Origin of the sequence: Anaeromyxobacter terrae, from assembly GCF_022690685.1 — a bacterium.
Classification (GTDB): Bacteria; Myxococcota; Myxococcia; order Myxococcales; family Anaeromyxobacteraceae; genus Anaeromyxobacter; species Anaeromyxobacter terrae.
In genome coordinates, this window is the sequence record NZ_JALCYY010000003.1 from 1 (window position 1) to 54,403 (window position 54,403).

Here is a 54,403-nt window from a genome sequence, read left to right on the forward strand (position 1 = left end):
CGGACCTCCTCTGGCTCGAGACCCAGCACGATCGAGCCGAGGCGCGCCTCGCCCTCGTCGCGGCGCGCGCCACCGGGCTCGAGGTCGTGGTCACCTTCACCCCGGCCGGCGAGCCGCCCTGGACGCTCACCGACGGCACGCCGCTCGAGGAGGCGCTGCTCGCGGTGGCGTCGCTCGGCGCGAGCGCCGCGGGCGTGAACTGCGTCGCGCCCGGGGTCGCCCTCGCCGACCTCGCCGCGTGGGCGCGGGCGACCCTCCCGATCCCCTTCGTGGTGAAACCGAGCCCGGGGCTCCCCGGCGCGGTGCGGTCGCCCGACGCCTTCGCGGCCGAGCTCTCCCCTGCGCTCGCCGCGGGAGTGGCGCTCGCGGGCGGCTGCTGCGGCGCGACCGGCGATCACCTCCGCGCCCTCGCCGCGGCGTGGCGCGCGATCGCGTGACCCCTCGATCGGGGGCGCTAAGGGATCCCGCCGCGCGGGTACGAGCCGAGGAGCCAGAGCCGGTGCACGCGCGCGCGTACCCCGGCGAGCGCCTCCGCGCCGGCGGCGTCGAGCCGGTGCGCCTCGAAGTCCAGGAAGAAGACGTAGTGCCCGAGGGCCTGCTTCATCGGGCGGCTCTCGATCTTGGACAGGTTGATCCCGCGGCTCGCCAGCTCGCCGAGGATCTCGTACAGCCCGCCCGGGCGATCGCGGTCCAGCGTGAAGGCGATGCTGGTGCGGTCCGCGCCCGTGGGCGCCTCGTCGGCTCGCGCGAGCAGGACGAAGCGCGTGAAGTTCTCGTCCACGTCCTGGATCGACTCGGCGAGCAGCTCGAGCCCGTAGCGCGCGGCCGCTGCGCGCGAGCCGATGGCCGCCGCGCCGGCGCCCGCCTCTCCCGCGCCGACCTTGCGCGCCGCCTCCGCCGTCGAGTGGGTCGGCTCGAGCGTCGCGCCGGCGAGCCGCTCGCGGAGGAAGCGGCTGCACTGCCCGAACGGCTGGGGGTGCGAGAGCACGCGGCGGACGTCCTCGAGCCGCGTACCGGGGCGCGCGAGGAGGTGCTGGCGGACGGGCAGGAGCAGCTCGCGGCGGATGAGCGGGCCGGGCTCGTGGACGAGGAGATCCAGCGTCGCACCGACGCTCCCCTCGATGGAGTTCTCGATCGGGAGCAGCGCGCCGTCCACGTCTCCACGGCGGAGCGCGCGGTACGCGTCGCCGAAGGTCGGCTGCGGGACCGCTTCGCCGCCGCGGGCGAGATCGCAGCGCGAGACCGCCTCCTCGCTGAACGTGCCAGGGGGCCCGAGGTACGCGATGCGCATCCTCGACTCTTATCACGCCCGCGCGGCCCGTCCCCGCGCCGCGCGCCGGGGCGTCCGTGCCGGGGTGGCGATCAGACCTCGGACGTGCAGGCGCGGCAGCGTCGCGCCGCGGCCGGGATCGTCTCGAGGCACTGCGGACAGGCCTTCGTCGGCGCCGGCGTGGCCGGCGGAGGCGCCCGGACGAACGCCTTCAGGACGAGGAACACGACGAGCGCGATGATGCCGAACTCGAGCAGCCTCCCGAGCACCTCGCCGTAGCCGATCGCGTTCCCGCCGCCGATCTCGAGCTTGAGCTGGCGCCACTCGTTCTGCCCGGGCAGCACGAGCCCGACGATCGGCATCACCACGAACTCGACGATGCCGGCGACGACCTTGCCGATCGCGGCGCCGATCACGACGCCCGCCGCGAGCGCGACGACGTTCTGCTTGAGCAGGAACTCCCGGAACTCCTTCGCGAGCCCGCCAGCACGGCGGGTCGCCTCCCCTCCGTTCACCATCGCGGCCTCCCTCGCGGCCCGGGCGTGCGTGCCAGACGCAGACCGGCCGCCGCCGGAAGCGTAGCTCGGCGTGCATGCGTGCGGGCGGGATGCCGCTGCGCCCGGTGGGGTCCGAGCGCGCGTCGCTCCGGGGGCGCGCTACCTGGCCGCGGAGACGAGGGCCGGGAGCGGCGTGAGGTCCTCGAGCAGCGCCTCCGCGCCCGCGGCGAGGAGCCGATCTCGATCGCACGCTCCGTGGAGCACCCCCAGGGCCCTCACGCCCGCGGCCCGCGCGGCGGCGATGTCGTGCGGAGAGTCCCCGACGAGGACCGCCTCCGAGGGTGCCCGCTCGAGCCGCGCGAGCGCGACGTGCACCGGCTCGGGATCGGGCTTGCTGCGCGCGCAGGTGTCGGCGCCGACGATCGCCTGCATGTAGCGCAGGAGGCCGGTGTGGCGGAGCGTCCGCAGCGCGCCCTCCTCGGTCTTGGCCGTCACGACACCGAGCGGGTGCCCGCTCGCAGCGAGCGCCTCGACGACCTGGAGCGCCCCGGGAAAGGCGCGCGTCATCCGGTCGTGGTTCTCCAGCCAGAACCCACGGTACCGCCCGACGAGCGGATCCACGTCCTCCGGCAGCCGCGCGAAGGAGGCGATCTGCGCCCTGAGCGGGGTGCCGATGCCGGCGATCCACTGGGCGTCGGTCGGGCAGAGGCCGTAGCCCTCGAACGCATGCCGGACGGAGGCGAGGATGAAAGGGACGGTGTCGACGAGCGTGCCGTCGAGGTCGAAGAGGATGGCGATGGGGGCGCGTGCCGACAAGGGACGCGGAGCATAGTGCAAATTCTCCCCTTGCGCCGCGAGGCGAGTGCCTAACGTTCGTTTCGAGATGACGGGCGCATCGATCGTTCGGTGGCAGGCGGGGGACGCGGTCGTGCTGGCGGTCCACGGCGCGTTCGATGGGGCCTCCGCGTGGTCCCTGCGCCTCGCCATGGAGGAGTCGGAGGCCACTCGCTTCGTCGTCGACCTCACGCACGCCGAGGAGGCGTTCGAGTTCGCGGCGAGCATCCTCGCGACGTTCATGCGGCGGTGCTGGCGCACGAAGCGGGTCTCCTTCCTGCCGGGCCGGCCCGAGCACGTTCGCCTGCTCTCCGGCTTCGGCCTCGACGTGCTCGAGGACGAGGTCGCCGCCGGCCTGCCGCTCGCCCAGCCGTCCTGGTCGCCCGAGGAAGACCTCGAGCCGGGCGCGACCGCCTGAACGACAGTTCGCGATACGCGATCACCTTCGGTGATTGCGTATGGCGTTTCACGCTTGGAGCGAGGTCGAACGCGCGGCCTCGCGCCGCGCGCGCTCGAGTCGCGGCGCGAGGGGCGCGGAATCACGAGGAGACCACTCCGCCGCACAGCGGCCTACGACCGGGAACGTGGGACTCCCTGGCCTGGGGCCCTGCGCGAATACTCGCAAGTGTTGGTTCCGCGACCCGGTCCGCATTCACCCACGATGTCCGGAGGAACCATGGACCGCATCCACTTCGTTGCGAAGAACGCGGCGCTGTGCGGAGCAGCCGAGGCACGGTGGTGCACGATCCTCCGGGAGACGGTCACCTGTGCCGAGTGCCGTCGCCGGCTGCGGGAGCGTGAGCGGTCCGAGGACTCGCGGTGCGAGCTGCCGGCGCTCACGCCGACCACCTGAACGGCGCGCGAGCGTCGAGCGGCCGGGCCGGCGCACGGGCCCTGGCGCAGCTGCTCTCGCCGCGCACCCGACCTGCGCGGGCTTGCGTCCTCGCCTGGGCGTGAGCGTGTTTCCTCCAGAGCTCCGGAGGTGGTCATGGAGGTCGCACATGCGGCCGAGCCGCTGCTGTCAACCCGCGGCGACTACGTCGCCGCCGAGACGCCGCGCCTCGTGACGCTCGAGCCGGCAAGGTTCCTCGCGAAGGTCGGCAAGGGCGAGCCCGGCGGTGCCGCCTTCCAGGCGGACGTGGCCGCGCTCTTCGCGGTGGCGGGCGAGCTCGCGCGCCGCGGTGTCGCGACCGAGCCCGGGTTCCTCGAGGCGCTCTGGTGGACCCCCGACGTCACCCGGGGGACGTTCACCTGGGAGCTGCTCCTGCGCCTCGCCGATGCCGCGCCCGGGCGCATCGCCCTGGCCGAGGCCGCTGCCGCGGTCGCCGAGGCGACGCCGCTCGCGCGCGAGGTGCGCATCCAGGAGCTCGCCGAGGGCGAGTGCCTGCAGACGCTCCACCGCGGCGCCTACGACGCCGTGGGCCCCGCCGTCGCGCGCCTCGAGGCCGCGGCGCAGGAGGAGGGCCGCCGCCTCGCCCCCCCGATCCACGAGATCTACCTGAACGGCCCGCCCACGCCGCCCGACGCGTTCCTCACGATCGTGCGCCACCCGCTGGCGCCGCTCGAGCACTGAGAGCGGCCGCCTTCTGGACGGGACGAGCGGCGCGTGAGCCGCGCTAGACTCTGGCCATGGAGCTCGGCCTCGGCGGGAAGATCGCGATCGTCACCGGCGGGAGCCGCGGGATCGGGCGCGCCATCGCGCTCGAGCTCGCGCGCGAGGGAGCACGCGTCGCGGTGGGCGCGCGCGCGGAAGCGCCGCTCGTCGACACGCTGCGCGCGCTCGAGGCCGCGGGGCCCGGGCCGCACCTCGCCGTCCCCTGCGATCTGACGACGGCGGAGGGCGTCGAGTCGCTCGTGGCGCGGACGGTGGAGCGGCTCGGCGGCGTGGACCTCCTCGTGAACAACGTGGGCGGGTCGGGCGCGCGGCGGCTCGCCGAGGCGGACGAGGCGGACTTTCGCGCGGTGCTCGACAGGAACCTCTTCCCCGCGCTGCGCGCGAGTCTGCGCGTCGTTCCCGAGCTCCGGCGCCGCGGGGGCGGCGCGATCGTGATGATCGCCTCGATCTGGGGGCGGGAGGCGGGCGGCGGGCCGTCGTACAACGTCGCGAAGGCGGCGGAGCTGAGCCTCGCCAAGGCGCTCGCCGGCGAGCTCGCCGCCGACGGGATCCGCGTGAACGCCGTGGCACCCGGCTCGATCGAGTTCCCGGGCGGCGGGTGGGAGCGGCGCCGCCTGGCTGACCCGCAGGGCATCGCCGAGTTCGTGCGCCGGGAGATCCCCGGCGGACGCTTCGGGCGCCCCGAGGAGGTGGCGGCGGTCGTGGCCTTCCTCCTGTCGCAGCGCGCGAGCTGGGTGAACGGTGCGTGCTGGGTGGTGGACGGCGGACAGAGCCGGGCGTTCTGATCGAACGGGGGCTGCGCCCCGGCGTGCGCGCTCCGCCATGCGTTCGCCGTCCGCGCCGTGCGAGCCGGCCGTCAGGCGGCGCCGCGCGTACCGCCCACCTCGCACCGGTGCACCTCGACGGTCACGTGCGCCAGATCCTCGAAGCACGCCAGCCGCGCCTTGTAGGCGGCGGGAGGGCGCGGATCGTCGGTCACGACCGAGACGATCGCCCCGAGGTGGCGCGGGCCCACGCGCCAGACGTGTAGATCCGCGAGCCGATCGCCGCCCTCCTCGAGCGCCGTCCGGATCGCCTCGCGACGGCCCGCCGCCACCTCCGCGTCGAGCAGCACCGACGCCGTGTCCCGCAACAGCCCGAAGGACCAGCGGGCGATGACGAGGGCGCCGACGATGCCCATCACCGGATCCATCCAGCTCCAGCCGAGCGTCTTGCCCGCGAGGAGCGCCACGATCGCGAGGACGGACGTGAGCGCGTCGGCGAGCACGTGGAGGTAGGCGGCGCGGAGGTTGTGGTCGCGGTGGCCGTGGCCGTGGCCGGCGGCGTGGTCGTGCGCGCGGTCGTGGTGGTGGTCGTGGTCGTCGCTGTCATCGTGATCGTGGTCGTCGTCGTCGTGACCACCATGTCCGTGCGCGTGCTTCTCGTCCCGCAGCAGGAACGCGCAGAAGAGGTTCACGGCCAGGCCGACGCAGGCGACGAAGATCGCCTGGTCGAAGCGGATCGCGACCGGCGATGCCAGCCGGACGGTGCTCTCGGCGAGCACGAGGAACGCGATCACCGCGAGCCCCACCGCGCTCGCGAACCCGCCCAGGGCGCCGACCTTGCCAGTCCCGAAGGTGTAGCGCGGGTCGGCGGCGTGCTTGCGTGCGTAGGCGTAGGCGAACGCCGCGACCGAGAGGGCCGCCGCGTGAGTCCCCATGTGCCAGCCGTCGGCGAGGAGCGCCATGGATCGGAACAGCATCCCCGCGGCGATCTCCGCGACCATCATCGTCAGGGTGAGCGCGACGACCCAGCGCGTCCGCCGCTCGGCGCGCACCGGCTCCTGCCCGACGAAAGCGTGCTCGTGCTGCCAGCGCTCGACGCTCTCCGCGTGCATCCCGTCCTCCGGCCCGAGCGTGAGCCCCGGGCGGGCGCACCATAACGCAGGCGCGTTCGCCGCGCGGCCCGGATACGCCCGGCTGCTCCTCTGGTGTCAGCCCGCCGTGGCGCTCCCCAAAAGAGCAGGCTTGCGCTCACCTCCTCCCTCGACGAGACGAAGGCCGTCACGAGGAGGTGCGACCGTTCTTCACGTCCAGTGATATTCACCTGTTGTCCTGGCGCCCGGGGAAATCAGAGCCGATTTCGCTCCCTTGGACACGCCGTCGGGGGCCTCACCTACGGTTCAACCCGTCCCTCGGTCACCGGACAGCGGGATACCAGACGATGCCTCGCTTGCCTAACTCCCCTCCTGCGCGCCAATCAGGGCCGCCTTTCGAAGCGTGGGGGTAACCGATGAAGTCGCTCGTCAAGCTGATCGTCGCAGTGATGGTCCTCTCCGGAACCGCGTTCGCGCAGTCCGCCAAGGTCGACATGGGGATGGGCGTGCTGAAGGCGCCCCCGAAGCTGGCGGCCAACGCGGTCGTCGGTGACTGGGGCACCATCATGACGGGGAGCATCCGCACCTCGTCCCAGAAGGACCTCATGTTCGGCGTGTCCCTGGTCACCTCGCTCTTCACCGACACGACGGTGGCGAGCAGCCAGTACCGCAAGAGCGAGGCCGAGGCCGAGGCGACCATCGAGGTCCGCGTGCTCGTGGACGGCGTGGAGGCCGCGCCCAACGAGGTGACGTTCGACCGCCGCCGGCAGTACATGATGGCGCAGTTCGACGGCTTCAGCTGCCAGATCCTCGCCGACGGCACGGTTGCGCTCGACGGCTGCGCGTACCAGGACGAGATCCTGCAGCTCGTGCTCGACACCGAGGCGGCCCACGCGTTCTTCTTCGGCGCCGCGAACGTGGGCGTCGGCGACCACACGATCGCGGTCCAGGCCCGCATGACGACCTCCACGACCGGCCTCGCGAACGCCCGCGCCCTCATCGGCAAGGGCGCGTTCACGATCGAGGAAGTCCGGCTCGTGAACGGCGCCACCGTCGAGCTGAAGTAGCCGGCGAGGGCGACAGGCGACGAGGGCGCCTCCGCGCGAGCGGGGGCGCCCTTCGCTCGTCCGGGCGCTCACGGCGCCTTGCCGCCGGGATCGCGGGGCGACCCGCGCGGGCCAGGGGGAGCGCGCTATAGTCCACTCGTCTGCCGTCGGAGGCGCGATGAGCCGCTCGGGCACGACGGGGCCGCGCCTGGTCGCCATCTTCCTGATGGGCGGCGCGCTGCTGAACTACCCGATCCTCTTCCTCTTCGCACGTCCGGGCGAGCTCGCGGGGATCCCGCTGCTCTACGCCTACGTGTTCGCGGTGTGGATCCTGCTCATCGGGCTGATGGCCGCCGTGATCGAGCGGCCGCGAGGCTAGGAGCCGGCGCATGCTCCAGGAATGGGTGATCGTCGCCGCCTCCTTCGCTTACCTCGGCGTGCTGTTCGCGATCGCCTACTACGGCGACCGGAGAGCCGCGGCGGGCCGCTCGATCATCGCGAACCCCTACATCTACGCGCTGTCGCTCGCGGTGTACTGCACCACCTGGACGTTCTACGGCAGCGTGGGCCGCGCGGCGTCGAGCGGCGTCGGCTTCCTCCCCGTGTACCTCGGCCCGACGCTCATGGTGCCGCTGTGGTGGTACGTGATGCGGAAGATCCTCCGCATCAGCAAGGCGTACCGCATCACGTCGATCGCGGACTTCGTCGCGTCGCGCTACGGCAAGAGCCAGGTGCTCGGCGGGCTCGTCACCGTCATCGCCGTGCTCGGCGTCATCCCGTACATCTCGCTGCAGCTCAAGGCGATCTCCGGCAGCTTCACCATCCTGCGGCACTACCCGGAGGTCGTCATGCCGGGCAAGGCGCTCGCGCAGCCCTTCCTGCAGGACAGCGCCCTCTACATCGCGATGATGCTCGCCGCCTTCACGATCCTGTTCGGGACGCGCCACCTCGACGCGACCGAGCGGCACGAGGGGCTCGTGGCTGCGATCGCCTTCGAGTCGGTCGTGAAGCTGCTCGCGTTCCTGGTCGTCGGCGCGTTCGTGACCTTCGGCGTGTACCGCGGCTTCGGCGACGTCTTCCGTCTGGCCGAGCGCACGCCGGACCTGCGCGCGCTCCTCACCGTGCCGAGCACGAGCGGCAGCTACGTCACCTGGGCGTTCCTCACGCTCCTGTCGATGCTCTCGATCATGTTCCTGCCGCGGCAGTTCCAGATCACCGTCGTGGAGAACGTGGACGAGGACCACCTCGGCAAGGCGATCTGGCTCTTCCCGCTGTACCTCCTGCTCATCAACGTCTTCGTCCTGCCGGTCGCCATCGGCGGGCTCTCCCTCCTCGCGGGCGCCGGCGTGGACGCGGACACCTTCGTGCTCACCCTCCCGATCGCCCAGCAGAAGGAGGCGCTGACGCTGTTCGCGTTCATCGGCGGCCTCTCCGCGGGCACGGGGATGGTGATCGTGGAGACGATCGCCCTCTCCACGATGGTGTGCAACGACCTCGTCATGCCGGTGCTGCTGCGGATGAAGTCCCTGCGACTCAACGCGTGGCCCGACGTCTCCGGGCTCCTGCTCTCGATCCGCAGGCTGGCGATCGGCGCGATCCTGCTCCTCGGCTACGCCTACTTCCGGATCGCGGGCGACGCGTACGCGCTCGTCGCGATCGGCCTCATCTCCTTTGCGGCGGTCGCCCAGTTCGCGCCGGCGATCCTCGGCGGCATCTACTGGCGCGGCGGCACGCGCTCCGGCGCGATCGCGGGGCTCTCAGCCGGGTTCGTGGTCTGGGGCTACACCCTGCTCCTCCCCTCCTTCGCGAAGTCGGGCTGGCTTCCTTCGCGCTTCCTCACCGACGGGCTCTTCGGCCTCGCCCTGCTCCGGCCCCAGGAGCTGTTCGGCCTCACGGGCATGGACGAGATCCCGCACTCGCTGTTCTGGAGCATGCTCGCGAACATCGGCCTCTACGTGGGCGTGTCGGTCGCGAGCCGGCCCGGCGTCGCCGAGACGAGCCAGGCGGCCCTGTTCGTCGACGTCTTCGAGCGCACGCACGCCTTCGACCGCTCGCGCTTCTGGCGCGGCAGCGCCTCCGTGCAGGACCTGCTGCCGCTCACCGGGCGGTTCCTGGGGCCGGAGCGAGCGCGCGAGGCTTTCCTCGCGTACGCCCGGCGGCGCGGGTGCTCCTCGCTCGACACCCTCCCCGCCGACGCGGACCTCGTCCACTTCGCCGAGACGCAGCTCGCCGGCGCGATCGGCGGCGCCTCGGCGCGCGTCCTCGTCGCCTCCGTCGTGCAGGAGGAGCCGGTCGGGATCGACGAGGTCATGGACATCCTCGACGAGGCGTCGCAGGTGCGCGCCTACAGCCGCGAGCTGGAGCAGAAGTCGCGCGAGCTCGAGACCGCGACCGCCGAGCTGCGCGCGGCGAACGCGCAGCTCCAGGAGCTCGACCGCATGAAGGACGAGTTCATGTCCAGCGTCACCCACGAGCTGCGGACGCCGCTCACCTCCATCCGCGCCTTCTCCGAGATCCTCAGGGAGGACCCGAGGACGAACCTCGCCGATCGCGCGAGGTTCCTCGCCATCATCGTCAAGGAGACCGAGCGGCTCACCCGCCTGATCAACCAGCTGCTCGACATGGCGAAGATCGAGTCGGGCAGCGCGGAGTGGCACACCTCCGAGCTCGACGTCCAGGAGGCCATCCAGGACTCGGTGGACGCGACGAGCCAGCTGTTCCGCGACAGCGGCGTGGAGCTCACGGTGTCGCTCGAGGCGGCGCCGCGCGTCCGCGCCGACCGCGACCGCCTCGTGCAGGTGATCATGAACCTCCTGTCCAACGCGGTGAAGTTCTGTCCGCGCGGCGGACGCGTGGAGGTCCGGCTCGCGCCGGCGCCGGACGGCGTGAGGGTGGACGTGCAGGACAGCGGCCCCGGGATCAGCCCGGCCGATCACGAGATCATCTTCGAGAAGTTCCGGCAGGTGAGCGACACGCTCACCGGCAAGCCCCGGGGGACCGGCCTCGGGCTGCCGATCAGCCGCCGGATCGTCGAGCACTTCGGGGGACGGCTCTGGGTCGAGAGCGAGCCCGGGCACGGCGCGACGTTCTCGTTCGTGCTGCCGCTCGACGCGGGCGCTCGCGCCGCCGGCGAGTCCCCGGCGCACGCGGTGGCGCGGAAGGGGGTCGGGCGATGAGCAAGCGGGTGCTGATCGTGGACGACGAGCCGAGCATCGTCCTCTCGCTCGAGTACCTCCTGAAGCGAGAGGGCTACGAGACGGCGGTCGCTCCGGACGGCGAGGCGGCGCTGGAGGCGATGGCCGCGGCGCCCGACCTGGTGGTGCTCGACGTGATGCTGCCCAAGCTGAACGGGTTCGAGGTGTGCGAGCGCATCCGCGCCGACGCGAGGTGGCGGGGGACGAAGATCCTCATGCTCACCGCGAGGGGCCGCGACACGGAGGTCGCCCGGGGACTGCGGGCCGGCGCCGACGCGTACGTCACGAAGCCGTTCTCGACGAAGGATCTCATGGCGAAGATGAACGAGCTTCTCGGCGCCCGTCGCTGAGCCACGCTCGGGAGCGACCGGGGGCAGCCGTGGGGACCCAGGGGCGACGCGCGACGCTGTCCATGTTCAGCCCGCTGTCGGCGATCATCCGCCGCCCCGCGGTGACGGTGCCGCTCGACGCGACCGTCCGCGAGGCGCTCGAGCGGATGGAGCGGGCGCGCATCGACTCCATCGTCGTGACGGACCGCGCAGGCGACCTCCCGCTCGGCATCTTCACCCTCCAGGACCTCCTCCGGCGGGTCACGCTGCCCGGCGGCGACCTCCTCCAGCCGATCGCGGCGGCGATGACGGGCGGCCTCGTCACGCTCCGGCCTCAGGCGACCGCGCACCAGGCGGCGCTCGTCATGGCCCGGAACGGCATGAGCCACGTCGTCGTGGTGGACGGAGAGGGCCGGCTGGCCGGCGTCGTGTCCCAGGACGATCTGTTCGGGCTCCAGCGGGTCGGCCTCGGCGAGGTGAGCGGCGAGATCGCGGCGGCGAAGGACCTCGCCGCGCTCCGGAGCGCGGCGGCGGACATCCGGCACCTGGCGAGCGGCCTCGTCGCGCAGGGCGTCGGCGCGGAGCTCCTCACCCACTTCACCTCCACCCTCACGGATCTGCTCACCATCCGGGTCATCGACCTGACGATCGACGAGCACGACCTCCCGCCGGTCCCGTTCTGCTGGATCGCCCTCGGCTCGGAGGGACGCCTCGAGCAGACCTTCGCGACCGACCAGGACAACGGCCTCATCTTCGAGGCCGACGAGACGGACGCCGCGGAGGTCCGCGCGGCGCTGCTGCCGTTCGCGCGGGCGGTGAACGAGAAGCTCGACGCGTGCGGCTTCACGCTCTGCAAGGGCGGCGTCATGGCGGGGAACCCGCAGTGGTGCCTCACGCTCGCCGAGTGGCAGCGGGCCTTCGGGCGGTGGCTCTACGAGCCGCAGGCGCAGGCGCTGCTGAACGCCTCCATCTTCTTCGACCTGAGGCCCATCCACGGCGCCGACCGCCTCGCCGAGCAGCTGCGGGAGTGGCTCCTCGCCGCGACGTCGGAGCGACCCCTGTTCCTGCGCGTCATGGCCGAGAACGCGCTCACGTGCCAGCCGCCGCTCGGGACGATCCGCGACTTCGTCTTCGACCACCGGGCGAAGGAGTTCCCCCACACGCTCGACCTCAAGACCTACGGCTCGCGTCCCTTCGTGGATGCCGCCCGGATCCTCGCCCTCGGGAACCGCGTGCCACACACGAGCACCGCCGAGCGCCTCCGGGCCGCCGCGGACGCCGGGCGACTCGGCCCCGGCAGCGTCACGGCCCTGATCGACGGGTTTTACTTCATCCACCTCCTGCGCCTGCGGAACCAGGCGACCCACGCGACGGGCGAGGGCGCGAACCGGGTCGATCCCAGGGACCTCAACGATCTCGAGCGCCACGTCCTCAAGGAGGCGTTCCGGCAGGCGCGCAAGCTGCAGAGCCTCCTCGCCCTCGAGTACCAGCTCTGACGCCGGAGGCTCGTGAGCGGCGTTCGTCACCCTCCGTGATGCACGGCCTCCACGCGATTGCCGTCGGGATCGCTCAGGAACGCCGCGTAGTACGAGGGGTGGTAGCTCGAGCGGACGCCCGGGGCGCCTCCGTCTTCGCCGCCCGCCGCGAGGCCCGCTGCGTGGAAGCGGTCGACCCCTTCCCGCGAGGAAGCCTTGAAGCACCAGTGCCTCCGCCGGTCCGCCGTCGCCTCGGTCGAGGCGTACACGGCGAGGTACGTCGCGAGCGGGTCGTCCGCCCTCGCCCGCGCCCCGTAGCCGAGGGCGTCCTGGCGGTCGTAGACCTTCACGGCGCCGAGCGCGCCCATGATCGCGTCGTAGAAGACCCTCGCGCGCCCGAGGTCCGTGACCGAGATGCTGACGTGGTCGAGCAGGAACATGGGGCCGACGCTCGCACGGAGGGTGCCGTCGCTGCAACGGTCGCCCTCGCGCGAGTATCCTCGTCCCATGGGCTCGAAGCTCACCCCCAAGATCATCCTCGAGGGCACGCGGCTCACGCTGAAGACCGACATCGCCTTCGCGTTGAACGAGCACCCGCGCATCGTCGGGCCGCGGCGCTATCGCTACCACTCGCCGATCGTCTCGGCCGAGTGGTGCGCCTTCACCGACGTGCCGTGGGGACGCGGGCCGGTGAACTACGCGCCGGAGGAGGAGGGCCAGGCGATGGAGACGTTCGCGACCTGGGCGCGGCTGTTCGAGCTGAACCGCTACTACTCCTGGATCGTGGATCGCTTTCACCTGTCCGCCCGCGCGTTCCAGATCCAGGCGGGCCGGCGCGATCCGGACTTCTCCTGGCTCGACCCGCGGCTGCGCCCGCTCGGCTTCCGGCACGTGCTGTGCGTCCGCCGCCCGGAGACCTTCGCAGCCGCCCGCGCCGCGCGGCTCGCGGTCTCCGGCAAGCCCAGCCAGTACGACGACCTCTCCGCGTTCGTGCGCGAGCAGGAGCTCTTCCGGCGGCTCGTGCGCGAGTCGACCCTGCCCTTCCTCGAGCTCGACGTGTCGGACGGCGACGTCGCCGCGGCGGCGGACCGGATCGCCCGCTGGCTCGAGGAGACCGGGGGCCTCTCGGCGCCGTGGGGCGTCTGAGGCGGGGCTCTCCGGAAAAGCAAAAGGGGCTGGCGTCTCCGCCAACCCCTCGTTCTTCTTGTGGGCGCTGCAGGTTTCGAACCTGCGACCCCAGCCGTGTGAAGGCTGTGCTCTACCGCTGAGCTAAGCGCCCAGGTGCAACGAGGCGGCGGAGTATGCCGTCGGTCCCGGGTCGTGTCAACGAGCTCAATGCGTCGTGGGGCCGTCCGGTCCGTCGCCCGGCCGACCCGCCTCGTCGAGCCGATGGGAGAGCTCGCGGGCCTTGCGCTTGATGCGGGCGAGCTGCTTCGCGAGGTCCTGGTAGTCCTGCCGGCCGGGGACGCCGGCGGCCTTCATGAAGCGGGTCTGCGCCTCCTCGAGCTTCTTGCGGCCGCGCTGCGCGGCGCCCACGGCCCGAGCCACGGCGTCCTGGCCGCGCGGGTCCTTGAGGACCGCCTCCGCCGCCTGGGTGACGAGCCGGGTCCCCGTCTCGAGGAGTCGCTCCGCGAAGCCCTTCCGCGCCATCAGTCTCGCCTCCTAAACGACAGTTCGCGATGCGAGATCACCTTCGGTGTCGCGCATCGCGCTGTCGTTTAGCCATGTTCTGACGGGGGCTGCGCCCCCGCCCCCCCCCGCCGCCCGGCGCGGGGGCCCCCCCCCCCCCCCCCGGGGGCCCCCCCCCCCCCCCGCCCGCCGGGCCCCGTGCGCCACCGCGGGCGGCTTCGCCGCTATCGCGGTGTCGCCCCGGCGGGCTCGCTTCGCTCGTTGTCTGTTTCCGAATCATGCTCGATCGTTTAGGGGAACTCGGTCACGACGGCGGCGAGCGCCGCGTCGACCACGTAACGGAACCCGCTCCGGCGCACCAGCGCCTCGAGATCACCTTCGACCCGCACACGTCCGGAGATCGCGGCCTTCACGGGGTCCACCCCGTTGAAGAGCCCCTTCCATGTGCCGTAGGGCGCGCGCACGACGTAGGCGGGCTCGAGCTCGAGGATGTCGTCGGGATCGTCGAGGAGACGCCACTCGACGACCTGCCCGCGCGCGGCGCGCGCGTACGCGGCGACGTCCGCCGGCCAGATCGGCCGCTCCCGCTCGACCACGAACGCGGCGTCGGCGCCGAGCCCGGCGAGCGCCCTCGCGAGGTCCGGCTGCCGGTTGAGCGCGGCGGCCACGGCGTCGATCCACTCGCGTGATCCGAAGCGCATCGCTAGCCCCGCTTCAGCCACCCGAAGATGCCGCCGCGCCGCTCACCCTCGCCGCCGGCCGCGGCCCGAACGCCCTCCCCCGCCGCCGTGCGCCCGCGCGGGTCCTCGGCGAGCGCGCGACGGATCGCCTCGGGCGTGTCGCGCGTCGCGAGCTCGAGCTCGGTCATGCCCTTCACCGGATCGTCGAAGCTCACCTTGAGCAGGCACTCCTCGTCCAGCCTGAAGTCGATGCGGCGGCCGGTCGCCGCGGCGGGCAGCCGGATCGAGCCGAGGAACTCGTCGTCGACGACGTGGTCGGAGTCGCCCTGGTAGATGTCGATCTCGATGGGCTTGCCCGGCTCGCGGGGCGGCGGGAGGCGGAAGCTCTTCGTGGCGGGGATGGTCGTGTTCTTCTCGAGCACCCGCCGGAACAGGTTCTGCGGCGTGGCGATGCCGATCGGCATCGACAGCACGTCCACGAGCGTCACCGAGTCGATCTGGTCGAGCGAGTCGCCGAGGATCGCCGCGCCGAGCGCGACGCACTCGTCGGGGTGGACGCCCTTGCGCGGCGGCTTGCCGAAGTGCTGCTGGATCTTCTGCTGGACGAGGGGCATCCGGCTCTGCCCGCCGACGAGGATGATCTCGTCGATGTCCTGCGGACGGATCCGCTTCTCGGCGAGCACCTGGTCGCACAGGTCGAACGTGCGATCGACGAGGTCCAGGGTGAGCTCGTCGAGCTGCTGCCGGGAGAGCGGCACGCGGACGTCGAGCGGGCGGCCCTTCTTCTCCTCGATGTACGGCAGGTCGATCGTGACGTTCGGGATGAGCGACAGGTCGATCTTCGCCGCCTCGGCGCCCTTCTTCACCCGCTGCATCGCGATGGGCGAGCCAGCGAGATCGATCTTGTGCTGCCGCCAGAAGTCCTCGAGGACGTAGTCGATGATCCGGTTGTCGAAGTCGACGCCGCCGAGGAACGTGTCGCCGCCGGTCGCGAGCACCTCGAAGACGTTGCCCTGGAGCTGGAGCACCGAGACGTCGAACGTGCCGCCGCCGAGGTCGTAAACCAGGATCTTCTGGTCGAGCGCGCGGCCGAACCCGTAGGCGAGCGCCGCCGCGGTCGGCTCGTTCACGATCCGCCTCACCTCGAACCCGGCGAGCCGTCCCGCCTCGCGCACCGCCTGGCGCTGGGCGTCGGAGTAGTAGGCCGGCACCGAGATGACCGCCTCGTCGATGTCCTTCTGAAGGAACTGGCCGGCGATCTTCTTGACGTGCGCGAGCACCATCGCGGAGATCTCGGGGAGCGTGAGGATCTTGCCCCCGAGCGTCACCGCCGCGTCGCCGCTCGGCCCCTCGACGATGTCGTACGAGTAGTAGTTGCGCAGCTCCTGGACGACCTTCGAGCTCCACTTGCGCCCGATGAGCCGCTTCGCGCCGTAGATCGTGTTCTTCGGGTTCGTGACGAGCTGGTCCTTCGCCACGGCACCCACGAGGAAGTCGGCCTTGTCCGAGAGCGCCACCACCGTCGGCAGGATGAGGCTGCCGCGATCGGTCGGGACGACCTTGGGGATGCGGTTGCGGACGTGCGCGACGCAGGCGTTGGTCGTGCCGAGATCGATGCCGAGGACGGGCTTCTCGCGGGCGGCCATGTGCCCGGATCCTTAGCACGAATCTAGAAGGGTACGTCGTCTCCGTCCCCGTCTCCAGCACCCTCCCCGTCCTCGGTCCCGTCGTTCGCGGCCGGCAGCTCGCGGGCGACGCTCCCCGGCGCGCGAAGGCGCGGCGCCTCGCCCGGCTCGGGCGCGCCGAAGAGCGCCGGCAGGACGCGAGGGTCGCGCGGCGGGAGCTGCCCGGCCGGCGCGGGCACAGCGCCGAGCGCCGGCGCGCCGGCCCCCGGCTCGTCGAGCTGCCAGCGCTCGAACAGCTCCGGCTCGCCGGGCAGCTCCTCGACGAAGCGCGAGGCCTTCATGACGACGCGCTCGCGGTCCCGCGGCGCGGCGAGGATGGGATAGGTGAGGTAGAGCTCGTCCTTCGCGCGCGTGCACGCGACGTAGAAGAGGCGTCGCTCCTCCTCCTCGCCGTCGCGGTCCTTGAGCGCCTGCGCCGACGGGAACCGCCCGTCGGAGAGCCACACCACGAAGACCGCCCGCCACTCGAGCCCCTTCGCCTGGTGCACCGAGGAGAGGATCATCTTCTCGTCCGGCTCGCCGCCCTCCGAGACGGTCTCGGCGGTGAGCTCGGTGAGGAGCGAGATCTCGGCGAGGAACGTCTCGGTGTCCTCGTAGCCGCGGGCGTACTCGGCGAGCTGGCGGAGGTCCTCCACCCGCGAGTCGGCGTTCAGGAACTCGGCGCGGAGGTACTCCTCGTAGCCGCCCTCGATGACCTTCTCGATGGCCTCGCCGGGGAGATCGGCGGTGGGCTTGCGGGAGAGCGCGCGGAGGAGCTCCGCGAGCTTGCGGTACCCCGTGCGCCCCTTGGGCGGCACGTGCGAGGCGACGTCCGGCGCGAGGAGCTCGTCGACCGTCCCCGCCCCGCGCCGACGCCGCGCGACGAACGCGTTCCAGACGCCCTCCGCCGTGGCGGTCCCCACGCCCGGGGTGATCTTGAGGCAGCGCTTCAGCGCCAGCTCGTCGCCGGGGTTCCGGACGAAGCGCAGGTGCGCGAGCACGTCCTTCACGTGGGCCGCCTCGAAGAAGCGCACCCCGCTCCGCACGACGAACGGGATGCCGCGCCGGGCGAGCTCGAACTGGATCTCCATCGCGTGGTGGTGCGCGCGGTAGAGGACGGCGATCTCCGGCAGCGGGATGCCCTCGTCGCGGAGCTCGAGCACCCGCTGCGCGACGAACGCGGCCTGCTGCTGGACCTCGCGGCAGGGCACCACGGCGGGGAGCGTGCCGTCGCCGCGGACGCTCGTGAGCTCCTTCTCGAACTGCCGGATGTTCGCGGCGATGGAGGCGTTCGCGAGGCCGAGGATCTGCGGCGTGGACCGGTAGTTGACGGTGAGGTCGTAGCGGCGCGCGTCGGGGTAGCGCTTCTCGAACTCGAGGATGTTCGCGAAGTGGGCGCCGCGGAAGGCGTAGATGCTCTGCGCGTCGTCGCCGACCACGCAGAGGTTCCGGTGCCCGCCCGCGATGAGATCGACGACGTCGCCCTGGAGCCGGTTCGTGTCCTGGTACTCGTCGACGAGCACGTGGACGTAGCGCCCGGCGATGACGCGCCGGACGGTCTCGCGCTCGGCGAGCAGGATCTTCCAGTTGAGGAGCAGATCGTCGAAGTCCATCGCGTTGAGCTCGTGCTTCCGCTCGGCGTAGCGGCGCGCGACGCGGAGGACGTCGTCGGTCAGCGGGACGAACTGCGGGCGGCGGTCGGCGAGGACGTCGGCGAGCGGCGTCTGGGTGTTCACCGCCATCGAGACGAGGTCGATGAGGACATCCGCCTTGGGGAACCGCCGCGCGCCCACCGCGAGGCCGCAGTCGGCGATCGCCGCGGTCATCACGTCGCGCGAGTCCTCGCGGTCGAGGATCGAATAGCCCTTCTGGTAGCCGAGCTCGCCGCCGTGCTCGCGCAGGATCTGGTGCGCGACGTGGTGGAACGTGCCGCCGGTGATCTGGCGCGTGTCGAGCCGGCAGACCTCCCCGACGCGCCGGAGCATCTCCTGCGCCGCCTTGTTGGTGAAGGTGAGGAGGAGGATCGACTCCGGCGAGACGCCGTCCGCGAGGAGCCGCGCCACGCGCCAGGTGAGCGTGCGGGTCTTGCCGGAGCCGGCGCCCGCGACGACGAGGATCGGCCCCTCGCCCGCCTCGACGACCGCAATCTGCTGGTCGTTGAGCAGGCCCTGGTAGTTGAGCGCGCGGGCCGGGGCGGCCTGGGACTTGAGCTGGTAACGCCGGGACATACGTTCAGGGAGGTGCAACGTAGCAGGCGGGTCCGACACGGGTCCAGCCGGCCCCGGTCCCGGATGCCAGGTGCGCGCTAAGATCGCCGGCATGCCGAGCGCCCCCCTCCAGTTCTGGTTCGACTTCGCGAGCACCTACTCGTACATCGCGGCGCTGCGGATCGAGCCGCTCGCCGCCCGCGCGGGCGTTCCGGTCGAGTGGAGGCCGTTCCTGCTCGGGCCGATCTTCACCGAGCAGCTCGGGATCAAGGACTCGCCCTTCAATGCCTATCCGGTCCGCGGCCGCTACATGTGGCGCGACGTGGAGCGGCTCTGCGCGCGGTACGGCCTTCCGTGGAAGAAGCCCTCGCTCTTCCCCGGGAACGGCCTCCTCGCAGCGCGGATCGGCTGCGTGGTCGCGGCCGAGCCGTGGGCGCCCGAGTTCTTCCGCTCCGTCTTCCGCGCGAACTTCGCCGAGGATCGCGACATCGCGGATCCCGCGGTCGTCGCGGCGCTCCTCGCCGAGGCCGGCCAGGACGCGCAGGCGCTCATCGCGAGGGCCTCCTCCGCAGAGGTGAAGCAGGCCCTGCGCGACCGGACCGCCGAGGCCTCCCGGCTCGGGCTCTTCGGTGCGCCCGACTTCGTCACGCGCGGCGAGCTCTTCTTCGGGCAGGACCGGCTCGACGATGCGCTCGCGTGGGCGGCGGGATCCTGACTCGACGCGCGCTCCTTTCCAGGCTTCGGCTTCGCCGGACCCAGAGTGTTCGAGGACACGGCGACGCGCCTCGAAGCCGAGGGCCAACCCGAAGAGTTTCGGCGCGTTGCGCACGGAGCCCGCCACCCGGTCGCGCGAGTCGCCCGCCGCGGCTGAATACGCGGGCCGCGGCAGGAGTCCCCGGTGTCGTACGAACCACCGCTTGCGGGCGGCCCCGAGCCCCTGCGACCCTGCGCGCCCAACCCGGAGGCCTCGATGCTGCGTCGACCCCGCACCCTCGCCGTTCTCGCCCTCGCCCTCGCGCTGCCCGCCGTCGCTACGGCGCAGGCGCGGTCGATCGATCCCTACGGCCGGCCCGGCGCGAGCCCAGTCGAGCTCGATCGCGGCCTGGTGGCGTCGTACCCGCTCGACGGCGACGCAGTGGACCGCGTCACGCGGAGGCCGGCGCGCGTGGTCGGCGCGCGCCCGCTCGAGGGCCACGATGGGCGGCCCCGGGGCGCGCTCTGGTTCGACGGTGCGCGCGCCTGGGTCGTCCTCGGCGACACGCTGCAGCTCCCGCGCTTCACCATCGCCGCCTGGATCCGGCCCGACGCGACCGACCGCGTGATGGCGATCGTCTCCAAGATCCGGAACCTCCCGGGCCACTACGAGAAGAACCTCGAGCTGCGCCTCGACCCCGGCGGCCGGCTCTTCCTGCACGTCCCGGGTGGCGGCGACTGGGACGCGGCGCAGGGGCAGCGCGCGCTCGAGCCCGGCCGCTGGGTGCACGTGGCCGCGACCTACGACGGCAGGCGAGCGCAGCTATGGGTGGATGGTGTCCGCGACGGCGCTCCGCTCGAGGTGGCGTACGCCCAGACCCGCACCGAGACCTTCATCGGCGCGCGCCCCGAGGGTGGTGGCCGCGACGGTCGTACGCCGGCGGGCCCAACCTTCGCGTTCCAGGGCGGCATCGAGGACGTGAACTTCTGGGATCGCGCGCTCGGCGACGCGGAGCTGCTGGCCGTGGCGGGCCGCGCGCCGCCGCCGTCCGTGCCGCCCATGCCGTATCCGCCGCCCGGCGTGCCTGGCCCGGACGGCGGCGCCGCCGCCGCGCTGGTGGCGTGGTACCCGCTCGACGGCGACGCGGGCGACCGGCAGGGCCGCGCCGACGGCAGGATCGTCGGCAAGGCACGCCCGGCGGAGGACCGCGGCGGCGACCCAGCAGGCGCGCTCGCCTTCTCCGGCAGGGACTACGTTGACCTCGGCCAGCGGGCCGAGCCCGATCGGTTCACCATCGCGGCCTGGGTCCGGCCCGCCCGCACCGACCGCGAGCAGGTGATCTTCTCGAAGGTCTCGTCCGCTGAGGGCCCACGGGATCGCTGGCTCGAGCTGCGGATCGACGCGGGCGGCAAGGTGGCCCTCGCCATCCCCGGCGGTGGGTACGGCTCGCGGGCGCAGGGCGTGCGGACCCCGCGCGCGGTGGCCAAGGGCCAGTGGGTCCACGTCGCCGCCACCTTCGACGGCGAGCGCGCAGCGATCTTCCTCGACGGGTCCGTCGAGGCCGAGGCGTCGCTCCAGCGGCTCGAGGGCTCGAAGGGCCCGGCCTTCCTGGGCGCCCGCCCCGACGCGACCGGGGCCCGGGCGCGGCTCGGGACCGGGCTCGAGGGGCGGCTCGACGACGTCCGTGTCTACCGCGGCGCCATCGCCGACGATGAGGTCGCAGCGCTGGCGCATGAGCGCACCGGCGGCCCGGGCGGAGGCCGGCCCGGGCGCGGGGGCGACGACGAGGAGGTGAGCGCGTTCCTGGTGAAGGTGGACCGGCTGCTCGCCCAGTTCGACGCTGCCTGCGTCCGCCGGAGCGCCGACCTCGTCGCGCGGGTGGAGGCGAGGATCCTCGAGGAGCTGGAGCGGGCCGAGCAGGCCGCCCGCGCCGAGCGGAGCGGGCGCATCGCCGGGTACCTCCGCCGCGCCGCGCAGGAGCTCCAGGCCGGCCGCGGTCGCACGGACCCGATGAGCCTCGATCGCAAGCGCAGCGCGCTGTCCGGACTCGCGGAGTCGCTCTGGAACGACCTCGCGCAGGATCTCGACGACCAGGGGCTGCGGCCGGGCGCAGGCGTGCGCCGCGACGATCTCTGGTACTGACGGCTCTCCCGCCGCGGGTCCCTCGGGTCGGCGCCGGGGGGCCGCGCCGTGGCCGCGCAGTGCGGGTGAGCCGGTGGTGCCGTCGGGCCGGCCGGTGAAGCCGCCGGCGCGCGTTGCGTCGCTGTCGGTGAGTGAGGCGCGCCCCTGGATCACTTCCCGGGCTTGACGCGCGCGAGCTGCTCGATCGCCTTCGCGACCCTCCGGGCGCGGGTCTCGTCCATCTTCGCGCCGCGGACCGACTCGGCGTACTCCCGCTTCTGAGTGTACGAGCAGCGCTCCCAGCCTGCCTCCGCGGCCCGGTTCCTCGATAGGGCGCGCGCGAGCTCCGGTGGTGGCTTCACCACCCGCGCTCCCGTGTCGCGCTCGATCGACACCTGGACGCGGTCTCCTGCCCGGACCCCGGCCGCCTCCGCGCGGTCGCGGCGGATCGGGATGACGTGGCGCCCGCCGCCCATCGGCGACATCGAGCTCCGATAGGTGAGGCCGTTGACGGTCACCTTCACCGGCACTCGACCGCGCGTGCCGAACGCCTCCTCGACGTCGAACGGCACCTCGATGAAGCCGGTCAGCTCTCCCCTCCCGCCGCCCTGGAGCTTCACCACGAACTCCTGCCGAGCAGCGCTCTTCGTCGCCTGCTTCGCGGCTCCCCGCTTCTTGCCGCCGCTGCGCGGCCCGGGCCCCGCGAGCGCCCGCGCGAGCGCCGCGTGCCGCGCTCCGATGCCCTCGATCTCCACGTGCCGCACCGACGGCGCCTTCGCGTCGTGCGACAGCGTGAGAATGAGCCGCTCGGCGGAGAGCGCCGACGGGATCCGGTCCGCCCACTCCACGAGCAGCGCGCCCTCCCCGCCCACGAGGTCGCCGAAGCCGGTCCCGTAGAGCTCGTCCTCATCGCCGATCCGGTAGAGGTCGGCGTGGTGCACCGGGATCCTGCCGCGGTAGGTCGCGACGATCGCGAAGCTCGGCGACGAGACCTCCTCGGGGGGGACCGACGCGCCCTCGCAGGCGCCGCGGACGAGCTGGGTCTTGCCGGCGCCCAGCTCGCCCACCAGCGCGACCACGTCGCCGGGCTCGAGGAGCCCGCCGAGCCTCTTCCCGAGCGCGTAGGTCGCGCGCGCCGAGCGCGTCGTCCGCCGCGCGGTGAATCGCTCCGCCGTCATCGTCCCCACTCCGCCCAGACCTCGCCGATCGCCTCGCCCAGGTCGCCCGCGAGGAGCCCGCGCTCGCCGAGCCGCGCGGCGACGCGATCGCCGGCGCGCCCGTGCACCCAGGCGCCCACCCGCGCCGCCGCGCCGGGCGCGAGCCCGCCCGCGAGCAGCGCCCCGATGAGCCCCGCGAGCACGTCGCCCGTTCCTCCCGTCGCCATGCCGGCGTTGCCGGTCGGGATCACGGCCGCCGGCCCCTCCGGATCCGCGACCACCGTCCGCGCGCCCTTCAGCACGATCGTCGCCCGCCACAGGCGCGCCTTCTCGGCGGCGACGCCGATGCGGTCCGCCTGCACCGCGTCGATGGTCGTCCCGCACAGGCGCGCCATCTCGCCCGGGTGCGGCGTGAGCACGAGCGGCACGCCCAGCGCGGCGAGCCGCGAGGGGTCGTCCGTGAGCGCGTTCAGCGCGTCGGCGTCGAGCACGGCCGGGAGCCGCGCCCGCTCGAGGAGGGCGCGCAGGAGCTCGCCCGTCTCGTCGCCGCGCGGGATGCCCGGGCCGATGGCGAGCGCGTCCATGCCCTTCGCCGCGGCGAGGAGCGCCTGGAGATCCGCGCGCCCGAGCGGGCCCGCCCCGGGGACCGCCGTGCTCATCGCCTCGGGGCGGCCGAACAGCGCGAGCGGCAGCGCCTCGGCGCGGGAGGCGAGCGTCACGAGCCCGGCCCCGCCGCGGAGCGCGCCCGTGAGCGCGAGGTGCGCCGCGCCGGTCTTGCCGGGCGAGCCGGCCACGACGAGGAGCCGCCCGGCGTCGCCCTTGTGCGCGTCGGGCCTGCGCGGCGGCAGGAGCGCGCGCGCCTGGTCCGCCTCGAGGAGCTCGCACAGGGCCGGCACGCGCGCGGCCGCCTCGGCCGGGATGCCGATGTCGGCGACGGTCACCTCGCCCGCGAACGACGGGCCGGGGTGCAGGACGAGCCCGCGCTTCTGGAAGGCGAAGGTTACGGTGCGGTCGGCGCGCACGCAGGCCCCGAGCGGCCGGCCGGTGTCGGCGGAGAGGCCGGAGGGGACGTCCACGGCGACGACGCGCGCGCCCGCCGCCCGCGCGGCGTCGATGCGCTCGATGGCCCGCGCGAAGGCGCCCTCCGGCGCGCGCGAGAGCCCGGTGCCGAAGATCGCGTCCACCACCACATCGCCCGGCCCGGCGTCGAGCCCGCCGAGCTCGACCGCCTCGTCGATCGGCACGCCCGCGCGCTCCGCCTCCTCGCGCGTCGCGCGCGCGTCGCCCGTGAGGCGCGCCGCCGCGACCAGCGAGAGGACGCGCGCGTCCCGCCCCGCCGCGCGGAGGATCCGCGCCGCCACGTAGCCATCGCCGCCGTTGTTCCCGCCGCCGCAGACGACCACGAACCGCCCGCCCGGCGCGGCGAGCGCGCGCGCCGCCTCCGCCACCGCGCGCCCGGCCCGGTCCATGAGCGCGAGCGACGGCACCCCGAACGCGTCGATGGCGGCGCGATCGATGGCGCGCATCTCCGCGGAGCCGACGAGCCTCATCGCGCCTCCCCGTCGAGCACTACTGTCGCCGCGGCGACGCCGCCGTCGTGCGTGAGCGTCACGAGCGCGCGGCGCACGCCCAGCCGCGCCGCCGCGTCCGAGGCGACGCCGCGCAGGGCGAGCGCGGGCGCGCCCTCGCCCCGGACCACCTCGACGTCGGTGAAGCGGATCCCGGCGGGCGCGCCGAGCGCCTTCGACGCCGCCTCCTTCGCCGCGAAGCGAGCGGCGTAGCGCGTCGCGCGGTCGCGCGCGGCGTCGCAGTAGGCGCGCTCACGGTCGGTGAAGCAGCGCGCGAGGAAACGGTCCACGCGGCCGGGCGGGCCCGCGAGGATGCGCTCGAGCCGCGCCACCTCCACGACGTCCATGCCGAGCCCGAGGACCACGTCGCCTCCCCTCGCCCGCGGCGCCCCCTTCGACAGGCTCAGGGCGAGCGGGCCGAAATGCTACGGCCGCGCCTTCGCGATGAGCTCCCGCATCTCGCGGACGGCGCGCTCCATGCCGACCAGCACGGCCCGGCCCACGATCGAGTGGCCGATGTTCAGCTCCTCGATCTCGGGGATGGCCGCGACCGGCAGCACGTTCTGGTAGTTGAGCCCGTGCCCCGCCGCCACCTCGAGCCCCAGCTTGGACGCCGCCTTGCACGCGTCGACGAGTCGCGACAGCTCCTTGCGGCGATCCGGGGCGAGCCGGGCGTCGCAGTAGCGCCCGGTGTGGAACTCGACGGTGGACGCCTCGGCGCGGTGCGCCGCCTTCACCTGGTCGAGGTCCGGATCGATGAACAGCGAGACCTTGATGTCCGCGTCGCGCAGCGTCTTCACGACCTTGCGCACGTTGTCGCGCCCGCCCACGGCGTCGAGGCCGCCCTCGGTGGTGAGCTCCTCGCGCCGCTCCGGCACGAGCGTCACCACGTCCGGCTTCACCTCGTAGGCGATCTTCACCATCTCCTGGGTGGCGGCCATCTCGAGGTTGAGCCGCGTCGAGACGGTGCGCCGGAGGATCTGGAGGTCCCGCTCCTGGATGTGGCGACGGTCCTCGCGGAGGTGGATCGTGATCTGGTCCGCCCCGCCCAGCTCGGCGAGCACGACCGCGGCGACGGGATCCGGGTACGTCGTGCGGCGGGACTGGCGGAGCGTCGCGACGTGGTCGACGTTGACACCGAGGCGGGCGGGCATGGCCGGAATCTAACCTATCTTCGTGCCGGGGGGGCGCACACGGCGTCCCCCCGGACCCCCGGCTCGCTCCGGCGCAGCCTCATCCGCCTGCGCTCGCATCTTCGTTCCGGGGGCGGCCCGAGCGCCCGTTACCCCAGGGCCTTGCGCAGCTCGTCCGCGATTTGATCGGCCTGCGCCCGGATCCGCTTGCCGTCGGTGCCCTCGACGAGGACGCGGACCTTGTTCTCGGTGCCGGAGAAGCGCACGAGGACGCGGCCGTCCTTCCCGAGCGCCTTCTCCACCGCGGAGATCGCGCCAGCGACCCCCGGGAGGTCCGAGAGCGGTCGCTTCTCCTTCACCGCGACGTTCACGAGCGCCTGCGGCACCGGCTCGAAGCAGCGGGCGAGCTCGGAGAGCGGGCGCCCCTCGCGCTGCATCACCGCGAGCACGTTCAGGCCGGCCGCGACGCCGTCGCCCGTCGTGACGTGGTCGAGGAAGATGAGGTGCCCCGACTGCTCGCCGCCGAAGTTGTAGCCGTTGCGCCGCATCTCCTCGACGACGTACCGGTCGCCCACCGCGGTCCGGACGACCCGGCCGCCGGCGCCGGCGAGGGCGCGCTCGAGGCCGAGGTTCGACATGACCGTCGCGACCACGGTCTTCTTGGCGAGCGCCTTCTGGCGGATGAGGTTTCGCCCGACGAGCGCCATGATGGCGTCGCCGTCCACGATGCGCCCCTGCTCGTCCGCGAGGATCACGCGGTCTGCGTCCCCGTCGAGCGCGAGGCCGAGGTGCGCCCGGTGCTTCTGGATGGCCTTCGCCATGTTCTCGGGGTGAACGGCGCCGCAGCCGTCGTTGATGTTCTTCCCGTCCGGCCTCACGTTGAGCGGGATGACCTTCGCGCCGAGCTCCTCGAACACCGCCGGCGCCACGTGGTAGGCCGCGCCGTGCGCGCAGTCGACCACGATGGTGAGGCCGTCGAGCGTGAGGCTCTTCGGGAAGATCGACTTGAGGAACACGACGTACCGCCCGATGGCGTCGTCGATCCGCTTCGCCTTGCCGATGCGCGTGGCCGTCGGGCGGAGCGCGTGGAACTCCTCGAGGCCCGACTCGCCGAGCACGAGCTGCTCGATCTGGAGCTCGACCGCGTCGGGGAGCTTGAACCCGTCGCGCGAGAAGAACTTGATCCCGTTGTCCTGGTACGGGTTGTGGCTCGCGCTGATGACGACGCCCGCGTCGGCGCGCATCGACTGCGTGAGGAACGCGATGCCGGGCGTCGGCAGCGGGCCCGAGAGCATGACGTCCACGCCCATCGAGCAGATCCCGGAGGCGATCGCCTGCTCGAGCATGTACCCCGACAGGCGGGTGTCCTTGCCGATCACGATCCGGTGCCGGTGCGAGCCGTTCCGCACCACGTAGGCGAGCGCCCGCCCGAGCTGGAGAGCCATCTCGGCGGTCATCGGGTGGACGTTCGCGACGCCGCGCACGCCGTCCGTGCCGAACAGCCGCCGAGCGACCGGCGCGTGGCTCGCGGCGCCGTTGCGGGAGGTGCCGTTGCGCATGGTGTTCCGCGCCTCGTCGCGGCTCGCGCGCGAGCGCGCCGCGCCGTTCACTGCTGCACGGGACGTCGGGAGGGATTCACGGGTCGGCATCGCTCACGCAACCTAGGGTTCGAGGGAGAGGGGTTCAACGGGCGTCCCGCCGGAGATCGATCGTCCCCTGCGCGGGGGTGATGGACTCGACGCGCAGGCCGTGGGGGACGTGCAGCGCCTCGGCGCGCGCGCGCCACGCGACCTGCCCACCGCCCGCGCGCGTGACGTCGATGCGGACGGGCCCGAGGGTCGCCGGGTCGAGGACCCGGAGGCGCGCCCACGGCCCGTTCACCGCCACGGTGACCTCGGCCGGGAGCGCGTCGATGGGCGGCGCCCGCGGCGGGAGCACCGCCTCGACCGGCACGAGGTAGGCCGCCGTGACGCGCCGCTCGCCGCGCACGACGACGAACAGCGCGAGCGCGATCACGACGGCGAGGAGCGCGAGCGCGAGATCAGAGCGCCGCATGCGACCCTCCCTGCCGGCGCGGCGCGGGCGACGCGTCGCGGGGGCGCGCGACCGCGGCGAACCCGCCCGTCCCGCCGTGGTCCGCGCCCAGGAACGCGGCGTAGAGCAGCGCCCGCAGCCGCTTCTCGTCGAGCCCGCGGTGGAGCGCGCCCTCGAGCGCGACGGAGATCTCGCCCCGCTCCTCCGAGACGACGACCACCGCGGCGTCGACCTCCTCGGCGAGTCCGAGGGCGGCGCGGTGGCGCGTGCCGAGCTCGAGCGCGGCGGGCGCCGCCGAGAGCGGGAGCAGGCACGCGGCGGCGACGGCCCGGCTCCCCTGCACCACGATCGCGCCGTCGTGGATCGGGCTCGCCGGCTGGAACAGCGCCACGAGGAGCTCGGGCGTGATCGCGGCGTCGAGGCGGAACCCCGAGCGGGCGAGCTCGGAGAGATCGGCGGTCCGCTCGACGACGACGAGGGCGCCCACGCGCCGGCGCGCGAGCTCGAGCGACGCCTTCACCACCGCGTCGATCGTCCCGATCCGCGCGACCCGCTCGGCGTGCGCGCCGTGCTCGTCGTTGACGAACCGTTCGACCAGGCGCGCCAGGCGCGGGGAGCGGCCCAGCTCCGCGAGCGCACGCCGGAGGTCCGCCTGGAAGAGCACGATGACGCCGAAGATGAACGAGTAGCTGAGGAAGTGGCCGAGGAGCCAGGAGAGGGTGGCGAGCCCGGCGCCCTCGGCGCCGACGTAGGCGAGGCCGACGAGGGCGAGCCCGACGAGGATCGCGGTCGCGCGCGTGCCGCGGATGAAGCGGAGCACGTGGTAGCAGAGGAACGCCACGACGGCGACGTCGACGAGCGCGAGCAGCGCGTCGCGGACGGTGGCGTCCGGCCCGATGAGGAACGTGAGGACGGATTGCAACGCAGGTCTCCGGCGCGCGGCAGTCTACCGCGAGGTCGACTTCGAGCCGAGCACTCGTCAGCGGGGCCGTGCGGCGTCCCGGATGGCCGCCGCCACCCGGGCGGCCTGGCGAGCGGGCGCCACGTCGTGGACGCGCACCCACTCGACCCCGGCGAGCACCGCGGCCGTCACCGCCGCGAGCGTGCCGGGCAGCCGATCCTCCACGGGCGCGCCCGCGGCCTTGCCGATGAAGCTCTTGCGCGAGGGCCCGACGAGGAGCGGGCGCCCCAGCGCGCGCAGCTCTCCGAGCCGCGCGAGGAGCTCGAGGTTGTGCTCGGGCGTCTTCGCGAAGCCGAGGCCGGGGTCGAGGATCGTGTGCTCCGGATCCACACCCGCCGCCTCGGCCCGCCGCAGCACCAGGGCGAGCTCGGCCTGGACCTCGGCGACGACGTCGCGGTAGCTCGCCCGCGACTGCATGTCCGCCGGCGTCCCGCGCCTGTGCATGAGGACGATGGGCGCGCCCGCCTCGGCGACGACCCGCGCGAGCTCCGGATCGGCGAGGCCGGAGACGTCGTTCACGAGGTCGGCGCCGGCGGCGAGCGCCGCCCGCGCCACCGCGGCCTTCGTGGTGTCGACCGAGATGGGCAGCGCGAACCCGCGCGCGCGCAGGGCCTCGACGACCGGCACCACGCGCCGGAGCTCCTCGCCCTCGGGCACGGGCGGGGCGCCGGGCCGGGTCGACTCGCCGCCCAGGTCGACGAGATCCGCCCCCTCCTCGGCGAGCCGGAGCGCCTGCGCCACTGCCTGGGCGGGATCGAGGAACCGGCCGCCGTCGGAGAAGGAGTCCGGGGTCGCGTTCACGATCCCCATGAGAAAGGGGCCCGGCCCGTCGAAGAGCCTGGCCCCGATCTGCATGCGCATCGCGACTACGCCTTGCCCGTGGCCGGCACCGTGGCCGTGGCCGCGTCGAGGAGCCCCGCCTTCTTCTTCTCGGCGGCGGCGGCGGCGGCAGCCGCGACGGCGAGCGGCTTCGGCGGCGGCGGCCGGCTGATGGCGCCGCCCGAGACGAGCACGTCGACGTCGGACGCGTCGAGCGTCTCGTACTCGATGAGCGCGTCGGCGATCTTGTTCAGGATCGCCTGGTTCTCGAGGAGCACGCGCTTCGCGCGGTCGTACTGCTCGAAGACGATGCGGTGCACCTCGGCGTCGATGTCGCGCGAGGTCTGCTCGGAGAAGGTCTGGACCGTGTTCATCTCGCGGCCGAGGAAGACCTCGCCCTCCTTCTTGCCGAAGGCGAGCGGGCCCATCTTCTCGCTCATGCCCCACTCGCACACCATGGAGCGGGCGAGGTTCGTCGCGACCTCGATGTCGTTCCCGGCGCCGGTGGTCTTCTGGCCGAAGGTGATCTCCTCGGCGAGCCGGCCGCCCATCAGGATCGCGACCTGGTTGAGCGCGTACTCCTGGGAGATGTTGAGCCGGTCCTCCTGCGGGAGCTGCTGGGTGAGGCCCAGCGCGCGACCGCGCGGGATGATCGTGACCTTGTGGACCGGGTCGGTGCCGGGGAGGATCTTCGCGACGAGCGCGTGGCCGGCCTCGTGGACCGCCGTCGTGCGCTTCTCCTTCTCGGAGATGATCATCGAGCGCCGCTCGGTGCCCATGATGACCTTGTCCTTCGCGAACTCGAAGTCCTCGATCGCGACCTTCTCCTTGTTGCGCCGCGCGGCGTAGAGCGCCGCCTCGTTCACGAGGTTCTCGATGTCCGCGCCGGAGAACCCGGGCGTGCCGCGCGCGATCTGGGTGAGGTCCACCGCCCCGTCGAGCGGGGTCTTCTTGGTGTGGACCTTGAGGATGCCGAGCCGGCCGTTGAGGTCCGGGCGCGGCACCACGATGCGCCGGTCGAAGCGGCCGGGCCGGAGCAGCGCCGGGTCGAGCACGTCGGGCCGGTTCGTGGCCGCGATGAGGATGACGCCCTCGTTCGACTCGAACCCGTCCATCTCGACGAGAAGCTGGTTGAGCGTCTGCTCGCGCTCGTCGTGACCGCCGCCGAGGCCCGCGCCGCGGTGGCGGCCGACCGCGTCGATCTCGTCGATGAAGATGATGCAGGGGGCGTTCTTCTTGCCCTGCTCGAACAGATCGCGGACGCGCGAGGCGCCCACGCCGACGAACATCTCGACGAAGTCCGAGCCGGAGATGGAAAAGAACGGCACGCCCGCCTCGCCCGCGACCGCGCGCGCGAGGAGCGTCTTGCCGGTGCCCGGGGGTCCCATGAGCAGCACGCCCTTCGGGATGCGGCCGCCGAGGCGCGTGAACTTCTTGGGGTCCTTCAGGAAGGAGATGATCTCCTCGAGCTCGTCCTTCGACTCGTCGATCCCGGCGACGTCGGCGAAGGTGATCTTGTTGTGGTGCTCGGTCATGAGCTTCGCCTTCGACTTCCCGAAGCTCATCGCCTTCCCGCCGCCCGACTGCAGCTGGCGCATGAAGAAGAAGAACAGGAGGAACAGGAAGACGAGGGGGAGGTACTGGAGCAGCACCGTCACCCACAGCGAGCTCTGCTCGGGCTTCTCGAACGAGAGGTTCACCCCCCCCTGGCGCAGCTTCTCCGCGATCGTCGCGGACGCGTCGATGGGGCCCGTGGTGACGAACTCGGAGCCGTCGCGCAGGTGGCCGATGTAGTCGAGGTCCTTGATGCGGACCTCCTTCACCTCACCCGCCTCGACCTTCTGCATGAACTGCGACCAGTTGTAGGTCTTCGCCTGGGCGCCGCGCTGCTGGAACAGCTGCCACAGCGCCAGGAACATCACGATCAAGAAGACCCAGAGCAGGGCGGTCTTGTAGGACTGTCGCAAGGCTCTCTTTCCCCTTCGGTGGAGCGTCAGATCGTCGGAACCGACGGGATTCGCCGCGTCTTCCGCGGCCCTGCGCGTCGAGCTGCGCTCCGGACCAGGCGGTGCTTATAGCAGCCCCTCACCCCTTTTGCAGTGCGGCCGGCGGTCCTAGGGGGCGTCCACCAGGTGGGCGGCGAGGCCTGCGCCCGCAGGGCCGAGGCCCGAGCCCACGGCCGCCAGCTCCGGGATCGCCAGCACCTGGGCGCCACGGGCGAGGACGACGAGCGCATCCCGCCGCTCGCGGGGCACCTTTCGGTCGATGAGCCAGCGTTTCAGCGTCTTGGAGCCGCGGCCTCCGTCGGGGCGCCAGCGGTCCCCCGGGCGCCGCGTCCGGAGCGCGAGCGGCCAGGGGACATCGCCTTCCCGGATGGCCGAGATCTGGACGGCGCAGCCGCGTTCGGGGAGTTCGTACCGTCCGGGTCCCTTTACCTCCACCGGGGCAAAGCCGACGGCCACGGGCACGGGAGCGGAGGAGAGGAGCTCCAACCGGCCGTAGCGACAGCGGGCGAGGAACCCGCCTGGCAACGTGACGCTCCCGGGGCGGTCGTCGCGCCGCAGGAGCGAGAGGATCGCCTCCACGTGCTTCAGCTCGAGACCGTCGCGGCGCCCGGCCGCCCGTGCCCAGAGCCGGCGGACGACGCGCCGCCGCACCGCGGGAGGTGCGGCGCGCAGCGTGTCGAGCGCGACGCCTGGGCCATCGCCGGAGAGCTCGCGGGCGAGGCGTGAGAGCGCCCGATCGTCCTCGCGCGTGAGGTCGGCGGCGCGCGCGATGGCGCGCTCGGCCGCCGGCGCGAGCGCGGTGAGCGCAGGCCAGACCTCGAGCCGGAGTCGGTTGCGGGCGAAGCGCGGGGTCGCGTTCGTCGGGTCCGTGCGCCAGGGGATCCCGCGTGAGGCGAGGTACGCGAGGCCCTCCTCGCGCGAGCGGTCGATGAGCGGTCTCACGATCGCACCGCGCCGGGGTGGGATCCCGGAGAGCCCCCGCCCCCCCGCGCCGCGCAGGATGCGCAGGAGGACCGTCTCCGCCTGGTCGGTTCGGGTGTGGCCGGTCGCGATGCGCGACGCGCCCACCCGAGCCGCCGCTGCCCGAAGCGCCCCGTAGCGGGCACGGCGCGCCTCGGCCTGCACGTTGCCCGGGGCGACCGAGACCCGGACCGACTCGAAGGGGACGCCAAGGCGCTCGCAGACGGCGGCGGCGCTGGCTGCGTCATCCGCCCCGCCAGGTCGGAGGCCATGGTCCACGTTGAGCGCGGCGATTGCCATGGACGGGAGACAGCCCGCGTCGCGGAGCTCGGTGAGCGCGGCGAGCAGGGCGGTCGAGTCCGGGCCGCCGGACAGGGCGACGAGGACGCGCTCGCCGGGGGAGACGAGCCGTCGGCGACGGATCGTGGCCAGGACTGCGGCCGGGTAAGGATGGACTTTCTTGCGCACGGTGCGGCGCGCTCTGGCGCGGGCATCTATAGTAGCCGGGCGAACTTCGTGAGTAGCCGGGCGAACTTCAGGGCGGGCTGCAGATTCCGGGAATGAAGGCGCCGGGCGGCAGGTTCTGGAGGCAAAGCACGCGAGGGGGGCACATCGCACAGACCCGCGACAGCGTTGCGCTTTCTGACCTGGGATGAGATGTTGGGTGCCAGGCGTTGACGTCGGCGGGGCGTGAAACAAGTTACAGGCGCTGGGCCTAGGGGTCCCCCCCCTCCCCCTCTGGGCCCACGGAGAGCCGGCAGCAATGCCGGCTCTCCTCTTTTCTGGACCCGCGACGCGCCGCGCACTCCCTGCGCGAACCTCGGCACATGCATTCCGCTCAGCGTTAAGGCGCCGCTCCGCGGTGACGTGGAGCACATCACTCTGCGTCTCCACGCTCAGCCGACCCTACCTCCCCGGTCGAGGTGGACGAGCGCTTGACCCCAGGCGCGGGCCAGCGTACAAGGTCGCGGTTGTCCCACAGCACGGAGTACCGATGCCCGGCACTGACAAGCGCAAGCAGTCCCTATACTTCCCCGAGGACATGCTGAACGAGATCCAGGCTGAGGCGAACCGGCAGGACCGTTCGCTGTCGTGGATCGTCCAGCAGGCCTGGCGCATCGCCCGGGGCGAGATCATGCGGTTTCCCTCTGTGAACGACGTGCTGTCGGGCGTCGCCCGCGAGGACGAGCGCGAGGAAAAGGGCGGGTAACCACCCCCGTTCCGGTTTCTCGCTGAGTCGTACGACGCGCCCGCGCCGGGATTCCGGCACGGGCGCGATCCGTTTTTTGGCCCTGGCGGGTCGAGAGCGCTACCCTTCACGGGCCGCCTGACCTCCCCCGCCCCGATGCCCAGATCTCCGCTCCCCGACCCCTCCGAAGCGTCCGACGAACCGCTCTCGAGCGAGAGCTTTCACGAGCTGCCTCCGGAGCTCGACGACGAGGAGTTCGACGTCGTCGACGTACCGACCGGGGACGAGCCCCTGCGCGCTCCGCGCGTCCCGCGCCGGCAGCTGCTCGCCGCTGGCGTGGGCGTGGCAGCGGTGACGCTCCTCGCCGGCGGGCTCCTCGGCTATCGCATCCACCATCGACGCGCGGTGCTCCAGGAGGGGCTCGCGCGGGCCGGCGCCCTGCTGCGGCTCGACACCGCAGCCGGATACCGCGGCGCCGCCAGGCTCCTCGAGCCGCTCGCCGAGCTCGATCCGCTCGAGGCCGGCGGGACGCGGGCGTTCGCGCTCGCGATGCTCGCGGCCGACTACCGGGACGCGGCGGCGGGGCGCACCGCGGAGCTCTTGCTCGTCGAGCCGATGCGGGCCGACGAGGTGCCCGCGCGAGCGAACCTCGCTGCGGCCGCCCTCGCGATCGGACGTCGCGAGGCGGGCGACGCGATGACGGCCGCCGTCCGCGCCGGGCCGCTGCCCGAGGCGCGCGTGCTCTCGGCGCGCATCGCCCTGCTCGCGGGGAACGTCGCCGCCGCCGTGGAGCCGGTCCAGGCCGCCGCCGAGGCCGGCGCGCCCGCCGGGCTCGCGCTCCGCGGCGACATCCTGCGGCGCACACGGCGCGACCTCGGCGCCGCCCGCGCGTCGTACGCCGCGGCCCTGTCCGCGTCACCCGCCCACCCGCGCGCCGCCTTCGGCCTCGCGAAGCTGGCGCTCTCCGGGAACGCCACGTCCGACGAGGCCGAGTCCGCGCTGCGGCGCCTCCTGGAAGATCGGGAAGGCACGCCCGGGCCCGAGCGCGGGCGCGCGGCGCTCCACCTCGCGGCGCTCCGCCTGCGGGCAGGGGATCGCACCGCCGCCGCCGCGGCGCTCGACGCGGCCGCGCTCGACGCGAGCGCGCGGAGCTGGGCGGAGCGCGGCGCCGCGGTCGAGGCGGCGCAGCGCGGGCCCTACCGCGCGGTGGAGGGCGCGCCGGCCGGGATCCGGAGCGCGAGCGACGACGACCCGCCCGTGCTCGCCGCCGTTCCACCCCCCCCCCCCCCCCCCCCCCCCCCCCCCGCGCCCCCCGCGCCCACCGCGAGGGCCGCCGGGTATGCGCCCGCGCCCAAGGCGAAGGCGACGACCGCGAAGCGCCCCGGGGTGAAGCCGACCGCGAAGGCGAAGGCGACGAGCGCGAAGAAGAAGCCGGGCTCCGCGCCGGCCAAGGGCGCGAAGCGCGCCGCTCTCGCGAAGCGCACCGCGGGCCCCACGACCTCGACGCGGCACTGAGGCGGAGACCAGTCGATCTGGATCGCTAATGCGGCGCACGCTGGCTGGCTGCGCCGACGCCATGGCGCGCCTCGCGACGCGACCAGATCAACCGGGCTCCGCGCTGCCCGCCCCGTCGTCGGCGAGATCCCGTCACCGTGAGTGATTGAACGCCTGCGGGGGCCCCCGCGGGCACGAGCGCGCGCACGCCCCACCGGCCGCCTGCCTGGCGGCGAGGCCGCACGGCCGCGCGTGCACGCCCGCCCGGCAGCACGTGCCTCGCCCTCGGGCATCCCCCACCCCCGCCTCGCTGGAATGCGCGATTTCCAGGCGGTCCGCTCGCGGCATGTCGGCTGCACAGGGAACCCGTCCGGACGCAACGGCCCTCGCCACCGCTCACCGGAGGAACCCTTGAAAAAGCTGCTGCTCTTCGCCGTCGCCGCCGCGCTCCCCGCGGCCGCGCTCGCTGCCGACGGGATCGACACGGGCGACACCGCGCTCGTGCTCGTCAGCGCCGGCCTCGTGATGCTCATGACCCCCGGTCTCGCCTTCTTCTACGGCGGGCTCGTCCGCTCCAAGAACGTCGTCCACACCATGAACCTCTCGATCGTGGTGATGGGGATCGCGGGCGTCATCTGGGCGCTCGTGGGGTACAGCCTCGCGTTCTCCCCGGGAGGCGCGCTCGACAAGGTGGTCGGCGGCCTCGGCTGGATCGGGCTGCGCGGCGTCGGCGCCGCGCCCGAGCCCTCGCTCGCGGCGACGGTCCCGCACTCTGCCTTCATGCTGTTCCAGGCGATGTTCGCGGTGATCACTCCCGCGCTCATCTCCGGCGCGATCGTCGAGCGCGTCCGCATGAAGGCGTACCTCCTGTTCGTCGCGCTCTGGAGCCTCGTCGTGTACGCGCCGGTCGCGCACTGGGTCTGGGCGCCGGGCGGCTGGCTGCGCGGCCTCGGCGTGCTCGACTTCGCCGGCGGGACGGTGGTGCACATCAACGCCGCCGCCGCCGCGCTCGTGGGCGCGATCCTGATCGGCAAGCGCCGCGGCCTGCGGATGCCGTCCGTGATGCCGCACAACGTGCCGTTCGCGATCCTCGGGATGGGCCTGCTCTGGTTCGGCTGGCTCGGGTTCAACGGCGGCAGCGCGCTCGCCGCGAACGGGCTCGCCGGCACCGGGTTCGTGAACACGTTCTTCGCGCCGGCGGCCGCGGCGCTGACCTGGGGCCTCCTCGAGCTGTTCCTCTACGGCAAGATGTCCGGCGTGGGCCTCGCCTCGGGCGCCGTGGCCGGCATGGTCGCCATCACCCCCGCCGCCGGGTTCATCCCGCCCATCTCCAGCCTCCTCATGGGCGGCCTCGCCGCGCTCGCCTCCTTCGGCGCGGTGCGTCTGCGCCCGCGGCTGGGCCTCGACGACTCCCTCGACGTCTTCGCCGTCCACGGCGTCGCGGCGACGCTCGGCGCGCTCCTCACCGGGGCGCTCGCCTCGACCGCCGTGAACTCCGCCGGCGCCGACGGCAGCCTCGCCCTCGTCGGGAAGCAGGCCGTGGGCGTCGCGGTGACGCTGGTCTACTCCGGGGTGGTCTCGTTCGCGCTCTACAAGCTCGTCGCGCTCGTCACCCCGCTCCGCGCGGACGAGCAGGACGAGTGGACGGGCCTCGATCAGGCCGAGGCGGGCGAGCGCGGGTACATCTCGACCGATCTCGAGTCGTCGGCCGGGGCCATCAGCCCTCACCACGCGCCTCCGGTCCCGGCTCCCCAGCCCGCGGGCACCACGGCGTAGCCCCCTCGCAGCTCCCTCCCCCCTCCGGAGACAGACCCTCGATGAAGACCGTCCTGAAGGCGCTCACAGTCGCCGCGCTCGTCCTCGCCGCGCCGGCCGCCCTGGCCACTCCCTCCACGACGATGTGGAGCCCGGCGACGACGTACGTGCAGCCGTACCTCGTGCCGCACCTCACGTACGACACCTACTTCGCGGAGCGCGGCGCGTACCAGATCGACACCGGCCTCACGATGGGCGTGCTGCCCTTCGAGAAGCTGCAGGGCGAGATCGGGTTCGACCTGTTCTACCCGGGGGTCACGAAGAACGGGTTCCTCGTCAACGCGAAGCTCGCCGTGCCGGAGGGTGCGCTCGGCGCGTACGCGCCCGGGCTCTCCTTCGGCGTCCAGAGCCTCGGGTTCGAGAAGGACGTGAACGACTACGACATCCTGCACGCGACGGTCGGGAAGACGTTCCCCGTCATCGGCAACCTCGCCGTGGGCGGGTACTACGGCCTGAACGACAAGCTGCTCGTGGACGAGAACGGCGACGCGGAGAACGCCGGGTTCATGGCGAGCTGGACCGGCCCGGAGCTCAAGCTCGGTGCGCCCGGGCTGCAGAAGATCGTCCCGGTCGCGGACGTGATGACCGGGCGGAGCTCGCTCGGCGCGGTGGGCCTCGGCGCGGCGCTCAGCTTCACGCCGTCGGTGGGGCTCATCACCGGCCCGGTGTTCTTCCTCAACTCCAGGGTGCAGCCGGGCGGCGCCGACTGGATGTGGTCGTTCCAGCTCGACGTGGACGTCGAGCTCCTGGCGAAGCGCTGAGCCGCTCGCGGGTGGGCCGCAGCGGTCCCGTGGGGTGCCTCCCGGAGACGGGGGGCGCCCCACGTCTTCGTTCGCAGGCGGCGAGGACGCTACGGCGCGAGCTGCGAGAGCAGGGTGTCGAACACGAACAGCTCGACGCGCTCGCGGTCCTCGGGAGAGAGCCCGATCATCTGGAACGAGACGCGCACGTTGCCCGCATTCGGCTTCGCGTCCGTCACGCGCGCGTGGCCGGACAGCGCCTCGGCGCCCGGCAGCCGGAGCGTGAAGCGGGCCTCGTCGCCGAGCGGCGGCGCCTTCGCGAGGAGGCAGGAGAATCCGCCGGTGGAGAGATCGAGCGTGATGGCGCGCTCGCGCGAGGTGAGGAGGTCGAGGTCGAGCTGGAGGGCGCGCGCGACACGGATCGCCTGGCGCGGCGGCTGCCCCGGAGCGACCGTGAGCCGCTGCGCCGCGAGGAGCGCCCGGGCGAGCTCGTCGCGGCCTGCGTGATAGTCGTCGCGGTCGACGCCGACGAGCGCGCCCTTGCGGGCCTTCTCGTGGAGGGTGCGGAAGGCGGCGAGCCAGGCGGCGAGGGTCGTCACGGCGGAGCTCCCTAGAGCGCCTTCTTGAGCTCGGGCGCGGGCTTGAAGCCGACGGTCTTGGTGGGCGCGATCCGGATCTCGGCGCCGGTCCGGGGGTTGCGGCCGACGCGGCCGGCGCGCTTCTTCACGGCGAAGGTGCCGAAGCCCGGCATGGTGAAGCGCTTGTCCTTGCGGATGCCTTTCGCGAGGTGCTCGAAGAGCGTGTCCACCAGGAGCGCGACCTGCCGCCGCGAGAGGTCGTCGTGAGCCGCCTGCACCTTCTCGATGAGCTCCGCCTTCGTCATCTGCGCTCCCGTCAGAGGCGCGGAAGCTAGCCTCGGCCCCGCGGGGCCGTCAAGCACCGCTCCAGCTTGACAGGCGCGCGCCCCGCGGCGCGCCCTCGCGGCGCCTCCTCGTGCGCGGTCCGCCCCCGGCGCCCGTGCGCCGCCCGCGCCGGGGAGGCCCCACCCTCAGGCGAGACCGAGGACGCGCCGCGCCTCGGCAGGCGTCGCGACCTCACGCCCGGCGCGCGCGGCGAGGTTCACCGCGAGCGACACGAGCTCGTCGGAGCCCTTCGCGAGCACGCCCTTCGCGGCGTACAGGTTGTCCTCGAGGCCGACGCGCACGTGGCCTCCGAGCGCGAGCGAGAGCTCCACCATCGGGAGCTGGAAGCGCCCCACCCCGGCGATGCTCCAGTGCGTCCGCTCCGGGAGCCCGTCGAGCAGGAAACGGACGTTCCGCTCGCTCGCGGACATGCCGCCCGGGACGCCGAGCACGAACTGCACGTGATAGGGGGCGGCCAGGTGGCCCTTCTCGAGGAGCCAGCGGAGGGTATCGAGCATCCCCGCGTCGTAGACCTCGCACTCCGGAACGAGCCGCCGCTCGCGCAGGCGGCCCGCGATGCGGACGATGTCGGGGCGGGTGTTCTGGAACACCGCGTCCCCGAAGTTCATGGTGCCGAGGTTGAGCGTGCCCATCTCGGCGCCGTCCACGAGCGACCCGAGCCGCTCGTCCACCGACATGCCGACCGCGCCGCCGGTGGAGCACTGGACGACGACGTCGCTGCCCGCCTGGCGGATGCGATCGATGATCTCGCGGAAGTGCTCGGGCTGCTGCGAGGCGCGGCCGTCCGGCCAGCGCGCGTGCAGGTGGACCGCCGCGGCGCCCGCGCGCCAGGCGTCCACGGCCGCCCGCGCGATCTCCGCGGGCGTGTAGGGCACGGCGGGGTTCTGCTCGCGCGTCACCTCGGCGCCGACCACGGCGGCGGTGACGATCACCTTCTCGGCCATGTGTCCTCCTTCTTGCGGGGGCTGCGCCCCCGCCCCGCCGACGGCTGGCCGCCGTGCGCCACCGCGGGCGGCTTCGCCGCTATCGCGGGGGCGCCCCAGCGGGCTCGCTTCGCTCGCCTGTTCGCGAAGCTCGATCCTTCATGACGAACGTCGCCGAATCATGACGCCCGCTACCGCGGGAACCGCTGCTTGTCCTTTGGCACGACGCAGGTGCCGGTCGCCCGGCAGACCACGACCGGAGGCGCGAGCACCTCGGCGGCGCTGTCGGACAGGTCCGGGCGCGGCGAGACGACCTTGCGGGCCTCGAACCGCATCGCGCGCGAGGTGTTCCCCGCCTTCACGATCTCCCCCTCCGCCTCGACGTAGTCGCCCGCGTGGACGGGGGCGAGGAACTCGACCGCGTCGTACGCGCGGAAGAGCCCCTCGTCGCCGTCGTGGCGGATGAGGAGCTCGGTGGCCACGTCGCCGAAGAGCGCGAGCATCCGCGCGCCGTCGACGAGCGCGCCGCCGTAGTGCGCGTCGGCCTGGGACATGCGCAGCCGGATCGTCACCTTCTCGTGCAGCGCCATCAGTGCATCTCCTTGCCCATGCGCTTCAGCACCGCGCCGACGATGAAGTTCGCGACCTCGGACGGCTTCGTGCCCGGGCCGAAGCCGGCGTCGTAGCCGAGCTCGACGGCGAGGCGGTGGTCGATGCGCGGCCCGCCCAGGATCGCGGTCACCCGCCCCCGGATCCCGAGCCGCTCGAGCTCGCCGAGGAGCTGCCGCGCGTTCTCTTTGTGAACGTCTCGCTGGGTCACGACCTGCGAGACGAGCACCGCGTCCGCCTCGCGCTCCTTGCAGATGCGCGCGAGTTCGGCGTTCTCCACCTGCGCGCCGAGGTTCGCCGCCTCGAAGCAGGCGTAGCGCTCGAGGCCGTAGTCGCCGGCGAAGCCCTTCATGTTCATGATCGCGTCGATGCCCACCGCGTGCGCGTCGGAGCCCGTGCACGCGCCGATGACGACGATCCGCCGCCCGACCTCGCGCAGCGCGTACTCGTTGAGTTCGTCGAAGCCCTTCTTGCGGACGACCACCTCGGGGACGGAGAGGGCGGCGTAGTCCACGGACACCGAGGTCCGACCGTAGACGACGAAGAACGTGTAGCGCTCCGCCGCCGGCTCCATCGCGGCGACGTGCACCTGCTCCATGCCCATCTTGCGGGCGACCTCGGCCGCGGCCTCCCGCGCCCGCTCCCCCGGCGGCACCGGCAGGACGAACGAGAGCTGGACCACGCCGTCGTCGCGGCGATCGCCGTAGGGGCGCAGCATCTGCCCCGGCTCCCAGTCGCGCGGCCTCACGCCTGCCCTCCGATCTTGGCGGTCTGCACGAGCGTGCGGTACGCCTCGACCGCCTCCGCCGACGCGGGCGAGCGCGCGGTGAAGAAGATCCGGTACTGCGTGCCGCCGTCGCAGGCGGCGTACGCCCACACGTGCCACCCGCCGGAGTCGCCCTCGAGGGTGACGGCGCTGACCCCGGCGAGCCGGGTCGGGTGCCGGCGCATCCGCTCGAACGCGGCGCCGCGCTTCAGCACCTCGTCGGCGCCGGCGAGGCAGGCCGGCTCGTCCGCGTAGCTCGTGCCGGGGGTCGAGATCTCCACCCGCGCCGCGCCGTCCGGCGCCTCGAGCGTGAGGTGCTGCTCGCCGCCGGACGCACGCCAGCCGGCCGGCGCCTCGAAGCGGAGCGCGTGGACGGTGTAGACGAGCCAGCCCTCGCGGCCGCTCGGCGCGCCCCTCGGCGCGGGCGAGAGCGCCTGCCGGAGGGAGGCGCAACCGGAGAGCGTCGCGACGGCGACGCAGAGGAGGAAGGCGGCGGCGCGGGTGGCGCGCGCCCGGGACGCGGAGCGGCTCATCTCGCCTCCATGAGCTCGAGGAACGGGTTGAAGTAGCGGGGGCCGCGCTCGAGGACGCCGGCGAGCCCCTTGCCGCCGTCCTCCTCGCGGGCGACGTCGCCGAAGCGCGCCTTCCCGATGGCCTGGAAGAGCCCGTCGCGGGCGACCTCCTCGAGGAGCGCCAGCGCCTCCCGGAGGGTCTCCTGGGCGCGGCGCTGGACCACGCCGTCGGGCCGGAACGTGATCTCCGCGCCCATCGACCGCCAGGCCCGGTACACGTAGTCGGCGCTCTTCAGCGCGACGTAGCGATCCATGAGGAAGGGGTTGTGCATCGCCTCGGTCATCATGCCGAGGAGCTGGATCCCCTGCCCCGTCACGTACCCGACGACGTCCGCCATGACGTCGTAGGCGTGGCTGAAGAAGATGTCGCCCTGCTTGTGCTTCGTGGGCGGCATGTACTTGATGGGCGCCTCGGGGAAGAGCGTGCGCACGAGGAGCGCCTGCGCGAACTCGCGGGCGACGGTGTCCTCGCGGCCCGGGTCGATCTCGAACGAGTGGCCGAGGCCGATGAGCCGGTCGGGCAGGCCGGCGCGGTGGGCGAAGCTCTCGTTCACGAACTGCGAGGCGATGACGGTGTGCGCCGCCTCGTCCGCGTCGGCGGTGGTGATGTAGTTGTCCTCGCCGGTGTTGATGATGACGTCCGCGAGCGCGCAGATGCGGCGCGAGAAGTGCTGATCGCAGAGCGTCCGCTTCATGTTGATGTCGCGGAAGAGGATGCCGTACATCGCGTCGTTGAGCAGCATGTCGAGCCGCTCCCACGCCGCAGCGAACGCGATCTCCGGCATGCAGAGGCCGGAGGAGTAGTTCGTGAGGTGCACGTAGCGCTTCAGGCGGCGCGACTCGTCGTCGAGCGCCTCGCGCATGATGCGGAAGTTCTCCTGCGTCGCGTAGGTGCCGCCGTAGCCCTCCGTGGTGGCGCCGTGCGGCACGTAGTCGAGCAGCGACTGCGCGGTGGAGCGGATGACCGCGATGACGTCCGCGCCGGCCTGGGCGGCCGCGAGGGCCTGCTCCACGTCGTCGTGGATGTTGCCGGTCGCGACGATGAGGTACTTGTGCGGCCGGGGGCCGACCCCCAGCTCGTCCTTGAGGGCGTTGCGCCGGCGCACGCGGGCGCGGAGCTCGTCCACGTTCGCGCGCGCCTCGCGGCGCATCTCCTCGAGCATGGCCCGCTCCTCCGCCTCGGGGAGCGGCTCCGGGTTCGCGGGCAGGGCCACGAGCCGCTCGACCACGCCCATCGGATCGGTCGCGCCGCGCCGCAGCGCGTAGCCCATCCAGTAGGCGGCGCCGCGGCCGAGGAGCCGCTTCTCGTGGAGCGCGTCCACCGCGAGGTTCACGAGCGGCACGCCGCGCGGGCCCGCGTCGTGCAGCCCGTAGAGGCGCAGCACCGTGCGCTCGATGGAGACCGTCGAGTGGCGGCCGACGAAGCCCAGGACCTGCGCGGTGACCTGGTCGGCGAGGGCGCGGCAGCGGTCGACGGCGGCGCGATCGAGCGGAAGGTCCGGGACGTGGCGACCGTCGGTGAGCAGCATGGCGGATGGATTAGGCCGGACGGCCCGCGAGGGCAAGGTTCCGGCCGGGCCTCGGCGGGGCGTCAGGCGCGGCGTGCGGGTGGGTCCGCCCGGACGCCCTCGCAGACGTTCCCGTCGTCTCCGCCGACACGGACGCGCACGAGCGCGCCGCGCACGTCTCCCGCCGCCGGATCCGCTGGCCAGCACACCGTCGCGTACTCGCGCGAGGTTCCCCGCGCGACGCCGTCCTTCACGCGCTCGACCACCACCTCCACCTCCCGCCCGCGCAGGCCCGCGAGGAAGGCGCGCCAGCGGCGGTCGGACAGGCGGATGAGCTCCTGGGCCCGGGCGCGCGCGACGGCGGCGGGGACGGCGCCCGGGAGCGCGGCCGCGACCGTTCCGGGCCGGGGCGAGAACGGGAAGACGTGGAGGTACGCGAGCGGGAGCGCCTCGACGAGCGCGACGGTGGCGCGGTGGTCCACGTCGGTCTCGCCGGGGAAGCCGGTGAGGACGTCCGCGCCGAGGCACGCGCCGGGGAGGCGCGCCGCGGCCTCCGTCACCGCACGGCGGTAGCCGTCGGCGCGATACGGCCGGCGCATGGCGGCGAGCACGCGATCCGAGCCGCTCTGGAGCGGCAGGTGGAGGTGCGCGCAGAGCGACGGTGAGACCTCCGGATCGGCGAGGAGCTCCTGCGGGACCTCCAGCGGCTCGATGGACGAGAGGCGGAGCCGCGCCGCCAGCCCGCGGCGGACGGCGGCGCGGACGAGCTCCGCGAGCGAGCGGCGCGGGGCGAGCTCGCGCCCGTAGGCGCCGAGGTGGACGCCGGTGAGGACGACCTCCGGATTCCGCGCGCCGAGCAGCGCGAGCCGGCGGAGCGCCTCGTCGAACGGGAGGGAGCGCGAGTCTCCGCGCGCGAGCGGAACGATGCAGTAGCTGCAGCGGGCGTCGCAGCCGTCCTGGATCTTGAGGAACGGGCGGGTGTGACGGGCGCGGACGACGGGCGCTTCGCCCCACGCCGCGTGCCCCGCCGGCTCGCCGGCCGCGTCCGGCCCATCGGTCCCCTGGCCGCGGGCCACGAGCCGCGCGACCGTGCCCGCGACCTCTCCCTGCGAGCGCGCGCCGACCACCGCCGCGACCCCGGGCAGCGCGGCGAGCACCTCGGGCCGCAGCTGCGCGTAGCAGCCGGCCGCGACGATCGCCGCCCCCGGGTGCTCGCGCGCGGCCCGGCGGATCGCCTGGCGGGCGGCCGAGTCGGCGTCCGCCGTGATGGTGCAGGTGTTCACCACGACCACGTCGGCGCGCTCGCCTTTGCGCGCGATCGCGACCCCTTCGCCGAGCGCGCTCGCGACGGCGTCGGCGTCGGCCCGGCTCACCCGGCAGCCGAGCGCGACGATCGCCACCCGCGGGCGGAGCCGCTCAGACGATGCGTCCACCGCCGAGCACCTCGTCGCCGTCGTAGAAGACCGCCGCCTGGCCCGGCGCGACCCCGCGGACCGGCTTCGCGAGCCGGACCTCCACCCCGTCGCCTGCCGGCGTCACCGTCCCGAGCTCGCCCTCGTGGCGGTGGCGGACCTTCACGCGCGCGGCGAGCGCGCCCGGAGGCGACGCGCCCGCGACCCAGCGCACCTCGGCGACCGCGAAGCGATCGCGCGAGGCCTCGTCGGAGCTGCCCACCACGACGCGCGCCGTCTCCGGCTCGAGCCGCACGACGTAGCGGGGCGCGGGGCCGGCGAGCCCGAGCCCGCGCCGCTGGCCGACCGTGAAGCGGTGCACACCGTCGTGCCGCCCCAGCACCTCGCCCTCGGTGGACACGATCTCGCCCGCCCGCACCTGCCCCGGGGCCCTGAGGGCCACGAAGTCGCCGGCGTCGCCCTGGGTGACGAAGCAGATCTCCTGCGACTCCGCCTTCTCGGCGTTGGGCAGGCCCGCCCTCGCCGCGGCGGCGCGGACGTCGCGCTTCGCCAGGGCGCCGACCGGGAACATCACGTCCTCGAGCGCGTCCTGGCCGAGGCCGTAGAGGAAGTAGGTCTGGTCCTTCGCCGGATCGCCCGCGGTGCAGAGCGCGAGCCGGCCGCCGCGCCTCTCGACGCGCGCGTAGTGCCCCGTCGCGAGCTTCGCGCCGAGGGCGCGCGCGCGGGCGAGCAGCCAGTCGAACTTCACGTCCGAGTTGCACGCCACGCACGGGTTCGGCGTGCGGCCCTCGACGTAGTCGCGCACGAACGGATCGATGACCCTCTCGCGGAAGCGTGCCTCCACGTTCGCCACGTAGAACGGGATGCCCAGCCGTCGCGCCGCCGCCCGGGCGTCCTCGAGGTCGTCGGGGGCGCAGCAGGAGCGGCCGCGCCGGGCGTCGGAGTAGTCGGCGACGCGCATGGACACGCCGATGACCTCGTGCCCCTCGGCGACGAGGAGCGCGGCGGCGGTGGAGGAGTCGACTCCACCGGAGAGGGCGACGAGGACGCGCATCGGTCGAAAGGCCTCGGCGGGCGGTGTACTCGCGCCGGCCGCCGGGATCAAGCGAGGGTGGCGGCGGGCGTGGTGCTGCCGGCCGTGGGGTGATCGGCCGGCCGGACCGGGATCTCGAGCACGAACTTGGAGCCGGTGAACTGGCGGGTGAGGGAGCCGGGCTGGGTGCGCGGCGGGCTCTCCACCCAGACGCGCCCGCCGTGGGCCTCGGCGATGCGGCGCGCCACCGGCAGGCCGAGCCCCGAGCCCGGCGCCCTCGCTTCCTCCCGCCCGCGCGCGTGCGCGTGGTGGAGCGGCTCGAAGATGCGCTCCTGCTCCCCGTCGCGGATGCCCGGCCCCTGGTCGTACACGGTGTAGCGGAGCTTGCCCGGCGGGCGCGTGACCTCCACCAGCACCTCGCCGCCGTGGGGCGAGAACTTCACCGCGTTCGAGACGAGGTTCGCGACCGCCTGGCGGAGCTTGCGGGGATCGGCGACGACCTCCCCTCCGCCGCCGTGCGCGACGACCACGTGGAGGCGCGCGTCGCGGATCATCGAGCGCTGCTCCGCGACCGCCTCGTCGGCGAGCCGGTCCGGATCCACCGGGCCCGCGAGGACGGGCGCCTGGCCCGCCTCCAGGCTGGCGAAGTCGGAGAGATTGTCGACGATCCGCGTGAGGCGGGTCACCGACTGGATCATCGAGTCGACGACCCGCCGCTGCTGCGGGGACATGGGGCCGAGCTTCTCGGACGAGAGGATGCGCAGGTACCCGGCGAGCGGCGTGAGGGGCGTCGAGAGCTCGTGCGCGAGGTTGTGCATGAACGCGCTCTTCAGCTCGTCCAGCTCGACGAGCCGGGCGCCCGCCCGCCGGGCGCCGGTGAGCGCGGACTCGAGGTGCGAGGCCATGAGGCCCGAGAGCGCGCGCAGCCGCTCTCGCTCGCCCTCGGCGGGCAGCCGCTCGCGCTTGCCCTCGAGGAACTCGCGGACCTCCGCGACGAGCCTGCCGTCGAGGCGATCGCGCTCAAGGAAGCCGTCCGCGCCCGCGGCGAGCGCGACGTCGTGATCGTCGCGCGACTCGCCCACGGCGACGATGGGCACCTCCTCGAGCGCCTTCTCGCGCTTGAGCCGCGCGGCGAGCTCGAAGCCCTCGAGGTCGGGCAGGTGGACGTCGGCGAGGATGAGATCGGGCCGGGACGTGAGGGCGCGCTCGATCCCCTCGAGCCCGGACGCGCTCGTGTCGACCACGTAGCCGTCCTGCTCCAGGCGGGTCTTCACCCGCGCCCGGATGTCGGCGTCTCCCTCGATGCACAGCACGCGGCGCGGCATGTGGTTCGCCCCGCCTGAATTATAAGCTTCGCCCTTCCGCGCCCCACCATCGACGGAGGGCGATCGAGAGCTGCTCCTCGTCGTTCTCCTCGGGGTGCTCGAGCACCCTTTCGAGCAGGTGACGGAGCGCCTCGCCGACGTGGGGTCCCGGGCTGGCGCCCAGGATCCGCATCACGGCGCGTCCGTCGAGCGCGAGGTCCTGCGGCGTGAGCGGATCGCCGTCGCGCCGGATCCGGGCGATCGTCTCGGCCAGCGCCTCGATCTCCCGCCGCGCGGCCTCCGCCTGCGCGGGGGCGAGCGCGGCGGCCTCGGCGCGCGCGAGCTCGATGAGCGGCGCCGCGCGGGACGGCCCCGCCGCGGAGAGCCAGCGCCTGACCTCCACGGCCGAGACCGGGAGCCCGTGCGCCCGGCCGCCGAGTCGGCAGGCGTGCGCGCGCACGAGAGTGGCGGTCTCATCCGAGACCCGGCGCGACAGGCGCAGGTGCAGGAGCGTGCGCCCGACGTCGTCCGGCGGGAGCGCGTGCAGGAGCGCGGCGAGCCGGAGCGCCGGCTCGGCGGGCGTCGCGGCGAGCACCGCGATGGCGTGCTCGACCTCCTCCGCCGGGCGCGCCGCGAGCGCCGGGAGGACGGTCGCGAGGAGGCCGGTCGCGCGCATGAGCTCGACCGCCCGCGCGGCGTCGGGGGCGACGACGAGACGGGTGAGCTCGTCGGCGATGCGCTCCAGGGAGACCTTGCGCACGACGGGCAGGGCGCCCGGGATGGCGGCCTGGGTAGCCGGGTCGAGGTCGTAGCCCAGCTGGGCGGCGAAGCGGACCGCCCGCATCGGGCGCAGCCCGTCCTCGCCGAAGCGGGCGACCGGATCGCCGACCGCGCGGACGAGCCGCCGCCGGAGGTCGGCCTCGCCGCCGAACGGATCGCGCAGCTCCCCGGCGAGCGGATCGAAGGCGAGCGCGTTCATCGTGAAGTCGCGCCGCGCGAGATCCGCCTCGAGGTCCTCGTGGAAGGTGACCGACTCCGGCCGCCGGCCGTCCGTGTAAGCGCCCTCGCCGCGGAAGGTCGTGACCTCGATCGGCTCGCCGTCCACGAGCACCGTCACCGTGCCGTGCTCGATGCCGGTGGGGATGACCCGGGGGAAGAGCGCCGCGACCTCGTCCGGCCGGGCGGGCGTCGCCACGTCGAAGTCGTTGGCGTCGCGACCGCGGTGGAGGAGGAGGTCGCGGACCGCGCCGCCGACGAGCCAGGACCGGTGTCCGGCCGCGCCGAGCCGGCGCAGGACGTGGAGGACGGACTCCGGGAAGGTGGCGCGCGCGAGGGCGTCCGGGAGAGGCATCGTCAGTGCGTGAGGCCGCGCTCCTGCTCCGCGCGGTCGAGGAGCCGGAAGTAGAGGCGGATGAGGGCCAGCCGCGCCTCCGGCGCGAGCCCGTCCACGGCGAGGCGGGCGACCTCCAGCGGATCCCGGCAGATCGAGAGGAGCACCTCGCCGATCTCGTCCGCGTCCTCGCGGGCGACGGCGCGATCCGCGACGGCGAACGCCTCGCGGATCTGCTCCGCGTCGAACAGCAGGTGGTGGCCGCGGAGGCCTTCCTGGATGCGGAGGGACAGGTGCCCCGGCGCGAGCTTGTCGTCCATCGAGATCCCCTCCCCGCTGCGCCGCCACCATGCCGCCCCGCGTGGGCGCGTGCAAGCGGAGAAGCGCGGGCGCGCCCGGTGGTATCGAGCGGTTCCGCGCAGCGCTTGCGGCGCGGTGTGAAGCGGACGAGGAGCTGCCGCGCCGGACGCACGAGCGCCTCCCGGTGGATCGGACGCCAGCGGTGGCCTCGCGGCGGCGCCGGCGCGCGGTGGTGCTCGCCTCCGCCCGGTCGGACGGAGGGACCCTCGCCGTCCGGCGCGCGAAAGCGCCGCAGCCGCCGCGGAGCTCCTCCGTCGGGGTCGCCACACGGGAACGCGGACGCGCGGAAACCACCGCTCCCGCAGCGGCGCATACTCGCATCGAGACCAGGAAGGAGGTGTGGCTCATGGCCCGTCCTGGAATCGAGGTGAGCGGCTGGGACGTGCGGTGGACCGGCGACGAGCTCGCGGAGAGCTACGAGGAGCTCGGTGAGCTCGAGGCCCTCGTCGAAGGCGTCGCCGCCGACGAGGCGACCGGTGAAGGCGGCGAGATCGAGCTCGTCGCGACGCTGGAGGGACGCGGCGCCCGGGCCGAGGGCGCGCGCGCGCCCGCAGCGGCACCGCCGAGGACCGAGCCCCCCGAGGACGCCGAGACCTTCGCGATCGCTCCCGAGCTGGAGCTGCTCGACGCGCTCGCGGAGTACGGAAGCGCCGAGGCGGCGCGCGACGAGGGGGAAGGCGACGGCGGCGAGAAAGCCCCGCTCGTCATCGCCTTCCTCGGCTGAACGCGCAGAGGCGTGGGAGCAGCGGCCCGGCTCCCGCGCTGCGGCCGCCCGAGCCGGTCGCGCTACGACGCGTGCGGCTGCGAGATCTCGCGCGACGCGACCTCCCTGAGCGTGCGCCCCGCGATCTCCTCGTCCTCCTCCTCCGCGATGTCCGACAGGCTGATGACGCCCTGCAGCCTGCCCTCCTCGTCGCAGACCATGATGCGGGACTTGCGGTGCTCCCGCATGAGCCGCTCGGCGTCGCGCAGATCGTCGCCGATCTTGCAGCTCACGACCTCCGCGGTCATGACGTCCTCGAGCTTCGCGTCCGGCGGGCGCCCCTCGGCGAGGACCCGGAGCGCGAGATCGCGATCCGTCAGCGTGCCGACCGGCTCGTCCGCCTCGTTGCAGACGGGCACGAAGCCGATGTTCTCCTCCTTCATGAGGCGCGCGCAGTCGCGCGCCGTGTCGTCCGGCCGGCAGCACATCGCCGACTTCATCACCGTCTCCACCCTGGCCATGGTTCCTCCTCGCCCTCGCTGCGGGCGTCCTCCGCGAGTGCTCCCGCCGGGACGTTGAGGCGTGCGCGCCAGGGGTGCAACGCGCGGACGCGAGAGCGCGCGGTGGGCCGCGGCTCGCCCGCACGTCCGGCGCCACGACGGCCGCCGGAGCTCCGCCCTGGCGGCCCGCTGCATCACGGAGCGCAGGGTCCGCCCGGGGCGCGCGAGCGATCTCGTATCCGCTCAGGTCGGGCAGGCCGACGTCATGCGGCGAGCGGCCGCCGAGGGCGGAACTCGCGTCCCGCCCTCGGCATCCCCCTCATGCATCCCCGCACCGGCCGGACGCGCTCCTACGAGCCCGCCGGGGGCGCTCGCGGATCACTTCAGCTTGAAGTTCGCGCTCTGCGTCGAGCCGTCCGCAAAGACCAGGTCGAGGCGCCAGCAGCTCCCGGGCTGCTTCGGCGTCTGCCAGTTCAGCACGTACTGAGCCGCGCCGAGGTCGTAGCGCAGCGCCGTGCCGCCGGTGGTCGTGAGCTCGATCTGCGACTCGACCGAGGTGAGCGCGCCGCAGGCGATGCCCTGGGCCCTCGTGTTCTTCAGGTCCACGGCCGCCACGTCCGTGATCTCGACCCCGCCCTGCCCCTGCAGCTTCCACTTCACCGGCACCGTCGCGCCGTTCTTCACCGTGTTCACGAGCGGGAGGTTGTCGACGGGCTGGAAGAAGCCGAGGAACGCGAACTGGACGGTCACCGTGAACGTCTTCGGCGTTGCCGCGTTCCCGCGAGAATCGCTCGCGGTGCAGGACACGGTCGTCGTGCCGGGCGCGAAGGAGCTCCCGGACTGCGGCGTGCAGCTCGCGGTCACGGCGCCGTCGACGAGATCGGTCGCGGAGGCAGCGAACGACACCGGCGCGCCTGCTGCGCTCGTCGCGAGCGTCGTGATGTCGCCGGGGACGGTGATGGCGGGCGGGGTCGTGTCCTGGACCGTCACCGTGAACGTCTTCGGGTCGCTCCCGTTGCCGTGCGCGTCGGTCGCCGTGCAGGAGACCGTCGTCGTCCCGAGCGGGAACGTGCTGCCGGAGGCGGGCGTGCACACGGGGGTCACGGCGCCGTCGACGAGGTCCGACGCGGACGCGCTGAACGTCACCACGGCGCCCGCGGCGCTCGTCGCCTCCTCCGTGAGGCTCGCCGGGACGATCACGTCCGGCGGCGTCGTGTCGACGATCGACACGGTGAAGCTCGCTCCCGCCCGGTTCCCCGCCTGGTCGGAGGCGGTGCACGTCACGACGGTGTCCCCGACCGGGAACGTCGCGCCGGATTGCGGATCGCACGCGGCCGGCACCTCACCGTCGAACGCGTCGTTGCCGGTGACCGAGAAGACGACGATCGCCCCAGAGGCCGAGGTCGCCTCACGGGTGATGTTCGGCGGGCTCAGCACGGGCGCGGTCACGTCCTTCACGACGACCTGGCAGCTGTCGGTGCTGAACAGGCCGCCGTTGTCGGTGACCTTCAGCTCGAACGTCATCGTGTCGCCATGGCCCAGCGTGAGCTGGGGCGCGTCGAACGCGAGCGCGGGGTACGACAGCGCCTCCGCCGCGAGGTTGGCGTCCGGGCCGCCCGAGCTCTGGCGCCAGGCGTAGGACGCGATGCCGTCGTCGGGATCCGTGGAGGGCTTCGAGGGATCAGCGCCGTCCAGCAGGATCGAGGCGCCCTCGTTCACGGGGGACGTGCACTCCGCGTTCGCGATCGGCGGGTCGTTCACCCACTTGACGGTGACGACCACATCTGCGGAGCTCGAGAGCGTGCCGTCCGAGACCGTCAACCGGTACGTGAAGCTGGCGCCGGCCGGGTAAGGCACCGCGGGCGCCTGGAGCTCGACGACCGCCGTCGCCCCGACCTGCTCGACGCTGCCCCCGACGACCCGATCCCACCGGTACGTCAGTGGATCGCCGTCGGGATCGCTCGAGCCGCTGCCGTCCAGGAGGAACAGGTCACCTTCGTTCACCGTCGACGGGGCGCTGGCCGCGACGAGTGGCGGGCTGTTGACGTCCGTGACGGTGACCGTCGTGGTCGCGGTCTGGGTCTGGAGGGGATCGCAGCCCGTCACGGTCACGGTGAAGTGGAGGGTCGCGCCCGCCGCTCCGACGTTCGGAGCAGTGAACGTCGGCTTCGCGGCGCTGGGATCGCTCAGGACGACGCCGTAGGCGTCATTCGCGTCCTGAGTCCAGGAGTACACGACCGCCTTCGGCTGTGACGGCTCCGCGTTGAGCGTGACGGTCGTCGGGACGAACGTGCCGCCCGAGATCGCCCCTTCCGTCACGACCTGAGCGCCGGACGTCCTCGCGATCACCTCGCACCTGGGTGCGCCGAGCGCAGGGGCCGCCGGGAGCGCGCCGACGAGAGCCGAAGCAAGCCAGAGAACCCTTCGAAAACAGAGCTGCATTGGGACCCCCCCACCGACATGAGCCGACGTGCTGCCTGCGGGCGGGCGCCCACCTCGTCGAATCCAGGGCTACCGCATGGACGCACGCCAGCGGGGGAGAGGCTTGCACTCAGAGCGCATGAAACCAAGTCACCTACACGCGGGGCGCCTGTCGGGGGCGTAAACGCCGCGACGGCTGCCTGGCGTGCCAGTTTCCTGGCGCCCTCCAGATGGGCCGGTCTGTAACGGTCAGTGCGTGCGGGGGTCATGCCGCCAGTACCATCGCCCAGGGGTGAACCGTGAGAGCCACTACTGCGCTGTTCCTTTGGATCGTCGTCGCTGGATCGACGGGCTGTGCTGCCCGTGTCGCGTCGGCACATGGCGGAACGACGACGGTGTCGGAGTTCCTCACCAGCGCGGTCGCGTTCGATCACGGCTGCGCGCAGGACGGGATCGTCGTGCTGCGCAAAGCAGGCGCCCAGGCAGACCTCGACGTCTGCGGCACCGTTCGCCGCTACAAGATGGTCTTCGCCGGGGACACCTCCCAGACCTGGGTGGACGTCACGGCGCTGTACCCACCCGCGTCGCTTCCGGCGCCGCGGGCAGAGAGCCCCCGCGCGGCGGCGCAGGGCGAGCGTTCCGCTTCGGACTAGCGCCCAGATCCCGCGCTGCGCGGCGTCATCCGGTCATCACCTCGCAGCCGTCGCGAGTCACGACGATCGTGTGCTCGAACTGCGCCGAGAGACTTCCATCCGCGGTGACGACGGTCCATCCGTCGGCCAGCAGCTCCACCTCTGCTCGGCCGAGGTTCACCATCGGCTCGATGGTGATGGCCATTCCTGCCTTCAGCTTCACGCCCTGTCCCCTCGGGCCGACGTGCATCACGAGCGGCGGACCGTGCATCATCTTGCCGATGCCGTGACCGCCGTATTCGCGCACCACGCTGCAGCCTTCAGCTCGCGCGAGCTCTTCGATGGCTGCGCCGATGTCCCCGAACCGGACGCCATGCCGCACAACCGCCACTCCAGCATCCCGGCAGCGGCGGGCGACCTCGACGACGTGCCGCGCCTCTGCGGAGACCGCGCCGATGCAGAACGTCGCCGAGGTGTCCCCGTGAAAGCCATCCAGGAGCGTGGTCACGTCCACGTTCACGATGTCGCCAGGATGCAGCCGCTCGTCGGTGCGCGGGATGCCGTGACAGACGACGTTGTTCCGGCTCGTGCAGACCGCCGCGGGGAAGCCGTGGAAGCCGAGCTGGCTCGGTTTGCCTCCCCGACGTGCTGTGTCCTCGCGCACCCAGACGTCGATGTCCGCGGTGGCAATTCCCGCGGCGAGTCGCTCGCCCACGTGCGCCAGTGTCGCCGCAGCGGCCTTCCCGGCGTGCCTCATCCGTTCGACTTCTCGTTCACCCAGAAGCGGGATTCCCATGCTGGCAAAGCTGCCAGCAAGCTGCAGAGGCGATCCAATGCTGTCTCGGTATCGGGTTCGCTGCAGTGGGCTCGGGAAACCCGCTTGCAGACACGATTTCCTGCTGAGGGCCGGCCCGTGGGCCTCGAGTACCTGACACACAGGCCGACCTTCAGGTACCGTTCCGCTCGTGAGTCTCACGTACATCCAGTCCTTCGTCGCGGTCGCGGAAGAGGGCCACGTCGGTCGCGCTGCCCGGAAGCTTCACCTCACGCAGCCGCCCCTTTCGCGACACATCCTCGCGCTCGAGGATGAGCTCGGGACACGCCTCTTCGAGCGGACGCCGCGCGGGATGAAGCTCCTTCCCGCCGGTGAGGTCTTTCTCTCCCACGCTCGGCGGATCCTCGCGGAGGTCGACATCGCCATCGAGCGCACGAAGGGCCCGGGCACTGGCGGGCGTTGAGGCCGCAGGGCCGACCGCAGCTCCGTCTGACGACAGGTCGCGCATCGGCCGTCCGCCATCCGCCCCGTGCGCGGGGCAGGCGCTTTCGCCTTGGAGACATGGACCTCCGTCCGGCTGACCGTGGCCTCGCGCGGTGAGGCCTCACGGGCGCGAGCGCCGCCCCGCTCCACCGGCGTCACACGCCACGGCGCCCCCGATTCGGCTCCTTGACGCGCGCCGGAAACGGGAACACTCTGTTCGCGTTTCCGACCACGCGAGGAGGAGTCCCATGGCGAAGCTCCGCGGTCTCTCGCTGCTCGACGGGGCCGGGCAGGCGGCGCTCGTCGCGCGCGGCGAGCTCACCGCGTCCGAGCTGCTCGAGGCGTTCGCCGAGCGAATCGAGGCTCTGAACCCTCTGCTACGGGCGGTCACGGCCGTCGACCTCGAGCGCGCGCGAATGGCCAAGGTGCCGCCCGGCCCGTTCGCCGGGGTGCCGTTCCTGGTGAAGGACGTGACCCCGTACCCGGGCCTGCGCTGGTCCTGCGGCTCGCGGGTGTTCGCCCGCAACGTCGCCGGACCCGAAACCCGCACCCCGTACGTCGCCCGCATCGACGAGGCCGGTCTCGTGACCGTCGGGAAGACCGCGGCCTCGGAGTTCGGGCTCCTCGGCAGCACGGAGACCCTCCTCGAGGGCGTGACGCACAACCCGTGGGATCTCTCCCTGTCCGCCGCGGGCTCGTCCGGCGGCGCCGCTGCAGCGGTCGCCGCCGGGATCGTTCCCCTCGCCCACGCGAACGACGGCGGGGGGTCGATCCGGATCCCTGCCTCGGTGTGCGGCCTCTTCGGCTTCAAGCCGAGCCGAGGGCGCTGCGTGCCGGCGAGCCTCCCCTCCGACTTCGGCGCCCTCGTCTCCGACCACTGCGTGAGCCGCACCGTCCGCGACAGCGCCCTGTTCCTCTCCGTCACCGAGGACCGGGACGGTCCGTTCCCCGCCGTCGGATACGTGCGGGAGGCGCTCGCGCGTCCGCTGCGGATCGCCACCTGGACGCGTACCCTCCTCGGCGAGGAGCCGGAGCCGGCGGTGCGACGCGCCCTGGACGACGCGGCCGGGCTGTGCGCCTCCCTCGGACACCGCGTCGAACCCGTCCCTCCGCCCGACATCGACGGCTCGGCGCTGGGTGATGCGTTCTTCATCGTCGCCGGG

General features: G+C 73.3%; 55 protein-coding genes and 1 tRNA gene (1 of these 56 cut by a window edge). 21 read left to right on the forward strand and 35 right to left on the reverse strand.

Translation table 11 applies throughout. The features are described 5' to 3' along the window. The coding region (locus MNY62_RS01685; protein WP_242342360.1) for a homocysteine S-methyltransferase family protein at positions 1 to 437 on the forward strand (437 nt) is incomplete at its 5' end. A gap of 17 nt (positions 438 to 454) precedes the next feature. On the opposite strand, the gene pheA is transcribed toward MNY62_RS01685, so the two are convergent. The 3 genes from pheA to MNY62_RS01700 all read right to left on the reverse strand — a co-directional run bounded on the left by pheA (position 455) and on the right by MNY62_RS01700 (position 2,583). Continuing rightward, a complete protein-coding gene (pheA, locus tag MNY62_RS01690) occupies positions 455 to 1,291 on the reverse strand; it encodes a prephenate dehydratase (RefSeq protein WP_242342361.1) in 837 nt (278 codons plus the stop codon). Between the two features lie 71 nt (positions 1,292 to 1,362). Beyond that, positions 1,363 to 1,788, reverse strand: coding sequence for a large conductance mechanosensitive channel protein MscL (gene mscL / locus MNY62_RS01695; RefSeq protein ID WP_242342362.1), 426 nt, complete (start codon positions 1,786 to 1,788; stop codon positions 1,363 to 1,365). Positions 1,789 to 1,926: 138 nt separating this feature from the next. After that, positions 1,927 to 2,583, reverse strand: a complete 657-nt coding sequence (locus MNY62_RS01700) for an HAD family hydrolase (protein ID WP_242342363.1) — start codon at positions 2,581 to 2,583, stop codon at positions 1,927 to 1,929. 67 nt (positions 2,584 to 2,650) lie between these two features. Between MNY62_RS01700 and MNY62_RS01705 the strand changes: the two genes are divergently transcribed. From MNY62_RS01705 to MNY62_RS01720, 4 genes are all read left to right on the forward strand, one after another. After that, on the forward strand, positions 2,651 to 3,019 hold the full coding sequence (locus MNY62_RS01705) for a hypothetical protein (RefSeq protein WP_242342364.1): 369 nt from the start codon (positions 2,651 to 2,653) through the stop codon (positions 3,017 to 3,019). Positions 3,020 to 3,277: 258 nt separating this feature from the next. Further along, positions 3,278 to 3,454 carry a hypothetical protein gene (locus tag MNY62_RS01710; protein ID WP_242342365.1) on the forward strand — a complete coding sequence of 59 codons (177 nt, stop codon included), beginning with the start codon at positions 3,278 to 3,280 and terminating at the stop codon, positions 3,452 to 3,454. A gap of 135 nt (positions 3,455 to 3,589) precedes the next feature. Further along, a complete protein-coding gene (locus tag MNY62_RS01715) occupies positions 3,590 to 4,174 on the forward strand; it encodes a GyrI-like domain-containing protein (protein ID WP_242342366.1) in 585 nt (194 codons plus the stop codon). A 56-nt stretch (positions 4,175 to 4,230) separates the two neighbouring features. Continuing rightward, on the forward strand, positions 4,231 to 5,001 hold the full coding sequence (locus MNY62_RS01720) for an SDR family NAD(P)-dependent oxidoreductase (RefSeq protein WP_242342367.1): 771 nt from the start codon (positions 4,231 to 4,233) through the stop codon (positions 4,999 to 5,001). Between the two features lie 71 nt (positions 5,002 to 5,072). On the opposite strand, the gene dmeF is transcribed toward MNY62_RS01720, so the two are convergent. After that, positions 5,073 to 6,092 (reverse strand): CDF family Co(II)/Ni(II) efflux transporter DmeF, encoded by a 1,020-nt coding sequence (dmeF, locus tag MNY62_RS01725; protein ID WP_242342368.1) that lies wholly within the window; start codon positions 6,090 to 6,092, stop codon positions 5,073 to 5,075. Between the two features lie 395 nt (positions 6,093 to 6,487). Between dmeF and MNY62_RS01730 the strand changes: the two genes are divergently transcribed. The 5 genes from MNY62_RS01730 to MNY62_RS01750 all read left to right on the forward strand — a co-directional run bounded on the left by MNY62_RS01730 (position 6,488) and on the right by MNY62_RS01750 (position 12,136). Continuing rightward, positions 6,488 to 7,138 (forward strand): hypothetical protein, encoded by a 651-nt coding sequence (locus tag MNY62_RS01730; RefSeq protein WP_242342369.1) that lies wholly within the window; start codon positions 6,488 to 6,490, stop codon positions 7,136 to 7,138. 157 nt (positions 7,139 to 7,295) lie between these two features. Further along, on the forward strand, positions 7,296 to 7,496 hold the full coding sequence (locus tag MNY62_RS01735; RefSeq protein WP_242342370.1) for a hypothetical protein: 201 nt from the start codon (positions 7,296 to 7,298) through the stop codon (positions 7,494 to 7,496). 10 nt (positions 7,497 to 7,506) lie between these two features. Beyond that, entirely contained in the window at positions 7,507 to 10,293 is a 2,787-nt protein-coding gene (locus MNY62_RS01740) for an ATP-binding protein (RefSeq protein WP_242342371.1), read from the forward strand. Beyond that, entirely contained in the window at positions 10,290 to 10,661 is a 372-nt protein-coding gene (locus MNY62_RS01745) for a response regulator transcription factor (protein ID WP_242342372.1), read from the forward strand. Before MNY62_RS01740 ends, MNY62_RS01745 begins: the two co-directional genes overlap by 4 nt. A 62-nt stretch (positions 10,662 to 10,723) precedes the next feature. Further along, positions 10,724 to 12,136, forward strand: coding sequence for a DUF294 nucleotidyltransferase-like domain-containing protein (locus MNY62_RS01750; protein WP_242342373.1), 1,413 nt, complete (start codon positions 10,724 to 10,726; stop codon positions 12,134 to 12,136). A 26-nt stretch (positions 12,137 to 12,162) separates the two neighbouring features. Here the strand turns inward: MNY62_RS01750 and MNY62_RS01755 are convergent, their stop codons facing one another. Continuing rightward, entirely contained in the window at positions 12,163 to 12,624 is a 462-nt protein-coding gene (locus tag MNY62_RS01755) for a VOC family protein (RefSeq protein ID WP_242342374.1), read from the reverse strand. Here MNY62_RS01755 and MNY62_RS01760 point away from each other — a divergent pair. Next, positions 12,623 to 13,261 carry a hypothetical protein gene (locus MNY62_RS01760; protein WP_242342375.1) on the forward strand — a complete coding sequence of 213 codons (639 nt, stop codon included), beginning with the start codon at positions 12,623 to 12,625 and terminating at the stop codon, positions 13,259 to 13,261. The two genes, MNY62_RS01755 and MNY62_RS01760, sit on opposite strands and share 2 nt — an antisense overlap. Positions 13,262 to 13,322: 61 nt before the next feature. On the opposite strand, the gene MNY62_RS01765 is transcribed toward MNY62_RS01760, so the two are convergent. The 5 genes from MNY62_RS01765 to MNY62_RS01785 form a co-directional block, all read right to left on the reverse strand. Further along, positions 13,323 to 13,394: transfer RNA gene (locus MNY62_RS01765), tRNA-Val, on the reverse strand. A gap of 53 nt (positions 13,395 to 13,447) precedes the next feature. Beyond that, positions 13,448 to 13,765, reverse strand: coding sequence for a hypothetical protein (locus tag MNY62_RS01770; RefSeq protein WP_242342376.1), 318 nt, complete (start codon positions 13,763 to 13,765; stop codon positions 13,448 to 13,450). Positions 13,766 to 14,034: 269 nt separating this feature from the next. After that, positions 14,035 to 14,445, reverse strand: a complete 411-nt coding sequence (locus MNY62_RS01775; RefSeq protein WP_242342377.1) for an SCP2 sterol-binding domain-containing protein — start codon at positions 14,443 to 14,445, stop codon at positions 14,035 to 14,037. 2 nt (positions 14,446 to 14,447) lie between these two features. Beyond that, on the reverse strand, positions 14,448 to 16,070 hold the full coding sequence (locus tag MNY62_RS01780) for an Hsp70 family protein (RefSeq protein WP_242342378.1): 1,623 nt from the start codon (positions 16,068 to 16,070) through the stop codon (positions 14,448 to 14,450). A gap of 23 nt (positions 16,071 to 16,093) precedes the next feature. Beyond that, positions 16,094 to 18,316 carry an ATP-dependent helicase gene (locus MNY62_RS01785; protein WP_242342379.1) on the reverse strand — a complete coding sequence of 741 codons (2,223 nt, stop codon included), beginning with the start codon at positions 18,314 to 18,316 and terminating at the stop codon, positions 16,094 to 16,096. A 91-nt stretch (positions 18,317 to 18,407) separates the two neighbouring features. Between MNY62_RS01785 and MNY62_RS01790 the strand changes: the two genes are divergently transcribed. After that, a complete protein-coding gene (locus tag MNY62_RS01790) occupies positions 18,408 to 19,010 on the forward strand; it encodes a 2-hydroxychromene-2-carboxylate isomerase (RefSeq protein ID WP_242342380.1) in 603 nt (200 codons plus the stop codon). Between the two features lie 255 nt (positions 19,011 to 19,265). Beyond that, positions 19,266 to 21,131 (forward strand): LamG domain-containing protein, encoded by a 1,866-nt coding sequence (locus tag MNY62_RS01795; RefSeq protein WP_242342381.1) that lies wholly within the window; start codon positions 19,266 to 19,268, stop codon positions 21,129 to 21,131. A 149-nt stretch (positions 21,132 to 21,280) separates the two neighbouring features. On the opposite strand, the gene tsaE is transcribed toward MNY62_RS01795, so the two are convergent. The 10 genes from tsaE to tilS form a co-directional block, all read right to left on the reverse strand. Further along, complete coding sequence (gene tsaE / locus MNY62_RS25670; RefSeq protein WP_408628812.1) at positions 21,281 to 22,288, reverse strand: tRNA (adenosine(37)-N6)-threonylcarbamoyltransferase complex ATPase subunit type 1 TsaE; 1,008 nt, start codon at positions 22,286 to 22,288, stop codon at positions 21,281 to 21,283. Next, positions 22,285 to 23,817 carry an NAD(P)H-hydrate dehydratase gene (locus tag MNY62_RS01810; RefSeq protein ID WP_242342382.1) on the reverse strand — a complete coding sequence of 511 codons (1,533 nt, stop codon included), beginning with the start codon at positions 23,815 to 23,817 and terminating at the stop codon, positions 22,285 to 22,287. Before MNY62_RS01810 ends, tsaE begins: the two co-directional genes overlap by 4 nt. Further along, entirely contained in the window at positions 23,814 to 24,200 is a 387-nt protein-coding gene (gene acpS / locus MNY62_RS01815; RefSeq protein WP_242342383.1) for a holo-ACP synthase, read from the reverse strand. The genes MNY62_RS01810 and acpS overlap by 4 nt, the downstream gene beginning before the upstream one ends. Before the next feature lie 60 nt (positions 24,201 to 24,260). Further along, a complete protein-coding gene (locus MNY62_RS01820) occupies positions 24,261 to 24,989 on the reverse strand; it encodes a pyridoxine 5'-phosphate synthase (protein ID WP_242338035.1) in 729 nt (242 codons plus the stop codon). 128 nt (positions 24,990 to 25,117) lie between these two features. Then, a complete protein-coding gene (gene glmM, locus MNY62_RS01825; protein ID WP_242342502.1) occupies positions 25,118 to 26,527 on the reverse strand; it encodes a phosphoglucosamine mutase in 1,410 nt (469 codons plus the stop codon). A gap of 124 nt (positions 26,528 to 26,651) precedes the next feature. Beyond that, positions 26,652 to 27,023, reverse strand: coding sequence for a YbbR-like domain-containing protein (locus MNY62_RS01830; protein ID WP_242342384.1), 372 nt, complete (start codon positions 27,021 to 27,023; stop codon positions 26,652 to 26,654). After that, entirely contained in the window at positions 27,010 to 27,924 is a 915-nt protein-coding gene (cdaA, locus tag MNY62_RS01835; RefSeq protein ID WP_242342385.1) for a diadenylate cyclase CdaA, read from the reverse strand. The genes MNY62_RS01830 and cdaA overlap by 14 nt, the downstream gene beginning before the upstream one ends. Before the next feature lie 57 nt (positions 27,925 to 27,981). Then, complete coding sequence (gene folP / locus MNY62_RS01840; protein ID WP_242342386.1) at positions 27,982 to 28,824, reverse strand: dihydropteroate synthase; 843 nt, start codon at positions 28,822 to 28,824, stop codon at positions 27,982 to 27,984. A gap of 5 nt (positions 28,825 to 28,829) precedes the next feature. After that, positions 28,830 to 30,749 (reverse strand): ATP-dependent zinc metalloprotease FtsH, encoded by a 1,920-nt coding sequence (ftsH, locus tag MNY62_RS01845; protein ID WP_242342387.1) that lies wholly within the window; start codon positions 30,747 to 30,749, stop codon positions 28,830 to 28,832. Between the two features lie 147 nt (positions 30,750 to 30,896). Continuing rightward, positions 30,897 to 32,216, reverse strand: a complete 1,320-nt coding sequence (gene tilS, locus MNY62_RS01850) for a tRNA lysidine(34) synthetase TilS (RefSeq protein ID WP_242342388.1) — start codon at positions 32,214 to 32,216, stop codon at positions 30,897 to 30,899. 526 nt (positions 32,217 to 32,742) lie between these two features. Between tilS and MNY62_RS01855 the strand changes: the two genes are divergently transcribed. The 4 genes from MNY62_RS01855 (at position 32,743) to MNY62_RS01870 (ending at position 37,007) form a co-directional block, all read left to right on the forward strand. Continuing rightward, positions 32,743 to 32,958, forward strand: a complete 216-nt coding sequence (locus MNY62_RS01855; RefSeq protein WP_012097128.1) for a TIGR04563 family protein — start codon at positions 32,743 to 32,745, stop codon at positions 32,956 to 32,958. A gap of 135 nt (positions 32,959 to 33,093) precedes the next feature. After that, complete coding sequence (locus tag MNY62_RS01860; protein WP_242342390.1) at positions 33,094 to 34,452, forward strand: hypothetical protein; 1,359 nt, start codon at positions 33,094 to 33,096, stop codon at positions 34,450 to 34,452. 390 nt (positions 34,453 to 34,842) lie between these two features. Beyond that, positions 34,843 to 36,207, forward strand: a complete 1,365-nt coding sequence (locus MNY62_RS01865) for an ammonium transporter (protein ID WP_242342391.1) — start codon at positions 34,843 to 34,845, stop codon at positions 36,205 to 36,207. A gap of 41 nt (positions 36,208 to 36,248) precedes the next feature. After that, positions 36,249 to 37,007 carry a hypothetical protein gene (locus MNY62_RS01870; RefSeq protein ID WP_242342392.1) on the forward strand — a complete coding sequence of 253 codons (759 nt, stop codon included), beginning with the start codon at positions 36,249 to 36,251 and terminating at the stop codon, positions 37,005 to 37,007. 89 nt (positions 37,008 to 37,096) lie between these two features. On the opposite strand, the gene MNY62_RS01875 is transcribed toward MNY62_RS01870, so the two are convergent. From MNY62_RS01875 to MNY62_RS01930, 12 genes are all read right to left on the reverse strand, one after another. Further along, positions 37,097 to 37,585, reverse strand: coding sequence for a PilZ domain-containing protein (locus tag MNY62_RS01875; protein WP_242342393.1), 489 nt, complete (start codon positions 37,583 to 37,585; stop codon positions 37,097 to 37,099). Between the two features lie 11 nt (positions 37,586 to 37,596). Next, positions 37,597 to 37,869 (reverse strand): HU family DNA-binding protein, encoded by a 273-nt coding sequence (locus MNY62_RS01880; protein ID WP_242342394.1) that lies wholly within the window; start codon positions 37,867 to 37,869, stop codon positions 37,597 to 37,599. Positions 37,870 to 38,034: 165 nt separating this feature from the next. After that, the gene (locus tag MNY62_RS01885; protein WP_242342395.1) at positions 38,035 to 38,853 is read right to left on the reverse strand and encodes a BKACE family enzyme; all 819 of its coding nucleotides are present in this window, start codon (positions 38,851 to 38,853) and stop codon (positions 38,035 to 38,037) included. Positions 38,854 to 39,023: 170 nt separating this feature from the next. Continuing rightward, entirely contained in the window at positions 39,024 to 39,422 is a 399-nt protein-coding gene (gene kal, locus MNY62_RS01890) for a 3-aminobutyryl-CoA ammonia lyase (RefSeq protein WP_242342396.1), read from the reverse strand. Then, positions 39,422 to 40,159 carry a lysine 5,6-aminomutase subunit beta gene (gene kamE / locus MNY62_RS01895; protein ID WP_408628813.1) on the reverse strand — a complete coding sequence of 246 codons (738 nt, stop codon included), beginning with the start codon at positions 40,157 to 40,159 and terminating at the stop codon, positions 39,422 to 39,424. The genes kal and kamE overlap by 1 nt, the downstream gene beginning before the upstream one ends. Before the next feature lie 26 nt (positions 40,160 to 40,185). Next, on the reverse strand, positions 40,186 to 40,740 hold the full coding sequence (locus MNY62_RS01900) for a hypothetical protein (protein WP_242342398.1): 555 nt from the start codon (positions 40,738 to 40,740) through the stop codon (positions 40,186 to 40,188). Then, a complete protein-coding gene (kamD, locus tag MNY62_RS01905) occupies positions 40,737 to 42,308 on the reverse strand; it encodes a lysine 5,6-aminomutase subunit alpha (RefSeq protein WP_242342399.1) in 1,572 nt (523 codons plus the stop codon). The genes MNY62_RS01900 and kamD overlap by 4 nt, the downstream gene beginning before the upstream one ends. A gap of 62 nt (positions 42,309 to 42,370) precedes the next feature. After that, positions 42,371 to 43,720: a MiaB/RimO family radical SAM methylthiotransferase gene (locus MNY62_RS01910; protein WP_242342400.1), complete on the reverse strand. Its 1,350-nt coding sequence runs from the start codon at positions 43,718 to 43,720 to the stop codon at positions 42,371 to 42,373. After that, complete coding sequence (gene mnmA, locus MNY62_RS01915; protein ID WP_242342401.1) at positions 43,704 to 44,753, reverse strand: tRNA 2-thiouridine(34) synthase MnmA; 1,050 nt, start codon at positions 44,751 to 44,753, stop codon at positions 43,704 to 43,706. Before mnmA ends, MNY62_RS01910 begins: the two co-directional genes overlap by 17 nt. Positions 44,754 to 44,800: 47 nt before the next feature. After that, on the reverse strand, positions 44,801 to 46,057 hold the full coding sequence (locus MNY62_RS01920) for a hybrid sensor histidine kinase/response regulator (protein WP_242342402.1): 1,257 nt from the start codon (positions 46,055 to 46,057) through the stop codon (positions 44,801 to 44,803). Between the two features lie 19 nt (positions 46,058 to 46,076). Next, a complete protein-coding gene (locus MNY62_RS01925; protein ID WP_242342403.1) occupies positions 46,077 to 47,387 on the reverse strand; it encodes a CCA tRNA nucleotidyltransferase in 1,311 nt (436 codons plus the stop codon). Between the two features lie 2 nt (positions 47,388 to 47,389). Continuing rightward, complete coding sequence (locus tag MNY62_RS01930; RefSeq protein ID WP_242342404.1) at positions 47,390 to 47,686, reverse strand: hypothetical protein; 297 nt, start codon at positions 47,684 to 47,686, stop codon at positions 47,390 to 47,392. Positions 47,687 to 48,072: 386 nt separating this feature from the next. Here MNY62_RS01930 and MNY62_RS01935 point away from each other — a divergent pair, with 386 nt between their 5' ends. Further along, a complete protein-coding gene (locus MNY62_RS01935) occupies positions 48,073 to 48,450 on the forward strand; it encodes a hypothetical protein (protein ID WP_242342405.1) in 378 nt (125 codons plus the stop codon). 62 nt (positions 48,451 to 48,512) lie between these two features. On the opposite strand, the gene MNY62_RS01940 is transcribed toward MNY62_RS01935, so the two are convergent. Continuing rightward, positions 48,513 to 48,950, reverse strand: a complete 438-nt coding sequence (locus MNY62_RS01940; protein ID WP_242342406.1) for a CBS domain-containing protein — start codon at positions 48,948 to 48,950, stop codon at positions 48,513 to 48,515. Between the two features lie 357 nt (positions 48,951 to 49,307). Beyond that, positions 49,308 to 51,278, reverse strand: coding sequence for a PxKF domain-containing protein (locus MNY62_RS01945; protein WP_242342407.1), 1,971 nt, complete (start codon positions 51,276 to 51,278; stop codon positions 49,308 to 49,310). 467 nt (positions 51,279 to 51,745) lie between these two features. Here MNY62_RS01945 and MNY62_RS01950 point away from each other — a divergent pair, with 467 nt between their 5' ends. Beyond that, on the forward strand, positions 51,746 to 52,003 hold the full coding sequence (locus MNY62_RS01950) for a hypothetical protein (RefSeq protein WP_242342408.1): 258 nt from the start codon (positions 51,746 to 51,748) through the stop codon (positions 52,001 to 52,003). A gap of 25 nt (positions 52,004 to 52,028) precedes the next feature. On the opposite strand, the gene map is transcribed toward MNY62_RS01950, so the two are convergent. Then, positions 52,029 to 52,778 carry a type I methionyl aminopeptidase gene (map, locus tag MNY62_RS01955; RefSeq protein ID WP_242342409.1) on the reverse strand — a complete coding sequence of 250 codons (750 nt, stop codon included), beginning with the start codon at positions 52,776 to 52,778 and terminating at the stop codon, positions 52,029 to 52,031. A 169-nt stretch (positions 52,779 to 52,947) separates the two neighbouring features. On the opposite strand from map, the gene MNY62_RS01960 reads away from it, so the two are divergent. Continuing rightward, positions 52,948 to 53,220 (forward strand): LysR family transcriptional regulator, encoded by a 273-nt coding sequence (locus tag MNY62_RS01960; RefSeq protein WP_242342410.1) that lies wholly within the window; start codon positions 52,948 to 52,950, stop codon positions 53,218 to 53,220. A gap of 268 nt (positions 53,221 to 53,488) precedes the next feature. After that, a protein-coding gene (locus MNY62_RS01965) for an amidase (RefSeq protein ID WP_242342411.1) crosses the window boundary here: on the forward strand, positions 53,489 to 54,403 show its 5' portion. 504 nt of this gene lie beyond the right edge of the window; the window shows 915 of its 1,419 coding nt (coding positions 1–915); its start codon is at positions 53,489 to 53,491; its stop codon lies off the right edge, out of view.

Excerpts from the sequence above, each read along its gene's own strand:
- pheA (WP_242342361.1), bottom strand. The coding sequence starts at position 1,291 with ATGCGCATCGCGTACCTCGGGCCCCCTGGCACGTTCAGCGAGGAGGCG.
- mscL (WP_242342362.1), bottom strand. The coding sequence starts at position 1,788 with ATGGTGAACGGAGGGGAGGCGACCCGCCGTGCTGGCGGGCTCGCGAAG.
- MNY62_RS01705 (WP_242342364.1), top strand. The coding sequence starts at position 2,651 with ATGACGGGCGCATCGATCGTTCGGTGGCAGGCGGGGGACGCGGTCGTG.
- MNY62_RS01710 (WP_242342365.1), top strand. The coding sequence starts at position 3,278 with ATGGACCGCATCCACTTCGTTGCGAAGAACGCGGCGCTGTGCGGAGCA.
- MNY62_RS01715 (WP_242342366.1), top strand. The coding sequence starts at position 3,590 with ATGGAGGTCGCACATGCGGCCGAGCCGCTGCTGTCAACCCGCGGCGAC.
- MNY62_RS01720 (WP_242342367.1), top strand. The coding sequence starts at position 4,231 with ATGGAGCTCGGCCTCGGCGGGAAGATCGCGATCGTCACCGGCGGGAGC.
- dmeF (WP_242342368.1), bottom strand. The coding sequence starts at position 6,092 with ATGCACGCGGAGAGCGTCGAGCGCTGGCAGCACGAGCACGCTTTCGTC.
- MNY62_RS01730 (WP_242342369.1), top strand. The coding sequence starts at position 6,488 with ATGAAGTCGCTCGTCAAGCTGATCGTCGCAGTGATGGTCCTCTCCGGA.
- MNY62_RS01735 (WP_242342370.1), top strand. The coding sequence starts at position 7,296 with ATGAGCCGCTCGGGCACGACGGGGCCGCGCCTGGTCGCCATCTTCCTG.
- MNY62_RS01740 (WP_242342371.1), top strand. The coding sequence starts at position 7,507 with ATGCTCCAGGAATGGGTGATCGTCGCCGCCTCCTTCGCTTACCTCGGC.
- MNY62_RS01745 (WP_242342372.1), top strand. The coding sequence starts at position 10,290 with ATGAGCAAGCGGGTGCTGATCGTGGACGACGAGCCGAGCATCGTCCTC.
- MNY62_RS01750 (WP_242342373.1), top strand. The coding sequence starts at position 10,724 with ATGTTCAGCCCGCTGTCGGCGATCATCCGCCGCCCCGCGGTGACGGTG.
- MNY62_RS01760 (WP_242342375.1), top strand. The coding sequence starts at position 12,623 with ATGGGCTCGAAGCTCACCCCCAAGATCATCCTCGAGGGCACGCGGCTC.
- MNY62_RS01755 (WP_242342374.1), bottom strand. The coding sequence starts at position 12,624 with ATGGGACGAGGATACTCGCGCGAGGGCGACCGTTGCAGCGACGGCACC.
- MNY62_RS01770 (WP_242342376.1), bottom strand. The coding sequence starts at position 13,765 with ATGGCGCGGAAGGGCTTCGCGGAGCGACTCCTCGAGACGGGGACCCGG.
- MNY62_RS01775 (WP_242342377.1), bottom strand. The coding sequence starts at position 14,445 with ATGCGCTTCGGATCACGCGAGTGGATCGACGCCGTGGCCGCCGCGCTC.
- MNY62_RS01780 (WP_242342378.1), bottom strand. The coding sequence starts at position 16,070 with ATGGCCGCCCGCGAGAAGCCCGTCCTCGGCATCGATCTCGGCACGACC.
- MNY62_RS01785 (WP_242342379.1), bottom strand. The coding sequence starts at position 18,316 with ATGTCCCGGCGTTACCAGCTCAAGTCCCAGGCCGCCCCGGCCCGCGCG.
- MNY62_RS01790 (WP_242342380.1), top strand. The coding sequence starts at position 18,408 with ATGCCGAGCGCCCCCCTCCAGTTCTGGTTCGACTTCGCGAGCACCTAC.
- MNY62_RS01795 (WP_242342381.1), top strand. The coding sequence starts at position 19,266 with ATGCTGCGTCGACCCCGCACCCTCGCCGTTCTCGCCCTCGCCCTCGCG.
- tsaE (WP_408628812.1), bottom strand. The coding sequence starts at position 22,288 with ATGACGGCGGAGCGATTCACCGCGCGGCGGACGACGCGCTCGGCGCGC.
- MNY62_RS01810 (WP_242342382.1), bottom strand. The coding sequence starts at position 23,817 with ATGAGGCTCGTCGGCTCCGCGGAGATGCGCGCCATCGATCGCGCCGCC.
- MNY62_RS01820 (WP_242338035.1), bottom strand. The coding sequence starts at position 24,989 with ATGCCCGCCCGCCTCGGTGTCAACGTCGACCACGTCGCGACGCTCCGC.
- glmM (WP_242342502.1), bottom strand. The coding sequence starts at position 26,527 with ATGCGCAACGGCACCTCCCGCAACGGCGCCGCGAGCCACGCGCCGGTC.
- MNY62_RS01830 (WP_242342384.1), bottom strand. The coding sequence starts at position 27,023 with ATGCGGCGCTCTGATCTCGCGCTCGCGCTCCTCGCCGTCGTGATCGCG.
- folP (WP_242342386.1), bottom strand. The coding sequence starts at position 28,824 with ATGCGCATGCAGATCGGGGCCAGGCTCTTCGACGGGCCGGGCCCCTTT.
- MNY62_RS01855 (WP_012097128.1), top strand. The coding sequence starts at position 32,743 with ATGCCCGGCACTGACAAGCGCAAGCAGTCCCTATACTTCCCCGAGGAC.
- MNY62_RS01860 (WP_242342390.1), top strand. The coding sequence starts at position 33,094 with ATGCCCAGATCTCCGCTCCCCGACCCCTCCGAAGCGTCCGACGAACCG.
- MNY62_RS01870 (WP_242342392.1), top strand. The coding sequence starts at position 36,249 with ATGAAGACCGTCCTGAAGGCGCTCACAGTCGCCGCGCTCGTCCTCGCC.
- MNY62_RS01880 (WP_242342394.1), bottom strand. The coding sequence starts at position 37,869 with ATGACGAAGGCGGAGCTCATCGAGAAGGTGCAGGCGGCTCACGACGAC.
- MNY62_RS01885 (WP_242342395.1), bottom strand. The coding sequence starts at position 38,853 with ATGGCCGAGAAGGTGATCGTCACCGCCGCCGTGGTCGGCGCCGAGGTG.
- kal (WP_242342396.1), bottom strand. The coding sequence starts at position 39,422 with ATGGCGCTGCACGAGAAGGTGACGATCCGGCTGCGCATGTCCCAGGCC.
- kamE (WP_408628813.1), bottom strand. The coding sequence starts at position 40,159 with ATGCTGCGCCCCTACGGCGATCGCCGCGACGACGGCGTGGTCCAGCTC.
- MNY62_RS01900 (WP_242342398.1), bottom strand. The coding sequence starts at position 40,740 with ATGAGCCGCTCCGCGTCCCGGGCGCGCGCCACCCGCGCCGCCGCCTTC.
- kamD (WP_242342399.1), bottom strand. The coding sequence starts at position 42,308 with ATGCTGCTCACCGACGGTCGCCACGTCCCGGACCTTCCGCTCGATCGC.
- mnmA (WP_242342401.1), bottom strand. The coding sequence starts at position 44,753 with ATGCGCGTCCTCGTCGCCCTCTCCGGTGGAGTCGACTCCTCCACCGCC.
- MNY62_RS01920 (WP_242342402.1), bottom strand. The coding sequence starts at position 46,057 with ATGCCGCGCCGCGTGCTGTGCATCGAGGGAGACGCCGACATCCGGGCG.
- MNY62_RS01925 (WP_242342403.1), bottom strand. The coding sequence starts at position 47,387 with ATGCCTCTCCCGGACGCCCTCGCGCGCGCCACCTTCCCGGAGTCCGTC.
- MNY62_RS01930 (WP_242342404.1), bottom strand. The coding sequence starts at position 47,686 with ATGGACGACAAGCTCGCGCCGGGGCACCTGTCCCTCCGCATCCAGGAA.
- MNY62_RS01935 (WP_242342405.1), top strand. The coding sequence starts at position 48,073 with ATGGCCCGTCCTGGAATCGAGGTGAGCGGCTGGGACGTGCGGTGGACC.
- MNY62_RS01940 (WP_242342406.1), bottom strand. The coding sequence starts at position 48,950 with ATGGCCAGGGTGGAGACGGTGATGAAGTCGGCGATGTGCTGCCGGCCG.
- map (WP_242342409.1), bottom strand. The coding sequence starts at position 52,778 with ATGGGAATCCCGCTTCTGGGTGAACGAGAAGTCGAACGGATGAGGCAC.